Annotated in this window: 52 protein-coding genes (2 of these 52 cut by a window edge); 15 read left to right on the forward strand and 37 right to left on the reverse strand. The window is 64.0% G+C overall.

What is annotated here, in order from left to right:
* Nucleotides 1–245 carry the 3' end of a sulfate adenylyltransferase subunit 1 gene (locus NX775_RS11175; RefSeq protein WP_258836086.1) on the forward strand. Its footprint begins 1,081 nt before the window's first position, so only the last 245 of its 1,326 coding nucleotides appear in the window; the start codon falls outside the window, past its left edge; its stop codon occupies nt 243–245.
* 15 nt (nt 246–260) lie between these two features.
* Nucleotides 261–980: a uroporphyrinogen-III C-methyltransferase gene (cobA, locus tag NX775_RS11180; RefSeq protein WP_258836087.1), complete on the forward strand. Its 720-nt coding sequence runs from the start codon at nt 261–263 to the stop codon at nt 978–980.
* Nucleotides 981–1,022: 42 nt separating this feature from the next.
* Here the strand turns inward: cobA and NX775_RS11185 are convergent, their stop codons facing one another.
* The 3 genes from NX775_RS11185 to lptF are packed head-to-tail and all read right to left on the reverse strand — an operon-like array spanning nt 1,023 to nt 3,759.
* Nucleotides 1,023–1,412, reverse strand: coding sequence for a sirohydrochlorin chelatase (locus NX775_RS11185; RefSeq protein WP_258836088.1), 390 nt, complete (start codon nt 1,410–1,412; stop codon nt 1,023–1,025).
* Nucleotides 1,413–1,423: 11 nt separating this feature from the next.
* Entirely contained in the window at nt 1,424–2,608 is a 1,185-nt protein-coding gene (gene lptG / locus NX775_RS11190) for an LPS export ABC transporter permease LptG (protein WP_258836089.1), read from the reverse strand.
* On the reverse strand, nt 2,605–3,759 hold the full coding sequence (gene lptF / locus NX775_RS11195; protein ID WP_258836090.1) for an LPS export ABC transporter permease LptF: 1,155 nt from the start codon (nt 3,757–3,759) through the stop codon (nt 2,605–2,607). Before lptF ends, lptG begins: the two co-directional genes overlap by 4 nt.
* Before the next feature lie 63 nt (nt 3,760–3,822).
* Here lptF and NX775_RS11200 point away from each other — a divergent pair, with 63 nt between their 5' ends.
* Nucleotides 3,823–5,316, forward strand: a complete 1,494-nt coding sequence (locus NX775_RS11200) for a leucyl aminopeptidase (RefSeq protein ID WP_258836091.1) — start codon at nt 3,823–3,825, stop codon at nt 5,314–5,316.
* A gap of 234 nt (nt 5,317–5,550) precedes the next feature.
* Here NX775_RS11200 and NX775_RS11205 read toward each other — a convergent pair whose 3' ends face one another.
* The 3 genes from NX775_RS11205 to NX775_RS11215 form a co-directional block, all read right to left on the reverse strand.
* The gene (locus tag NX775_RS11205) at nt 5,551–5,937 is read right to left on the reverse strand and encodes a hypothetical protein (RefSeq protein WP_258836092.1); all 387 of its coding nucleotides are present in this window, start codon (nt 5,935–5,937) and stop codon (nt 5,551–5,553) included.
* 124 nt (nt 5,938–6,061) lie between these two features.
* The gene (locus NX775_RS11210) at nt 6,062–6,250 is read right to left on the reverse strand and encodes a DUF1653 domain-containing protein (RefSeq protein WP_258836093.1); all 189 of its coding nucleotides are present in this window, start codon (nt 6,248–6,250) and stop codon (nt 6,062–6,064) included.
* Between the two features lie 13 nt (nt 6,251–6,263).
* Entirely contained in the window at nt 6,264–6,611 is a 348-nt protein-coding gene (locus NX775_RS11215) for a phiTE_015 family protein (protein ID WP_183550317.1), read from the reverse strand.
* A gap of 456 nt (nt 6,612–7,067) precedes the next feature.
* On the opposite strand from NX775_RS11215, the gene xth reads away from it, so the two are divergent.
* Nucleotides 7,068–7,835 carry an exodeoxyribonuclease III gene (xth, locus tag NX775_RS11220; protein WP_258836094.1) on the forward strand — a complete coding sequence of 256 codons (768 nt, stop codon included), beginning with the start codon at nt 7,068–7,070 and terminating at the stop codon, nt 7,833–7,835.
* Here xth and NX775_RS11225 read toward each other — a convergent pair.
* The 7 genes from NX775_RS11225 to NX775_RS11255 form a co-directional block, all read right to left on the reverse strand.
* A complete protein-coding gene (locus tag NX775_RS11225) occupies nt 7,832–10,432 on the reverse strand; it encodes a bifunctional diguanylate cyclase/phosphodiesterase (RefSeq protein WP_258836095.1) in 2,601 nt (866 codons plus the stop codon). The two genes, xth and NX775_RS11225, sit on opposite strands and share 4 nt — an antisense overlap.
* A 122-nt stretch (nt 10,433–10,554) precedes the next feature.
* Nucleotides 10,555–11,748: a 2-methylaconitate cis-trans isomerase PrpF gene (gene prpF / locus NX775_RS11230; protein WP_258836096.1), complete on the reverse strand. Its 1,194-nt coding sequence runs from the start codon at nt 11,746–11,748 to the stop codon at nt 10,555–10,557.
* Complete coding sequence (gene acnD, locus NX775_RS11235; protein WP_258836097.1) at nt 11,745–14,345, reverse strand: Fe/S-dependent 2-methylisocitrate dehydratase AcnD; 2,601 nt, start codon at nt 14,343–14,345, stop codon at nt 11,745–11,747. Before acnD ends, prpF begins: the two co-directional genes overlap by 4 nt.
* Before the next feature lie 4 nt (nt 14,346–14,349).
* Nucleotides 14,350–15,510, reverse strand: coding sequence for a bifunctional 2-methylcitrate synthase/citrate synthase (gene prpC, locus NX775_RS11240; protein ID WP_258836098.1), 1,161 nt, complete (start codon nt 15,508–15,510; stop codon nt 14,350–14,352).
* 11 nt (nt 15,511–15,521) lie between these two features.
* Complete coding sequence (prpB, locus tag NX775_RS11245) at nt 15,522–16,412, reverse strand: methylisocitrate lyase (RefSeq protein ID WP_258836099.1); 891 nt, start codon at nt 16,410–16,412, stop codon at nt 15,522–15,524.
* Nucleotides 16,413–16,659: 247 nt separating this feature from the next.
* The gene (locus NX775_RS11250; RefSeq protein WP_258836100.1) at nt 16,660–18,327 is read right to left on the reverse strand and encodes a cation acetate symporter; all 1,668 of its coding nucleotides are present in this window, start codon (nt 18,325–18,327) and stop codon (nt 16,660–16,662) included.
* Nucleotides 18,324–18,632, reverse strand: a complete 309-nt coding sequence (locus NX775_RS11255; protein WP_258836101.1) for a DUF485 domain-containing protein — start codon at nt 18,630–18,632, stop codon at nt 18,324–18,326. Before NX775_RS11255 ends, NX775_RS11250 begins: the two co-directional genes overlap by 4 nt.
* Before the next feature lie 175 nt (nt 18,633–18,807).
* Here NX775_RS11255 and prpR point away from each other — a divergent pair, with 175 nt between their 5' ends.
* The 3 genes from prpR to NX775_RS11270 all read left to right on the forward strand — a co-directional run bounded on the left by prpR (nt 18,808) and on the right by NX775_RS11270 (nt 23,168).
* Nucleotides 18,808–20,430 carry a propionate catabolism operon regulatory protein PrpR gene (gene prpR / locus NX775_RS11260; protein ID WP_258836102.1) on the forward strand — a complete coding sequence of 541 codons (1,623 nt, stop codon included), beginning with the start codon at nt 18,808–18,810 and terminating at the stop codon, nt 20,428–20,430.
* Nucleotides 20,431–20,592: 162 nt separating this feature from the next.
* Nucleotides 20,593–21,972, forward strand: a complete 1,380-nt coding sequence (locus NX775_RS11265) for a pyridoxal-phosphate dependent enzyme (protein WP_183550292.1) — start codon at nt 20,593–20,595, stop codon at nt 21,970–21,972.
* Nucleotides 21,969–23,168, forward strand: a complete 1,200-nt coding sequence (locus NX775_RS11270; RefSeq protein ID WP_258836103.1) for a trans-sulfuration enzyme family protein — start codon at nt 21,969–21,971, stop codon at nt 23,166–23,168. The genes NX775_RS11265 and NX775_RS11270 overlap by 4 nt, the downstream gene beginning before the upstream one ends.
* An 89-nt stretch (nt 23,169–23,257) precedes the next feature.
* Here NX775_RS11270 and NX775_RS11275 read toward each other — a convergent pair whose 3' ends face one another.
* From NX775_RS11275 to clpS, 3 genes are all read right to left on the reverse strand, one after another.
* A complete protein-coding gene (locus tag NX775_RS11275; protein WP_258836104.1) occupies nt 23,258–24,826 on the reverse strand; it encodes a methyl-accepting chemotaxis protein in 1,569 nt (522 codons plus the stop codon).
* 192 nt (nt 24,827–25,018) lie between these two features.
* Complete coding sequence (gene clpA, locus NX775_RS11280) at nt 25,019–27,319, reverse strand: ATP-dependent Clp protease ATP-binding subunit ClpA (RefSeq protein ID WP_258836105.1); 2,301 nt, start codon at nt 27,317–27,319, stop codon at nt 25,019–25,021.
* On the reverse strand, nt 27,316–27,618 hold the full coding sequence (clpS, locus tag NX775_RS11285; RefSeq protein ID WP_258836106.1) for an ATP-dependent Clp protease adapter ClpS: 303 nt from the start codon (nt 27,616–27,618) through the stop codon (nt 27,316–27,318). Before clpS ends, clpA begins: the two co-directional genes overlap by 4 nt.
* Before the next feature lie 316 nt (nt 27,619–27,934).
* Here clpS and NX775_RS11290 point away from each other — a divergent pair, with 316 nt between their 5' ends.
* Nucleotides 27,935–28,138 carry a cold-shock protein gene (locus NX775_RS11290; protein WP_171084635.1) on the forward strand — a complete coding sequence of 68 codons (204 nt, stop codon included), beginning with the start codon at nt 27,935–27,937 and terminating at the stop codon, nt 28,136–28,138.
* Nucleotides 28,139–28,222: 84 nt separating this feature from the next.
* On the opposite strand, the gene icd is transcribed toward NX775_RS11290, so the two are convergent.
* Nucleotides 28,223–29,476: an NADP-dependent isocitrate dehydrogenase gene (gene icd, locus NX775_RS11295; RefSeq protein ID WP_258836107.1), complete on the reverse strand. Its 1,254-nt coding sequence runs from the start codon at nt 29,474–29,476 to the stop codon at nt 28,223–28,225.
* A gap of 181 nt (nt 29,477–29,657) precedes the next feature.
* On the opposite strand from icd, the gene NX775_RS11300 reads away from it, so the two are divergent.
* Nucleotides 29,658–30,224, forward strand: coding sequence for a pseudouridine synthase (locus tag NX775_RS11300; protein ID WP_258836108.1), 567 nt, complete (start codon nt 29,658–29,660; stop codon nt 30,222–30,224).
* 52 nt (nt 30,225–30,276) lie between these two features.
* Here the strand turns inward: NX775_RS11300 and NX775_RS11305 are convergent, their stop codons facing one another.
* Nucleotides 30,277–32,508: an NADP-dependent isocitrate dehydrogenase gene (locus NX775_RS11305; RefSeq protein WP_258836109.1), complete on the reverse strand. Its 2,232-nt coding sequence runs from the start codon at nt 32,506–32,508 to the stop codon at nt 30,277–30,279.
* 416 nt (nt 32,509–32,924) lie between these two features.
* Nucleotides 32,925–33,191, reverse strand: coding sequence for a 30S ribosomal protein S20 (rpsT, locus tag NX775_RS11310; protein ID WP_183550274.1), 267 nt, complete (start codon nt 33,189–33,191; stop codon nt 32,925–32,927).
* 209 nt (nt 33,192–33,400) lie between these two features.
* Between rpsT and murJ the strand changes: the two genes are divergently transcribed.
* Nucleotides 33,401–34,951, forward strand: coding sequence for a murein biosynthesis integral membrane protein MurJ (murJ, locus tag NX775_RS11315; RefSeq protein WP_258836110.1), 1,551 nt, complete (start codon nt 33,401–33,403; stop codon nt 34,949–34,951).
* Nucleotides 34,952–34,958: 7 nt separating this feature from the next.
* On the opposite strand, the gene NX775_RS11320 is transcribed toward murJ, so the two are convergent.
* Both NX775_RS11320 and NX775_RS11325 read right to left on the reverse strand, forming a co-directional pair.
* Entirely contained in the window at nt 34,959–36,494 is a 1,536-nt protein-coding gene (locus NX775_RS11320; RefSeq protein WP_258836111.1) for a dienelactone hydrolase family protein, read from the reverse strand.
* 20 nt (nt 36,495–36,514) lie between these two features.
* Complete coding sequence (locus NX775_RS11325; protein ID WP_258836112.1) at nt 36,515–36,994, reverse strand: nuclear transport factor 2 family protein; 480 nt, start codon at nt 36,992–36,994, stop codon at nt 36,515–36,517.
* Between the two features lie 485 nt (nt 36,995–37,479).
* Between NX775_RS11325 and NX775_RS11330 the strand changes: the two genes are divergently transcribed.
* The 3 genes from NX775_RS11330 (at nt 37,480) to NX775_RS11340 (ending at nt 38,734) form a co-directional block, all read left to right on the forward strand.
* Entirely contained in the window at nt 37,480–37,788 is a 309-nt protein-coding gene (locus NX775_RS11330; RefSeq protein ID WP_258836113.1) for a DUF8220 family protein, read from the forward strand.
* Between the two features lie 148 nt (nt 37,789–37,936).
* Nucleotides 37,937–38,332 (forward strand): hypothetical protein, encoded by a 396-nt coding sequence (locus NX775_RS11335; RefSeq protein ID WP_258836114.1) that lies wholly within the window; start codon nt 37,937–37,939, stop codon nt 38,330–38,332.
* A gap of 69 nt (nt 38,333–38,401) precedes the next feature.
* A complete protein-coding gene (locus NX775_RS11340) occupies nt 38,402–38,734 on the forward strand; it encodes a low molecular weight protein tyrosine phosphatase family protein (RefSeq protein ID WP_258836115.1) in 333 nt (110 codons plus the stop codon).
* A 208-nt stretch (nt 38,735–38,942) separates the two neighbouring features.
* Here the strand turns inward: NX775_RS11340 and NX775_RS11345 are convergent, their stop codons facing one another.
* Genes NX775_RS11345 through gspG form a run of 11 tightly spaced genes read right to left on the reverse strand, consistent with a single transcriptional unit; the run spans nt 38,943 to nt 48,438 of the window.
* Nucleotides 38,943–39,659: a type II secretion system protein gene (locus tag NX775_RS11345; protein WP_258836116.1), complete on the reverse strand. Its 717-nt coding sequence runs from the start codon at nt 39,657–39,659 to the stop codon at nt 38,943–38,945.
* Complete coding sequence (locus NX775_RS11350) at nt 39,653–40,036, reverse strand: type II secretion system protein (protein ID WP_258836117.1); 384 nt, start codon at nt 40,034–40,036, stop codon at nt 39,653–39,655. Before NX775_RS11350 ends, NX775_RS11345 begins: the two co-directional genes overlap by 7 nt.
* Before the next feature lie 11 nt (nt 40,037–40,047).
* Nucleotides 40,048–40,521: a type II secretion system protein gene (locus NX775_RS11355; RefSeq protein ID WP_258836118.1), complete on the reverse strand. Its 474-nt coding sequence runs from the start codon at nt 40,519–40,521 to the stop codon at nt 40,048–40,050.
* Nucleotides 40,522–40,532: 11 nt separating this feature from the next.
* Nucleotides 40,533–42,614: a secretin GspD/PilQ domain-containing protein gene (locus NX775_RS11360; RefSeq protein WP_258836742.1), complete on the reverse strand. Its 2,082-nt coding sequence runs from the start codon at nt 42,612–42,614 to the stop codon at nt 40,533–40,535.
* Nucleotides 42,614–43,159 (reverse strand): hypothetical protein, encoded by a 546-nt coding sequence (locus NX775_RS11365; protein WP_258836119.1) that lies wholly within the window; start codon nt 43,157–43,159, stop codon nt 42,614–42,616. The genes NX775_RS11360 and NX775_RS11365 overlap by 1 nt, the downstream gene beginning before the upstream one ends.
* Entirely contained in the window at nt 43,156–43,731 is a 576-nt protein-coding gene (locus NX775_RS11370; protein ID WP_258836120.1) for a hypothetical protein, read from the reverse strand. Before NX775_RS11370 ends, NX775_RS11365 begins: the two co-directional genes overlap by 4 nt.
* Nucleotides 43,728–44,273, reverse strand: a complete 546-nt coding sequence (locus tag NX775_RS11375; RefSeq protein WP_258836121.1) for a PilN domain-containing protein — start codon at nt 44,271–44,273, stop codon at nt 43,728–43,730. Before NX775_RS11375 ends, NX775_RS11370 begins: the two co-directional genes overlap by 4 nt.
* Complete coding sequence (locus tag NX775_RS11380) at nt 44,270–45,079, reverse strand: hypothetical protein (RefSeq protein WP_258836122.1); 810 nt, start codon at nt 45,077–45,079, stop codon at nt 44,270–44,272. The genes NX775_RS11375 and NX775_RS11380 overlap by 4 nt, the downstream gene beginning before the upstream one ends.
* The gene (locus tag NX775_RS11385; protein WP_370660587.1) at nt 45,072–46,772 is read right to left on the reverse strand and encodes a GspE/PulE family protein; all 1,701 of its coding nucleotides are present in this window, start codon (nt 46,770–46,772) and stop codon (nt 45,072–45,074) included. The genes NX775_RS11380 and NX775_RS11385 overlap by 8 nt, the downstream gene beginning before the upstream one ends.
* Before the next feature lie 2 nt (nt 46,773–46,774).
* On the reverse strand, nt 46,775–47,962 hold the full coding sequence (locus tag NX775_RS11390; RefSeq protein WP_258836124.1) for a type II secretion system F family protein: 1,188 nt from the start codon (nt 47,960–47,962) through the stop codon (nt 46,775–46,777).
* Between the two features lie 38 nt (nt 47,963–48,000).
* The gene (gspG, locus tag NX775_RS11395; RefSeq protein ID WP_258836125.1) at nt 48,001–48,438 is read right to left on the reverse strand and encodes a type II secretion system major pseudopilin GspG; all 438 of its coding nucleotides are present in this window, start codon (nt 48,436–48,438) and stop codon (nt 48,001–48,003) included.
* Between the two features lie 395 nt (nt 48,439–48,833).
* On the opposite strand from gspG, the gene NX775_RS11400 reads away from it, so the two are divergent.
* Both NX775_RS11400 and NX775_RS11405 read left to right on the forward strand, forming a co-directional pair.
* Nucleotides 48,834–49,595, forward strand: coding sequence for an NF038120 family PEP-CTERM protein (locus NX775_RS11400; protein ID WP_258836126.1), 762 nt, complete (start codon nt 48,834–48,836; stop codon nt 49,593–49,595).
* Between the two features lie 31 nt (nt 49,596–49,626).
* Complete coding sequence (locus tag NX775_RS11405) at nt 49,627–52,767, forward strand: S8 family serine peptidase (protein ID WP_258836127.1); 3,141 nt, start codon at nt 49,627–49,629, stop codon at nt 52,765–52,767.
* A gap of 129 nt (nt 52,768–52,896) precedes the next feature.
* On the opposite strand, the gene NX775_RS11410 is transcribed toward NX775_RS11405, so the two are convergent.
* The 5 genes from NX775_RS11410 to NX775_RS11430 form a co-directional block, all read right to left on the reverse strand.
* Nucleotides 52,897–53,307, reverse strand: a complete 411-nt coding sequence (locus NX775_RS11410) for a hypothetical protein (protein WP_258836128.1) — start codon at nt 53,305–53,307, stop codon at nt 52,897–52,899.
* Nucleotides 53,308–53,389: 82 nt separating this feature from the next.
* On the reverse strand, nt 53,390–54,100 hold the full coding sequence (locus NX775_RS11415; RefSeq protein WP_258836129.1) for a LuxR C-terminal-related transcriptional regulator: 711 nt from the start codon (nt 54,098–54,100) through the stop codon (nt 53,390–53,392).
* On the reverse strand, nt 54,097–54,813 hold the full coding sequence (locus NX775_RS11420; RefSeq protein WP_258836743.1) for a winged helix-turn-helix domain-containing protein: 717 nt from the start codon (nt 54,811–54,813) through the stop codon (nt 54,097–54,099). Before NX775_RS11420 ends, NX775_RS11415 begins: the two co-directional genes overlap by 4 nt.
* 158 nt (nt 54,814–54,971) lie before the next feature.
* Complete coding sequence (locus NX775_RS11425; protein ID WP_258836130.1) at nt 54,972–55,574, reverse strand: NF038129 family PEP-CTERM protein; 603 nt, start codon at nt 55,572–55,574, stop codon at nt 54,972–54,974.
* Between the two features lie 12 nt (nt 55,575–55,586).
* Nucleotides 55,587–56,945, reverse strand: the 3' end of a protein-coding gene (locus NX775_RS11430; RefSeq protein WP_258836131.1) for an ExeM/NucH family extracellular endonuclease. The gene runs 1,620 nt beyond the window's last position; 1,359 of the gene's 2,979 nt are visible here — the last part of the coding sequence; its start codon lies beyond the right edge, outside the window; the stop codon is at nt 55,587–55,589.

The raw sequence follows: 56,945 nt of genomic DNA on the forward strand, positions 1-56,945 counted from the left end.
AGCACGGCACGCGCCAGACGGCGGCCAAGTTTGCGCGCATCGACACGCTGCTGGACGTGAACACGCAAGAGCGCCATCCGGCCGAGGGCCTCAAGCTCAACGACATCGCGCGCGTGCAACTGACCGTCCAGCAGCCGCTGGCGGCCGATGCCTACGACGCGATCCGCGCGACGGGTGCGTTCATCCTGATCGACGAAGTCACCCACCAGACTGTGGCCGCAGGTATGATCCGCATCGACGCATAACAACGAAGGGGCGGTATGGCGGCACTGGGCAAAGTCTATCTGGTGGGAGCAGGCCCCGGCGCGGCCGACCTGATCACGGTGCGCGGCGCGCGCCTGCTGGCAGCCGCCGATGTGGTGCTGTACGACGCGCTGGTCACGCCCGAGATGCTGGCGTTGTGCGAGCGGGCTGACAAAATCTCGGTCGGCAAACGCTCGGGCCAGCGGTCGATGGCGCAGACGGTGATTAATGGCCAGATCGTCGAGTGCGCGCACAAGTACGCGCTGGTCGTGCGTCTGAAAGGCGGCGACCCGATGCTGTTCGGGCGCGCCGATGAAGAATTGCGGGCACTCGAAGCCGAAGGGATCGAGGTCGAAGTCGTACCGGGGATTACCACTGCTGTCGCTGCCGCGGCGGCCACCAAGCAGCCGCTGACCAAACGCGGCGTGGCGCGCAGCGTGGCGTTCTTCACGTCGAGTACCGCGCCCGATGAACCGGATCATCCTGCCCTCCCTGAAACCGATACGCTGGTTCAGTACATGGGCGGGCGTGAAGCGGCGGCCACTGCAGAACGGTTACTGGCCGAGGGCCGACGTGCCGATCTGCCGGTGGTCGTGGTGGAAAATTGCAGCCGCGTCGATCAACGCATCCTGCGATTGACGCTGACGGACCTGGCGCGCGGGCTGGAGCCCGGTCACGGGCCGGTGCTGGTGATGATGGGCGAAGCCCTGGCGCGGCGCGAGCACCAGCCGGATTGATGTCGTTGAACGCGTGGACGGAGAATCCGTCCACCCTACCTGCTACATTGACACCGTACCCAACGAATTGACGCAGTAATCCGTCATTGCCCGCTGCACGCCCGGATCTTCGCCGATGGCGCCGGCGACATTGAGCGTCAAGGCCGGATGCGCCGCGCGCACCTCGTCGCACAGTGCAGGCAAATCACGCAGCAAATGTCCACCCTTTCCCAAGAACACCGGCACCACCGTGATATCGTCGATGCCCTGCGCGCGCATGGCGTCGATGGTATCGGGAAGGCTCGGCGTCATCAGTTCCAGGAATGCCAGCTCCACGACCGCCCCGGCCACACGCTCGCGCGTCTGGTCGCGCAGGCGCTCGAACGGCACCGCCCACGATGCGGCGCGCGCGCCGTGGGCAAACAGGATCAGGCCACGTTTCATTGTCGTCATGCTTGTCATGCTTAATGTCGCTCCACCCACCACAGCGCACCGAGCGCCATGAGCAGGAATAACAGGCTGGGCGCCAGCGCCGTGAAGAACGCAGGCAGGATGGTCAGCACACCGAGGTGCGAGAACAGGGAATTGATGAGCAGGAAGCTCACGCCGATCATGATGCCGATGAAGATCTTGAGGCTCACGCCGCCACTGCGCGTGTGCAGGTAGGCGAACGGCAGCGCCAGCGCCATCAGGACAAAAATCGAAAACGGGTCGATGACCTTTTTCCAGAACGCGACCTTGAAGCGCTCGGTCTCCTGCTTGTTCTCGGCCAGGTGGCGCGTATAGACGGCCAGTTCGGCCGCCGACATGCGCTCGGGATCCGAGCGCGACACCGACAGGATCTTCGGCGTGATCTCGGACGCCAGCGTGTAGGTGGCCAGCTTGCGCGTCGCAATCGCCGCGGTTTCCTGGCCATACGTGCTCTGGATGGTCTGTCCCTCCGGCACGGCCGAACCGGGCGCTGGCAACTCGCGGCTGTTGGTGAACATCGTTTCTGTCACATCCGTCAGGCGCCACGTGTTGTTGCCGCCATAGGTGCCGCGCGCCGCCGTCACGAGCGAGCGCATGCGCATATTGTTGTCGAATTCGTAGAGCCGCACGTCCTCCAGCTGGCCGTCGGCCGCGATGCGGCGCACGTTGAAGAAGCGCGAGCCGGTGATGGTGCCGCGCACGCCGTTTTCATGGACGCTGTCCTTGGTCCACATCCCCGAGCGGAACTCGGCCGAGACCGAGCCGCCTTTGGCCGTCAGGCGCATGCGCTCGGCGATCGGCGCCGTGCGCGGGGTGATCAGCTCGCCGAAAATGAACGTCACCACCACGAAGATGGCGCCGATCTTGAACAGCATCCAGGCCGCATGCCGGGTCGACATCGACGAGGCGCGCATGATGGTGAATTCGGAGCTCGAGGCAAATTGCGCCATCGTGTAGATGGTGCCGATCAGCGCGGCCACCGGCATCACCTGGTACACATTGCCCGGCACGAGCAGCAACACGTACAGAAACGCGTGCTGCATGCCGAAGTCATTCTTGCCGACCGATGGCAGGATGCTGGTCAGGTCCATGAAGGCGACAAGCGCCAGGAACGCGGCCAGCACGAAGGCCACCGCCTGGAAGATATTGATTGCGAAGTAGCGCTGGAGGATTTTCATTCGACGGCTGCCTCGTCACGCTTGTGCAGCGGCTGCGGCTTGCGCAGGCGGCGCTTGAAGGCGCTCAGCATGACCAGCGGGTGGTACGGGTGGTTCACGTTCAGGCGCCACGCAAACAGGCCCGCCACGCACAGCAGCGCGAACAGGTGCAGCGGCCACCAGCCCGTCGCGAAGGCGACCTTGCCCTGCTTGACGCTGGCTTCGGACAGCCGCACCAGATTGTTATAGGTGAAGAAGATCAGCAGCGCCAGGATCATGTTGGCCGACGACCCGGCGCGCGGGTTGACGAAGCCGAGCGGGATCGCCAGCAGCATCAGGATCAGGCAGGTGATCGGCGCGGCGATGCGCGCCAGCAGTTCGGCCTGCGTAAAACGGTTGGGCGCGAGCAGCAGCGCGGGCGTGGACAACGCCGCCACCGGAATGTCGGCGCCGAGCATCGGCGCCTGCGTGGCCACGCGCATGCTGTAGCGCTCGAACTCCATCGTCTGGAAGTTGGCCTGGCCCGGGATGCCTTCGTAGCGGCGCCCATTACTGAGCACGAGGAACTGGCCGCCCTTGCCGTCCGATTCGATCACGCCCTGCTTGGCCACTACCACCGAATGCGTGTTGCCGCTGACGCTGTTGACGAACACGTTCTGCACGACGGTCGTGCCTTCGGCGCTGCGCTCGACAAAAAACACGCGGTCGTTCGAGCTCGATTCGCGGAACTGGCCCGGCGCGACGCGCTGCAGGTCTTCGCGCTTCTGGAAGCGCTCGACGAATTCGGCGCTCTTCATCTTGGCCCACGGCGTGACGACCAGCGACAGCGCGGCCACGACGAACACCATCGGCAAACCGAGCGTGAGCACCGGCCGGATCCATGCCAGCAGCGACTGGCCGGAGGCGAACCAGACGACCATTTCGGAATCGCGATAACTGCGCGTGACAGCGGCGACGACGGCGATGAAGCAGGTGAGGATCAGGATGATCGGCAGGAGCTCGGCGCTGCGGAACACGATCAGCGACAGCACGTCGCCGGACGCGACCTTGCCGCCCGCCGCGCGGCCAAGAATGGCGATCAGCGTCCAGGTTACAAGAATGGAAAACAGCACCGTGAAGGTCGCGCCAGCGGCGCTTGCCAACTCACGTTGCAGGGAACGTCGGAAGATCATTCAATAGAGTCGTTATAATTGCAGATTAGGCAGTCCGCCGCGAACAACGAATCGGAGAACCAAATGGACTTTAGCATAAAAGCATTCGACACAAAAAACACCCTGGCAGCGGCGAAGACCGGCTGTGTAGCAGTGGCGGTGTTCGAAAATAAAAAATTGTCGGCTGCAGCAAAAGCACTCGACGTGAATGGCGAGATCAGCGCGGCGGTCAAGTCCGGCGACATCAGCGGCAAGCCCGGTTCGACCCTGCTGCTGCGCGGCGTTGCGGGCGTGACTGCGGCGCGCGTGCTGCTCGTCGGCCTGGGCGCTGACGAGATCGTTTCCCAGAAAAGCTTCACCACGGGCGCGACTGCCGCCCTGAAAATGTTCGCCACGCTGGGTTCCACGGACGCCATTATCGCATTCCCGCTCGACAGCGTGAAAGAACGCGACGCAAACTGGGCGCTGCAGGCACTGGTACTCGCTTCGAGCGACGCCGAATACCGTACCGACGCACAGAAAAGCAAGAAAGAACCGGCACCCGCTGGCGTGCGCAAGGTCGTCATCGCCACGCCGGACGCCGGTAGCGCCAAGGCCGCACTGGCGCAGGCCGCGGCGATTGCCAATGGCATGAAGCTCACGCGCGACCTGGGCAACCTGTCGCCGAACATCTGCACCCCGACCTACCTGGCACAAACGGCGCGCAAGCTCGCCGACGACTTCGGCTTCGGCCTTGAAGTCCTCGAACGCAAGCAGCTCGAAGCGCTCAAGATGGGCAGCTTCCTGGCAGTGGCGCGCGGCAGCGAAGAAGCGCCGAAGTTCATCGTCCTGCGCCACAACGGCGGCGCGCCGAACGACGCACCGGTCGTCCTGGTCGGCAAGGGCATCACGTTCGACTCGGGCGGCATCTCGATCAAGCCGGGTCCGAGCATGGACGAGATGAAATACGATATGTGCGGCGCCGGTTCGGTGCTGGGCACCTTCCGCGCCATCGGCGAGATGGGTCTGAAGCTCAATGTCATCGGCATCGTCGTCGCCTGCGAGAACATGCCATCGGGTCGCGCGGCCAAGCCGGGCGACATTGTCACGGCGATGAACGGCACCACGATTGAAATCCTCAACACCGACGCCGAAGGCCGCCTGGTGCTGTGCGATGCGCTGTCGTATGCCGAGCGCTTCAACCCGGCCGTCGTGGTCGACATCGCCACGCTGACGGGCGCCTGCATCGTGGCCCTGGGCCACCACACGAGCGGCCTGTTCACCCGCGACGACGCCGCGCACGACGCCCTGGCCGACGAACTCCTCACGGCCGGCAAGCAGGCTGGCGACGCGGCCTGGCGCTTCCCGCTGGGCGAGATCTACAACGACCAGCTCAAGTCGAACTTCGCCGATCTGGCCAATATCGGCACCCCGGGCGCCGCATCGATCACGGCCGCCTGCTTCCTGGAGAACTTCACCCGCAAGTACACCTGGGCCCACCTCGACATCGCCGGCACCGCCTGGAAGTCGGGCGCCGCCAAGGGCGCCACGGGCCGCCCGGTGCCGCTGCTGACCACGTTCCTGATGAATCGCGTGTAAACACCCCACGCATCGTGAAAAAGCCCCGCATGCGGGGCTTTTTTTCATCTCAAACCGGCACACACAGCGGGGGTCAGGTCTGACATTCGGACACGACCTCAGCCATAGCCATTTCAGATGGTGCCTTGCCCGGTATTGGCATAGCCCTGTGCCAGCCAGTTTCGCCTACCGATTGTCGAGATCGTGTCCGAATGTCAGACCTGACCCCGGCTTTGCGGCTTTGCGCAATCCAAATCAGAACATCCTTGTTGCCACCGGCTCGGCGCCTGCCGCGGCGGCGGACTTTTCTGCTGGCTGCATCAGTACGGTCAGCGTGGCCGGGTAGTCGTAGCCAGCGCCCGAGTAGCGGTCGACATAGTGGCCGATGCCGGCAGTCGTCACCAGATTGCCGACGAGGTTACTGGTATTGAGCTGCGCCTGCACGGTCTCGGCGGCGATGGCCACGCCCTGCTTCTTGCAGCTGATCGACAGCGGCCCCTTGTTGCGCGTGACGGTCACGCGGCCCGGGGCGATCACATACCAGCGGCCGGCGTCATTGCTCAGGATGCAGCCGACCCCGCCGATCTCGCGGTAATCGAGCACCGTGCGCACTTCAAGCTGCTGCATGGGGGAATCGGACATGGTCGCGCAGCCGCCTAACAGGGCAAGCGCGGACAGGACAAGCGGGCGGAATAGAGGCGACATGGCAACCATCGAGAAGCGGATGCTTCTTTAACGGCAGCGGCGCGCAAATACTGAGGTGGGATTAGTCGAGCGGCGCGAAACGCGGGTGCGTGGCGCCGTCGACCGTGACGGTATCGAAGAAAGCATCGCGGGGACGCACCCAGACGGCGCCGCCCTCATCCCGGTACACGATGACCGGGGTGTGGTCGGATTCCAGCAGCGCGTCGCACACCAGCTCGTAGATGCCGCCCTTGTAGTGGCGGTAACGCATCCGGCAGACCGGGTCAGACCTTTTCGGCCTCGGCCTTCTGCTTTTTCTTCAGGCCCTGGATGACCTTGAGCACGCCTTCCATGCCGGCGGTCTCGTCCAGTTCGCTGAAGGCGTCCAGGACTTCGTTCAGCACGCTGTTGCGCACTGCCGCTTCGTCGGGTGCGATGGCTGGCACAGGGCTGCCATCCTTGCCGAACTTCGATGGCGAATCGGCCGCGGTCTTGGCGCCATGCGCCAGAGCAGCTTGCCAGATCACCCAACGACGCTGGGTTTCGAAAACGAGGTATTCCTCGGGCTTGTCTTCGCGGCGGCGAACGATGTGGCCTTCACGCTGGGCCCATGCTTCAAATGCACTGCGCATTTCTGTCCTTTTCAATTCTGCGCCAGGATGATGAACTCCTGAACGCAATATTTCACAATAGTACCACTAGCGCACGTCGATGGCTTGAAACAACTGTGTGAGCTGTCGACCAACGCTACATCGCGACCAGCCAATGGTACAATGAAAGTTGCACCTACGCAATTTTATTATTACCAAAAAGCAATCCCTCGATGCTGTCGCTTTTTGCGACAAGTACCGGACCCGACTAGTTATAGTCTTGAAGGCCAAATCGGGCAATACTTTTTGGAAAGCTACCAATGAATCGTGTCATCAGGTGTTGTAATTATACCAACCCAGCATTCATAACTCTATCGTTATTTCATGCCCGAGACCTAATCAATCCGGTAATTTCGTTAATAATAGCCTGTTGGCAAGCAATTCGCTCGCGCACACTTGAGTTACCAGCAACTTCTAACGTTAACTGTAGATAAACCGATGAAAATTGTCACCTGGAATGTGAATTCTTTAAAAGTTCGCCTTGCACATCTGTTGCAATGGCTGGACACCAATCCTGTTGACGTGCTCTGCATTCAAGAGACCAAACTGACGGACGACAAGTTCCCCGTCGCCGAACTCAACGCCGCCGGCTACCAGGTCGCGTTCTCAGGCCAGAAGACGTACAACGGCGTAGCGATCCTGTCCAAGCTGCCGATCGAGGACGTGGTACGCAACAATCCGCACTTCGACGATCCACAGCAGCGCCTGCTGGCCGCGACGATCGGCGGCGTGCGTTTCATCTGTGCGTATGTGCCCAACGGGCAGGAAGTCGGCTCCGACAAGTACGCCTACAAGCTGGCCTGGCTGGCGGCACTCCAGACCTGGGTCGCGGCCGAGATGGCCGCGCATCCGCAGTTTGCGATCCTCGGCGACTACAATATCGCGCCCGAGGCGCGCGATGTGCACGACGTGGCCGAATGGGAAGGCCGGATCCACTGTTCGGTGCCCGAGCGCGACGCGCTGCAGGCGCTCATCGCCCTGGGCCTGGCCGACGCCTTCCGCCTGTTCGAGCAGCCCGAGAAGCAGTACAGCTGGTGGGATTACCGCCAGATGGCGTTTCGCCGCAACCGCGGCCTGCGCATCGATCACATCCTGCTGTCCAACGCACTGGCCGCGCGCTGCACCGCATGCCACATTGACCGCGAGACCCGCAAATGGGAGCAGCCGTCGGACCATGCCCCTGTGGTGGCGACGCTGGCCGACTAACCGGCCAGCAACCTGCCGATCTGCGCAGCCGGCAACGGCCGCGCAAACAGATAGCCCTGCGCGAACTCGCAGCCGAACGAGCGCAGCAGCGCGTACTGCCCTTCCGTCTCCACGCCTTCGGCCACCACCGCCAGTTGCAGGCTGTTTGCCAGCGCCATCACGGCCGCCACGATCGCACGATCCTCGGCGCTCACTTCCAGCTCGCGCACGAAGGCGCGGTCGATCTTGATCTTGCGTACCGGGAACCGCTTGAGGTAGGCCAGGCTCGAATACCCCGTGCCGAAGTCGTCGATGGACAGGCACATCCCCATCGCATTCATCTGACGCAGCGTCTCGAGCGTCTGGCCGCCATGCTGCATCAGGGCCGTCTCGGTGATCTCGAATTCCACCAGACCCGCGTCGATGCCGGTGTCCTGCACGATGCCGCGGATCGAGTCGACCAGGCCATGGTGCGTGAACTGGCGCGCCGACAGGTTGATCGCGAGCGGCACGACGTCCAGCCCTTCGCTGCGCCACAACTGGTTCTGCGTGCACGCGGTGCGGATCACCCACTCGCCCACCGCCATGATCATGCCGCTCTCTTCGAGAATCGGGATGAATTCGTCCGGGCCCACCAGTTCACTGCCCCCGCGGCGCCAGCGCAGCAGCACTTCGAGCGCGTGCACGCGACGCGTGGCGGTGCACATGATCGGCTGGTAGTGCAGCTCGAATTCACCCCGCGCCAGCGCGCCGCGCAGGCTCGATTCAAGGTCGAAGTGGCGCGCCGCAGCCTGGTTCATGCGCTCGGTGAAAAACTGGTAGTTGTTGCGGCCCGCCGCCTTGGCCTGGTACATCGCAGCGTCCGCATGGCGCATCAGCGTATCGACGTCGCCGCCGTCCTGCGGATACAGGCAGATACCGATCGACGGCGAGATGTGCAGGCTGCGGCCTTCGATGGCGCACGGCGAGGCCAGCGCCGCGATGATCGCGTCGCCGACCGCGGCAGCAGCGGCACCCTCCTCGACCCCGGGCAGCAACACGACAAATTCATCGCCCCCGAGCCGCGCCACCAGGTCGCCCGGGCGCACCGAGCGCACCAGCCGGCGCGCGACTTCGCACAGCAGCTGGTCGCCCACCAGGTGGCCGAGTGAATCGTTGATCGTCTTGAACCGGTCCAGGTCGAGGAAGATCAGCGCCAGGCCCGCGCCCTTGTGCGCTTCGTCGCCGCTAGCCACGCTGCGCATCGCCGCATCGAGCCGGTCCGACAGCATGGCGCGGTTGGGCAGGCCCGTCAGGCTGTCGTGGTAGGCCATGTGGTGCACGCGCGCCTCGGCCTGGCGCCGCTCGTTGATTTCTTCCTGCAGCAGCGCATTGGCGCCAGCCAGTTCGGCCGTGCGTTCGGCCACGCGCACTTCGAGCTCGTCGCGCGCGCGCCGCACGGCATCGGCCGCTTCGCGCTGGGCCGTCACGTCGTCCACCAGCCAGACGCTGCGCCCGCGCGTGAGCGCGGCGTCGAACAGGCGCCCGGACAGGCGCGCCCAGAAGCGCGTGCCGTCGCGGCGTACCATTTCATGCTCGGCCATGTGGGCCTGGCCTGTGGCGAACTGCGTCTCGGATACGGCGCGCGCCGCCAGCCAGCTGTCCTGGTCGGGATACAGTTCGCGTACCGGTGCGCCGTCCATGCCGCCGGGCGGCGCGCCGAACAGCTCTTCCATCTTGCGGTTGCAGTGCAGTGTGCGGCCGTTCTCGACGACGGCAATGCCCAGCACCGCATTATTCAGGATCGCGCGGTTTTCCATCAGCGCCTCGCGCAGCGACTGCTCGTCGCCCTTTTCGCGGGTGCGGTCTTCGAGCATCCAGATCGTGCCCTTGTCCGGGTCGAGCGGATTGACCTGGTAGCCGATCATCAGGACCCAGGCCGGCGCGCCGTCCTTGCGCACGAGGATGCGTTCGGTGCGAAACGGCCGGCCATCCGCCAGTTGCGGATACGCCTCGGCGCCCAGCGCGCGGTACGCCTCTTCGTCCGGGTACAGCACGCGGGTAGACACGCCGATCGGCTCATCGCCGGCATAGCCGAACATCGTGCAGAAGGCGGGATTGGCGCGCCGGATCACGCGGTTGCGGGTGAACATGACGCCGATCGATGCGTTGGTCATGATCGCCTGCATTTCACTGGCCGCCTGGCGCGCCTCGGTTACATCCTCGACGATCCAGATCGTGCCCGCGCTGCGGTCGCCCGGTTCGACTGAGCAGCCGCGCAGGCGCGCCCAGAACGGCGAGCCATCGCGGCGCCGAAACTGCTGCTCGCTCTTTTCGAACATGTCGCCCCGTCCCAGCACGGTGAATGCTTCGGTGGCCAGTGCCTGATACGCCTCGGGCGACTGGCACACGTCCGGCAGCGAAATGGTATCGACTTCATGCGGCGCATAGCCGAACATTTCGCCCAGGCGTGGGTTAAATGAACGAATCTGGTGGGGCTGGGTGACGGCAATGCCGACCGGAGCGTGCTGGAAGATCGCGCGTTGTTCGCGCACCGTGCGGCGCACGCCCACTAAGCCACGCGCCGGCGCGCCGGGGGACGGTACATCAGGAACGTGCGGGGTCGAAAATCCATCCATCGTCGAGGCAGGCAAGCTGTTGGTTATGATGATCCGGCGAGTTGCCAATTAGCAACCAATGAAGGTCAATCATAACCCGGAAACAGCCCGTTACTCCAGCCTCGCGCGACGAGAAAGCGACACTAGCGGGGCACCCGCACCCAGCCTTCCATCAGGACGCGCGCGCTACGGCTCATGCTGGCTTTCGCCACGCGCCACTGCCCGTCTTCCAGGACCGCTTCGGCGCCCACCCGCAGCGTGCCGGACGGATGACCGAACCGCACCGCCGAGCGCTCGCCGCCGCCGGCCGCCAGGTTTACCAGCGTGCCCGGAATCGCCGCAGCCGTGCCGATCGCCACTGCTGCGGTGCCCATCATCGCGTGGTGCAGCTTGCCCATCGACAGCGCGCGCACCAGGAGGTCGATCTCGCCGGCCGCCACTTGCCGGCCACTCGACGACACGTACCCGGCCGCCTTGGCCACGAACGCAACTTTCGGCGTGTGCTGGCGCTTGCCTGCCTCGTCGATGCTGGCGATGAGACCCATGCGCAGCGCACCGTGGGCGCGGATCGTCTCGAACACGGCCAGTGCGCGCGGGTCGCCATTGATCGCGTCCTGCAGCTCGGTGCCATCGTAGCCCAGCGCCCCGGCCTCGACGAAGATGGTCGGGATGCCCGCGTTGATCAGCGTGGCGCGCAGCACGCCCACCCCGGGCACGTCGAGTTCATCGACCAGATTCCCGGTCGGGAACATGGCGCCGCCGCCCCCCTCTTCCTCGGCGGCCGGGTCCATGAACTCGAGCTGCACCTCGGCCGCCGGGAAGGTCACGCCATCAAGCTCGAAGTCGCCCGTTTCCTGCACCTGGCCTGCGGCCATCGGCACGTGCGCGAGGATGGTCTTGCCGATATTGGCTTGCCAGATGCGCACCACGGCCACGCCGTCGTGCGGTACGCGCGCCGGATCGACCAGGCCTGCCGCGATCGCGAACGGCCCCACCGCGGCCGACAGGTTGCCGCAATTGCCGCTCCAGTCGACGAACGGCTTGTCGATCGCGACCTGGCCAAACAGGTAATCGACGTCATGGTCTTCCTGTGTGGAAGTGGCGACAATGACAGCCTTGCTGGTGCTGGACGTGGCGCCGCCCATGCCGTCGATCTGCTTTCCATACGGGTCGGGGCTGCCGATCACGCGCAGCAGCAGCGCGTCGCGTGCGGCGCCGGCCACGCGGGCGTCGTCCGGCAGATCGTCCAGCTTGAAGAACACGCCCTTGCTGGTGCCGCCGCGCATATAGGTGGCGGCGATCCGGCGCTGAGGAGAATACGTGGTTGATTCCATCATGCCGCCTTCACCGTCGATTCAAGGAAATCCTGCGCGAAGCGCTGCAGCACGCCGCCGGCTTCGTAGATGGCCACTTCTTCGGCCGTATCGAGCCGGCACGTGACGGCCACTTCGACCCGCTCGCCGCTCGCGCGGTTGATGACCAGCGTGAGCTCGGCGCGCGGCGTGCGCGCCCCGATCACATCGAACGTTTCGGTGCCGTCGATGGCCAGGGTGATGCGGTTCTCGCCCGGCTTGAATTCGAGCGGCAGCACGCCCATGCCCACCAGGTTGGTGCGGTGGATGCGCTCGAAGCCTTCGGCCGCAATCGCCTCGACGCCCGCCAGGCGCACGCCCTTGGCCGCCCAGTCGCGCGACGAGCCCTGGCCATAATCGGCGCCAGCGATGATGATCAACGGCTGCTTGCGCGCCATGTAATGCTCGATCGCTTCCCACATGCGGGTCACTTCACCCTCCGGCTCGATGCGCGCGAGCGAACCGGCCATCACCTTGCCATGGCTATCCTTGACCATCTCGTTCTTGAGCGTCGGATTGGCGAACGTGGCGCGCTGCGCCGTCAGGTGGTCGCCCCGGTGCGTGGCGTACGAATTGAAGTCTTCTTCGGGCAAGCCCATCTTCGCCAGGTATTCGCCGGCGGCCGAGTCGAGCAGGATCGCGTTCGACGGCGACAGGTGGTCGGTGGTGATGTTGTCACCCAATACCGCCAGTGGCCGCATTCCCGCCAGCGGCCGGCTGCCAGCCAGCGCGCCTTCCCAGTACGGTGGCCGGCGAATATAGGTGCTCTGCGCCCGCCAGTCGTACAGCGGGCTGACGGCGGCGCCATCGTCGGCCACGCGCGCGAACATCGGCGTGTAGACCTTGCGGAACTGTTCTGGCTTGACGCTCGCGGCGACCACGGCGTCGATTTCTTCCTCCGATGGCCACAGGTCGGCCAGGCGGATCTCGCGCCCGGCGCTGTCCAGGCCCAGCACGTCCTTCTCGATATCGAAACGGATCGTGCCGGCAATCGCATAGGCCACCACCAGCGGCGGCGACGCGAGGAACGCTTGCTTCGCGTAAGGGTGGATCCGACCATCGAAATTGCGGTTGCCCGACAGGACGGCCGTTGCGTACAGGTCGCGTTTGATGATTTCGTCCTGGATCACCGGATCGAGGGCGCCGCTCATGCCGTTGCAGGTGGTGCAGGCAAAGGCGACGACGCCAAAGCCCAGCTGGTCGAGCTCCTTGCTCAGGCCCGCTTCGTCGAGGTACAGCGCGACGGCCTTCGAGCCGGGCGCCAGCGAACTTTTCACCCAAGGCTTGCGTGTGAGGCCAGCGCGGTTGGCGTTACGTGCCAGGAGGCCCGCCGTGACCATATTGCGCGGGTTGCTGGTGTTGGTGCAGCTGGTGATCGCGGCGATGATGACGGCGCCATCGGGCATCTGGCCCGGCGTGTTTTCCACCACGCCCGAGATGCCGCGCGCGGCCAGTTCGGACGTCGGCACGCGCTTGTGCGGATTGGACGGCCCGGCGATATTGCGCACCACGTTTGACAGATCGAACGTCAGCGTGCGTTCGTATTCGGCCGTTTGCAGGCTGTCGGCCCACAGGCCGGCGTGCTTCGCATACGTCTCGACCAGATGCACGGTCGCATCGTCGCGCCCCGTCAGGCGCAGGTACTTGATGGTTTGCTCGTCGATGTAGAACATCGCGGCGGTGGCGCCGAATTCGGGCGCCATGTTCGCGATCGTCGCGCGGTCGCCCAGCGTCAGTGCCGCTGCGCCAGCGCCAAAGAATTCCAGATAGGTCGACACGACTTTGGCATTGCGCAGGAACTCGGTCAGCGCCAGCACGACGTCGGTCGCGGTGATGCCCGGCTGCGGCTTGCCCGTGAGTTCGACGCCAACGATGTCGGGCAGGCGCATCCACGAGGCGCGGCCCAGCATCACGCTTTCGGCTTCCAGCCCACCGACGCCGATGGCAAGCACGCCAAGCGCGTCGACCATCGGCGTGTGCGAGTCGGTGCCCACCAGCGTGTCCGGATAGGCCACGCCGCGCTCCGCCTGGATCACGGGCGACATGCGCTCGAGATTGATCTGGTGCAGGATGCCGTTCCCGGGCGGGATCACGTCGACGTTCTTGAAGGCTTTCTTGGTCCAGTCGATGAAGTGGAAGCGGTCTTCGTTGCGGCGATCTTCGATGGCGCGGTTCTTGGTGAACGCATCCGGGTCGAACCCGCCGCATTCGACCGCCAGCGAATGGTCGACCACGAGCTGCGTCGGCACCACCGGGTTGACCAGCGCCGGATCGCCCCCTTGCAGCGCGATGGCGTCGCGCAGGCCGGCCAGGTCGACCAGCGCGGTTTGGCCGAGGATGTCGTGGCAGACCACGCGCGCCGGGAACCACGGGAAATCAAGGTCGCGCTTGCGTTCGATGAGCTGCTTCAGCGAATCGCGCAGGGTGGCGGGCGCGCAGCGGCGCACGAGGTTTTCAGCCAGCACACGCGACGTGTAGGGCAGCGTGGCGTAGGCACCGGGCGCGATCGCGTCGACGGCGGCGCGGGTGTCGAAGTAGTCGAGCTCCGTGCCCGGCAGGGGTGTGCGGTAATCGGTATTCATGGCGTTACTTGCGCTCTGCCAGCGGCACGAACTGCAGATCCTCCGGCCCCACGTAGTTGGCGCTCGGGCGGATGATCTTGTTGTCGATGCGCTGCTCGATGACGTGCGCCGCCCAGCCGGACGTGCGCGCGATGACGAACAGCGGCGTGAACATCGCCGTCGGCACGCCCATCATGTGGTACGACACGGCCGAGAACCAGTCCAGGTTCGGGAACATCTTTTTCACGTCCCACATCACGGTCTCGAGACGCTCGGCGATGTCGAACATCTTCATCGAGCCGCCCTCTTCCGACAAGGTGCGCGCCACTTCCTTGATCACCTTGTTGCGCGGGTCCGAGATCGTGTAGACCGGATGGCCGAAGCCGATCACGACTTCCTTGTTGGCCACGCGGTTGCGGATGTCGGCTTCGGCTTCGTCCGGGTTGTCGTAGCGTTTCTGGATATCGTGCGCGACTTCGTTGGCGCCGCCGTGCTTCGGGCCGCGCAGTGCGCCGATCGCGCCCGTGATGGCCGAGTGGATGTCCGAGCCGGTGCCGGCGATCACACGGGCGGTGAAGGTCGAGGCATTGAATTCGTGTTCGGCGTACAGGATCAGCGACGTGTGCATCGCGCGTACCCACGACTCTTTTGGCGCGAAGCCGTGCAGCAGGTGCAGGAAGTGGCCGCCGATCGAATCGTCGTCGGTGTTCACGTCGATGCGTTTGCCGCTGTGGCTGAAGTGGTACCAGTACAGCAGCATCGAGCCGAACGACGCCATCAGGCGGTCGGCGATATCGCGCGCGCCGGTGATGTGGTGATCGTCCTTTTCGGGCAGCGTGCAGCCCAGGACCGACACGCCCGTGCGCATCACGTCCATCGGATGGGCGTTGGCCGGCAAGGATTCGAGCGCGCTTTTCAGCGCCTGCGGCAGGCCGCGCAGCGAGCGCAGCTTGGCCTTGTAGCCGCGCAGTTCGCCGTCGTTCGGCAGCTTGCCGTGCACCAGCAGGTAGGCGATTTCCTCGAATTCGCTGGTGGTCGCGATGTCGAGGATGTCGTAGCCGCGGTAATGCAGATCGTTGCCCGATTTGCCCACCGAGCACAGTGCGGTGTTACCAGCGGCGACGCCGGACAGGGCGACGGATTTCTTCGGCTTGAAGGTCGGGTTTTCCTGGTTCTGCATAGTCATGTGATGTCTCCTTACTTGACTTTGTTCTGGGCAAACAGCGCGTCGAGCTTTTGCTCGTAGCTGTGGTAATCGATGCGGTCATACAGTTCGGCGCGCGTCTGCATGGTGTCGAGCACGTTCTGCTGCGTGCCGTCGCGGCGGATCGCGGTGTAGACGTTTTCGGCGGCCTTGTTCATCGCGCGAAACGCCGACAACGGATACAGCACCAGGCCCACGCCAGCGCCAGCCAGTTCGTCGACGGTAAACAGCGGCGTGGCGCCGAACTCGGTGATATTGGCCAGCACCGGCACCTTCACTGCATCGGCGAAGCGCTTGTACATGTCGAGCGTCGTCATCGCTTCCGGGAAGATCATGTCGGCGCCCGCTTCGACGCAGGCCACGGCGCGCTCGATCGCTGCGTCCAGGCCTTCGACGGCCAGCGCATCGGTGCGCGCCATGATCACGAAATCGTCATCCAGGCGGGCATCGGCGGCGGCGCGGATGCGGTCGACCATTTCTTCCTTGCTGACGATTTCCTTGCCCGGCCGGTGGCCGCAGCGCTTGGCGCCGACCTGGTCTTCGATGTGGCAGGCAGCCGCGCCGGCTTTGCTGAGCGAACGCACGGTGCGCGCGACATTGAAGGCCGAGGCGCCAAAGCCGGTGTCGACGTCGACCAGCAGCGGCAGGTCGCAGACGTCGGTGATGCGGCGCACATCGACCAGCACGTCGTCGAGATTCGAAATGCCCAGGTCAGGCAGGCCGAGGGAACCGGCAGCGACGCCGCCACCGGACAGGTAGATGGCCTTGAAGCCGGCGCGCTTGGCCAGCAATGCGTGGTTGGCGTTGATCGCGCCCACGACTTGCAGCGGGGATTCATCGAGGATCGCCTGGCGGAAGGCGGAGCCTGCGGAAAGTTTGCTCATGCTAGTCCTTGTCATCACGGTGAAGAAGTTATGGTCTTCATTGCAAGCACCGTGCCAGCGTTGGTTGATCCGCCATGTCCCGCCATTTCAAGCACTTGCGTGCTTATTCTACCCAAATCCTCCCTGAATTCGCGCGCCCTTGTTTCACACTGAAACACCCACCTGAAACATGAAACATGCAGGCGCAAAAAAACCGGGTGGCGCCTTGCGGCGCGCACCCGGTTGATTTTGAGTGGCTGAGTCGGTCTTAGTGACCCGACGCACCCGATGCGCCGATACCCGTCTCGGCGCGCACTTGCTGCGCTTCGAAGCCTGCACGGTCGATCCGGGCACGAGGACCCTTGTCGGTGATCGAGAACAGCCAGATACCGATGAAGCCCACTGCCATCGAGAAGATCGCTGGCGAGGCGTACGGGAAGATCGCGGCCGGATGGTGCAGCACATCGACCCACACCGATTTCGACACGATCGTCAGGCCCACTGCCGTGGCCAGACCCAAAAAGCCCCCGATCGTCGCGCCGCGGGTGGTGCAATCCTTCCACAGCACCGACATGAACAGCACCGGGAAGTTGGCCGATGCCGCAATCGCGAAGGCCAGCGACACCATGAAGGCGACGTTCTGCTTCTCAAAAGCGATACCCAGCACCACGGCCACGATACCCAGGCCGATGGTGGTGATCTTCGACACGCGCAGCTCGTTTTCGCTGGTGGCATTACCCTTTTTGAACACGGTCGCATACAGATCGTGCGACACGGCCGAAGCGCCCGATAGCGTCAGACCCGCCACCACAGCCAGGATGGTCGCGAACGCCACTGCCGAGATGAAGCCCAGGAACACGTCGCCGCCCACGGCCTTGGCCAGGTGGACCGCCGCCATATTGTTACCGCCCAGCAGAGCACCGGCTGCATCCTTGAATGCCGGGTTGGTACCTACCAGCACGATCGCGCCGAAGCCGATGATGAAGGTCAGGATGTAGAAATAGCCGATCCAGGTGGTTGCCCACAGCACCGACTTGCGCGCTTCTTTTGCGCTCGGAACGGTGAAGAAGCGCATCAGGATGTGCGGCAGGCCGGCGGTACCGAACATCAGCGCCATGCCGAACGAGATGGCCGAGATCGGATCCTTGATGAAGGTGCCCGGACCCATGATGGCGGTGCCCTTGGCGTGCACTTCGGTCGCGGTCTGGAACAGCTTGGCCGGGCTGAAGTTGTACTGCGCCAGCACCGAGAACGCCATGAACGACGCGCCCGACAGCAGCAGCACAGCCTTGATGATCTGAACCCAGGTGGTGGCCGTCATGCCGCCGAACAGCACGTAGACCATCATCAGGATACCGACCAGCACGACGGCGATCCAGTATTCCAGACCGAACAGCAGCTTGATCAGCTGACCCGCGCCGACCATCTGCGCGATCAGGTAGAACGCGACGACGACCAGGGTGCCGGACGCCGCAAACACGCGGATCGGCTTTTGCGCGAAGCGGTACGAGGCCACGTCGGCAAACGTGAAGCGGCCCAGGTTACGCAGGCGCTCGGCCATCAGGAACGTGATGACAGGCCAGCCGACCAGGAAGCCGATGGCGTAGATCAGGCCATCGTAACCGTCGAGGAACACGGCGGCCGAGATACCGAGGAACGACGCCGCCGACATGAAGTCGCCCGCGATCGCCAGGCCGTTCTGGAAGCCGGTGATACCACCGCCGGCGGTATAGAAGTCGGACGCTGAACGGGTCTTGGCGGCGGCCCACTTGGTGATGAACAGCGTGCCGACGACGAACAGCGCGAACATGCTGATCGCGGTCCAGTTGGTCGGCTGGCGAACGGCCTGGCCCATGTCGGGCGCGGCGTAAGCAATCCCGGAGGCGGCCAACAGCACGAATGCCAGCAATGAGGAGGTGCGGGCGCCGGCCATCATGCGCCCACCTTTGCACGGATGGCGTCGCTCAACTCGTCGTATTCGCGGTTGGCACGGCGCACATAGATGCCGGTAATCAGAACGGTAAACAGGATGACGAACAGGCCAAGGGGAATGCCCCAGGTAATGACACTGTTGCCGATCGGGGTGCCCATGAACTCCTTGTTGAACGCGACCAGCAGCGTGAAGCCGTAGTACACGATCATCATGGCCCAGGTCAGCGTCCAGCCGAAGCGGGAACGGATGCGTTTGAGCTTCTGGTAATTGGGGTCATTCTTGACCCGGTCTACGATATCTTGATCCACTTTGTCTCCTGATTCTTTTGTTAGTGCCGTGGTTCGGCTGCCTTTTTGGCTGCGACCCATCCTACGGGCATGCCCTTACCGGATTCTTACGCCGGGTGCCTAATTTCGACCGGTCGTTCGCCGATTCGATGTTTCAGGCTGAAACAACGGCCATCATTTGCACTACACTTGAAACATGGATTACCCAAGCTCTTCTCCTGCCAGCGACAAGCCCATCATCTGGACGGTGTCGGTCTCGCGCCTGTCCGACCTGTTCCGTGACATCACCGTCGAATACGATCACCTGGCGTCGATCGAGCCTCTGCACATCGGGTTCGACGAGGCGGCAACACATATCCGCGAGCGGCTCGCAACGGAACACTGCGACGTCGTGATCGCCGCTGGCTCGAACGCGGCCTGGCTCAAGAGCCGCGTGTCGGTGCCCGTGGTCGCCGCCCGGGCCAGTGGCTTCGACGTGCTGCAGGCGCTCACGCGTGCGCGCAAGCTCGCCGGGAATGTCCCTGGCGCGATTGGCGTCGTCAGTTATGGCGCCCTGCTCCCGGAGCTGGCCGAGTTCGCGGCCGGCTTTGGCCTGGACCTGGTCCAGCGCAGCTATGTGACGCAGGAAGATGCGCGCGCCGCCGTCGACGAACTCAAGGCGCTGGGCGTGGCCGTCATCGTCGGCGCCGGCTCGGTGACCGACCTGGCCGAAGAAGCCGGCCTGCGCGCCGTGTTCCTGTATTCGGCGGCGTCGATCCGGCAAGCGTTCGACGATGCACTCGAACTGGCGCGCCTGACCCGGCTCGAGGTCGACCGCAGCCGTGGCCGAACCCGAATCGGCAGCACGCCGCCCGGCAAGCAACGACTGCGGCGCGGCCTGAACGACCTGCGCGGCGACTCGCCCGCGATGCAGCAGCTGCGCCAGACCGTCGTCCTGTACGCGCGCTCGCCCAGCACCGTGCTGATCGAAGGCGAAACCGGCAGCGGCAAGGAACTCGTGGCGCAGGCAATCCACCGCGAGAGCCCACGCAGGGACGCGAACCGCCCGTTCGTCGCAGTCAATTGCGGCGCGATTGCCGAGTCGCTGCTTGAATCTGAATTGTTCGGCCATGAAGACGGCGCGTTCACCGGCGCGCGCCGCGGTGGCCACGCGGGCCTGTTCGAAGCGGCCAATGGCGGCACGCTGTTGCTCGACGAGATCGGCGAAATGCCCCTGGGCCTGCAAACACGCCTACTTCGCGTGCTCGAGGAGCGTGAAGTGATGCGCGTGGGCGGCACGCGGCCGGTGCCGATCGACGTGCGCGTGATCAGCGCCACCCACTGCGACCTGGAGGCGCGCGTGCGCGACGGGCGCTTCCGGGCCGACCTGTTCTATCGCCTGGCCGTACTGCGCCTTGCCCTGCCGCCGCTGCGGGCACGGGTACAGGACATCGCGCCGCTGCTCGAATGGTCGCTCAAGGGTGCGCTAGCCGCGCTCGATGCACGTCCGCATCCGAACCTGCTGGCCGAACTGAAAGCGTGTACGCCGCTGCTCACCGGCTACGCCTGGCCCGGTAACGTGCGCGAGCTGCGCAACCTGGCCGAGCGCCTGGCGCTGTTTTTGGCGGCCGAGCCGCTGCAGGCGCTGACGCCGGGCTTCATGCTGTCGGTGGCGCCGGAGCTGGCGCGTGGTGCTGCCCCGGCTGATGCCGCGGCGGGCCCAACCCGGGAATCGGCCGCTGCGGTGCTGGCGCGCTTTGGCGGGCAGCGCGACCTGGCGGCCGATCATCTTGGGATCAGCCGCACGACGCTGTGGCGGCGGCTGAAGGCGGAAGGCTGAGCTCTAATCTTTACCCCTTAAGACGCTCCAAAGCAACGTCCACCGAAAACTCGTATCATGATTCTTTGATATGGCCTGGCGCCGATCCGCGCCAGTCCCTCAGCATACCGGCCGCGGCGCCCCTATCCGCGGCGCCGCAGTCCGACCCCAACGGAGGCAACTATGCAACATGCGTCGCAAGCGGCTTTGTTTTCCCTGATTGGCGATACCCCGATGGTGGAAGTGACCCGCATCGATACGGGGCCCTGCCAGCTGTTCCTGAAGCTTGAATCGCAAAACCCGGGCGGCTCCATCAAGGACCGCATCGGCAAGACGATGATCGAACAGGCCGAGCATGACGGCCTGCTCAATCCCGGCGGCACCGTCGTCGAAGCCACTGCCGGCAACACGGGCCTGGGCCTGGCGCTGGTGGCACGGATCAAGGGCTACCGCGTCGTACTCGTCGTGCCCGACAAGATGGCGCCCGAGAAAATCCTGCACCTCAAGGCGCTCGGCGCCGAAATCCACCTGACCCGCTCCGACGTCGGCAAGGGCCACCCGGAGTACTACCAGGATCTCGCCGCGCGGCTGGCCAAGCAGATTCCCGGCGCCTGGTTCGCCGACCAGTTCAACAACCCAGCCAATCCGCGCGCCCACGAAACCACAACGGGCCCCGAGATCTGGGACCAGGCCAAGCACAAGCTGGACGCGATCGTCCTCGGGGTCGGTTCGTCCGGCACGTTGACCGGCCTGTCGCGCTACTTCAAGAAAGCCGCGCCCCAGCTCGAATTCATCCTGGCGGATCCGAAGGGCTCGATCCTGGCCGAATACGTCGAGACCGGCCACGTCTCGCAGCAAGCCGGCTCGTGGGCCGTGGAAGGCATCGGCGAAGACTTCATTCCCGGCATTGCCGACCTCACCCGCGTCAAGAAGGCCTACACGATCACCGACGAAGAAAGCTTCGCCACGGCGCGCCTGCTGCTGCAGCAGGAAGGCATCCTGGGCGGCTCGTCCACCGGCACGCTACTGGCGGCAGCGCTCAAATACTGCCGCGCGCAGACGCGCCCCAAGCGCGTCGTCACGTTTGTCTGCGACACGGGGACGCGCTATCTCAGCAAGGTGTACAGCGATGGCTGGATGGTCGACCAGGGCCTGATCACGCGCCCGAAAACAGGCGACCTGCGCGACCTGATCGGCCGCCGTCACGATGCCGGCGAAGTCATCACGCTGGCGCCGTCGGACACGCTGCTCACTGCCTTCAACCGCATGCGCTCGAGCGACCTGCAGCAACTGCCCGTGATGGACGCTGAAGGACGCCTGGCGGGCCTGATCGATGAATCCGATCTGCTGCTGAAAGTGACGCAATCGAACGACCATTTCAGCGCGCCGGTGTCGTCCACGATGACAGCCGACCTGCAAACCCTGCCCCCTGGCGCGAGCATGGCGCAACTGCGCGACATCCTTAACCGGGGCCTTACTGCCGTGATCGCCGACGGGCCGCAGTTCTTTGGCCTGATCACGCGCTACGACCTGCTCAATCACCTGCGAAGGACACTCTCGTGACCCATCCGGACACCAAACATACCATCGAATTCAAACGCCACCTGGCCACCCGCGTCATCCACGGCGGCCAGTCGCCCGAACCCGCGACCGGCGCCGTGATGCCGCCGATCTTCGCCACCTCGACCTATCGTCAGGAAAGCCCGGGCGTGCACCAGGGCTTCGATTACGGGCGCTCGCACAACCCGACGCGCTTTGCGCTCGAACGCTCGCTGGCCGACATCGAGGGCGGTCGCGCCGCCTTCGCGTTTGCGTCGGGCCTGGCGGCGATTGCCGCCGTCCTGGAACTGCTCCCGAGCGGCTCCCACGTCGTGGCCGGTGACGACATGTACGGCGGCACCTACCGCCTGTTCGAGCGCGTGCGCCGTGACAGCGCCGGGCACACGTTCAGCTACGTCGATTTGTCCGACCCGGATGCGCTGGCCGCCGCCATCACGCCGGCCACTCGCATGGTGTGGGTCGAGACGCCCACCAACCCGATGCTCAAGCTGGCCGACCTGACCGCCATTGCGAGCCTGTGCCATGCGCGCGGCATCCTGTGCGTATGCGACAACACGTTCGCCAGCCCGATCATCCAGCGCCCGCTCGAACACGGGTTCGACATCGTCGTGCACTCGACCACCAAGTACATCAACGGCCACTCGGACGTGATCGGCGGCGTGGCGATCGTCGGCGCCAACGACCACCAGACCGGCCTGGCCGAAAAACTCGGCTTCATCCAGAACTCGGTGGGCGCGATCCAGGGGCCGTTCGACAGCTTCCTCGTGCTCCGCGGGATCAAGACCCTGGCCCTGCGCGTGGAGCGCAGCAGCGGCAACGCGCTATTGCTGGCGAACTGGCTCGAGCAGCAGCCGCAGGTCCGCAAGGTGCACTATCCGGGGCTGGAATCGCATCCGCAGCATGCACTGGCGCGCAACCAGATGCATGGCGGTTTCGGCGGCATTGTCTCGATCGATCTGGACACGGACATTGACGGTGCGCGCCGTTTTCTCGAAGCGTGCGAAGTGTTCACGCTGGCTGAAAGCCTGGGCGGGGTGGAAAGCCTGATCGAGCATCCGGCGCTGATGACGCATGCGAGTATTCCGCCGGAGCGGCGTGCCGAGCTGGGGATTGGCGATGGGCTGATCCGGTTGTCGGTCGGGATCGAGCATATTGATGATCAGCGCGAGGATTTGCGGCGGGCGCTGGCGGCGATTTGATTATGTGAATTGCCGTCATCATCCCGGATGACCGTGCCGCCAACCATCACCGCGTGGACGGCGCAGCCGCCTCGCCGGCCGCATCCACCCTACGCTAATAACAATGGCCCTTGGGCACGTAACTTGAACGTCGCCACCAGCGCCGATAGTTCCGCGGCCTGCTGGCGCATCGAGGCGGCTGCGGCTGCCGCCTCTTCCACCATCGCCGCATTCTGCTGGGTCGAGAGGTCCATCTCGGCAATGGCGCGGCTCACTTGCGACACGCCGTTGGCCTGACCGGCGCTGGCGGTGTGGATTTCGCCCAGGATGCCTGCCACGTCATGCACGTGCTGCAGCATGGTGCGCATTGTTGAGCCGGCTGCTTCGGCGATGCCGGTACCGGCCTCGATCTCGCGTGACGACTCGCCGATCAGCTTCTTGATTTCTTTCGCCGCGCCAGCCGAGTGCTGCGCCAGATTGCGCACTTCGGCTGCTACCACGGCAAAGCCGCGCCCCTCGCTGCCGGCACGCGCCGCTTCCACCGCGGCGTTCAGAGCCAGGATATTCGTTTGGAAGGCGATGCTGTCGATCATGCCGGTGATGTCCACGATACGCGCAGCCGACGCCTTGATCGCCCCCATGCGCACGACCAGCTGACCCACGGCCTGCGCGCCCTCGGCGGCCACGCCGGACGCCGTCTGGGCCAGCGCATTGGCCTGCTGCGCGTTGGCGTTGTTGCTGGCGATGGCGCCCGACAGTTCATCCATCGCCGTCACCGTCTCGCGCAGCGATTCGGCCTGGCGCTCCGTACGGATCGACAGGTCCTGGTTGCCTTCGGCGATTTCGCCTGAGGCGGCGTCGATTGCCTGCGCCCCTTGCAGCACTTGCGCCACGGTACCCGACACGCCGTGCGTCATGCCATTGAGAGCATCGAACAGGCGGCCGATTTCGTCCGTGCGGGTGTGGCTGATGGTCGGGCGCAGGTCGCCATGGGCCACCTGCTCGGCCAGCGTCGCCGCTTGCCTGAGCGGGCCCACCAGGTTGCGGGTCAGGAGCCATGCCAGGCCACCGGCCACGGCCAGCGCCGCGCCACCCAGGGCCAGCAGCAGCGTCTTGCTGAAGCTCGATTCCGCTGCCGACGCGTCGGCCAGGCGGTGCGCTTCAGTGCTCTCGTGGGTCAGCAGGCCCTCGAGCGCGGCGACTTCGGCGCGATAGGCCGGCTCCCAGCGCTTGGTGAGGATGTCTTCGACCAAGCCCGTCTGGCCCAGATCCTTGGCCTTGAACAGGTCGGCCTGGATCGCGGCCAGCGCCGCCTTGTTCGCACTGGCGCCTTCGATCAGCGTAAGCTCCTGGGGCGTGGCCGGCAGTTTGCCCAGTTTTGCCTCGATGTCGCTGGCGAGCTTGCGGCCCTCGGCCAGTTGCGCGCCGAAGTAATCGCCCAGTTCCAGGCTGTCGCTGCGCGCGATCGAGACGGCGCGCGAGCCGTTCAGGCGCGCGATGCCCAGCAGTTCGGACGTCAGCTGCTGCTTGGCCAGCTTGTCGTCGACCAGGTTCGACGTGATGACGTCGGCCGCGTGCATGCGCCAGACGGCAACGGCGGCGATGAGGACGATGACGAGGGACAGGATGCCAAAGGCGCCGATGAGCTTGGTAAACGTGTTGCGCGGTGCGAGTCGCATTGGGATCTTCGTGAGAGTGAAACAGCGTGTACGCACAGTGTAGGAAGCAACGATGACAGACATGTGAAATGACGCCTAGGTAACTGTGATTGCATTGAAGGAATGCGCAATCAACGTTACGTGTGGGTTCCGCTCGGCATAAAAAAAGCCCGCGGCACTTGCGTGCGCGGGCTTTTGCGGGAGCGAACCTGCTTACTCGATTTCAACCGTCTCGGCCGGGGCCGGTGGCGGGCTGACATCGCCCTCGGGGAATTCGAGGACAACCTCGTCCTTTTCGTTCAGGTCGACCGTCACGCGGCCACCGTTGGTCAGGCGACCAAACAGCAGTTCGTCGGCCAGGGCCTTGCGAATCATGTCCTGGATCAGACGCGACATTGGTCGTGCACCCATCGACGGATCGAACCCTTTCTGGCCGAGGAACTTGCGCAGCTTCTCGGTGAAGATGGCTTCGACTTTTTTCTCGTGCAGCTGCTCTTCGAGCTGCATCAGGAACTTGTCGACGACGCGCAGGATGATGTCTTCGTCCAGCGCGCGGAAGCTGATGATCGCATCCAGACGGTTACGGAACTCCGGCGTGAACATGCGCTTGATGTCGCCCATTTCGTCGCCCGCTTCACGCGAGTTGACGAAGCCCACCGAGCGCTTGGTCAGGCTTTCGGCGCCCGCGTTCGTGGTCATGACGATGATCACGTTGCGGAAGTCGGCCTTGCGACCGTTGTTGTCGGTCAGCGTACCATGGTCCATCACCTGCAGCAGGATGTTGAAAATGTCCGGGTGGGCTTTTTCAATCTCGTCCAGCAGCAGCACGGTGTGCGGCTTCTTGGTGATCGCTTCGGTCAGCAGGCCGCCCTGGTCGAAACCAACGTAGCCCGGTGGCGCGCCGATCAGACGCGAAACAGCATGCCGCTCCATGTACTCGGACATGTCGAAGCGCACCAGCTCGATGCCCAGGATGAAGGCGAGCTGCTTGGCGACCTCGGTCTTGCCGACACCGGTCGGACCCGAGAACAGGAACGAGCCGATTGGCTTGTCCGTCTTGCCCAGGCCAGCACGCGCCATCTTGATCGCGGCCGACAGCGCCTCGATCGCCGGGTCTTGCCCGAACACGACGTTGCGCAGATCGCGGTCGATCGTCTGCAGCTTGCTGCGGTCGTCCTGATTGACCGACTGCGGCGGGATACGCGCGATCTTGGCAATGATGTCCTCGATCTCGGTCTTGCCGATCGTTTTCTTCTGCTTCGACTTCGGCAACACGCGCTGTGCAGCGCCGGCTTCGTCGATCACGTCGATGGCCTTGTCAGGCAGGTGACGGTCATTAATGAAGCGCGCAGCCAGCTCGGCGGCGGTGGTCAGGGCCGAAGCCGAGTACTTCACGCCGTGGTGCTCTTCGAAGCGCGATTTCAGGCCACGCAGAATCGCGATGGTCTGCTCGACGGTCGGCTCATTGACGTCGACCTTCTGGAACCGGCGCGACAGCGCGTGGTCTTTTTCGAACACGCCGCGGTACTCGGTGAACGTGGTCGCACCAATGCACTTGAGCTGGCCATTGGCCAATGCAGGCTTGAGCAGGTTCGATGCGTCGAGCGTACCGCCCGAGGCCGAACCGGCGCCGATGATCGTGTGGATCTCGTCGATGAACAGGATGCCGTTCGGCGTGTCCTTGATCTGCTTGAGCACGGCCTTCAGGCGCTGCTCGAAATCACCGCGGTACTTGGTGCCGGCCAGCAGCGCGCCCATGTCCAGCGAGAACACGACAGCGTTCTGCAGGATTTCAGGCACGTCTTCCTGGACGATGCGCCATGCCAGGCCTTCGGCGATCGCGGTTTTACCCACGCCCGCCTCGCCCACCAGCAGCGGATTGTTCTTGCGGCGACGGCACAGGATCTGGATGACGCGGTCGACTTCTTCTTCGCGCCCAATCAGCGGATCGATCTTGCCATCGGCTGCAGCCTTGTTCAGGTTCTGCGTGAACTGGTCCAGCGGGCTTTCTTTCGCCTGGCCTTCGACCTGCGCTTCCTCGACGCCTTCCGGCGCCTTGGACGTGTCGACCTGCTGGTCCTTGCGCACGCCGTGCGAAATGAAATTGACCACGTCGAGACGGGTCACGCCCTGCTGGTGCAGGTAGTACACCGCGTGCGAGTCTTTTTCGCCAAAGATCGCCACCAGCACGTTGGCGCCGGTGACTTCCTTCTTGCCATTGGACGCCGACTGCACGTGCATGATCGCGCGCTGGATCACGCGCTGGAAACCAAGCGTCGGCTGGGTGTCCACCTCGCCCGTGCCAGGCACGGTCGGGGTGTTGTCGCCGATGAAATTCGTCAGGGTCTTGCGCAGGTCTTCAATATTGACCGCGCATGCACGCAGGACTTCGGCGGCCGAAGGATTATCGAGCAATGCCAATAGCAGGTGTTCCACGGTGATGAACTCGTGGCGTGCCTGGCGTGCCTCGACAAAGGCCATGTGTAGGGATACTTCAAGTTCCTGCGCAATCATACTTCCTCCATCACGCACTGCAGGGGATGCCCTGCCTTGCGTGCATGCGTTAAGACAAACTCCACTTTGGTACACGCTATATCTTTGGAAAACACGCCGCACACCCCTTTACCATTCTGGTGCACCGACAGCATGATCTGCGTGGCCGTTTCCCGATCCTTGTTGAAATACTCCTGGATCACGGCCACGACAAATTCCATCGGCGTGTAATCATCGTTCAGTAGCGCCACCTGGAATAGCGGAGGCGGTTTGACGGTCTGCCGCTCTAGCAGTTGTTCAGTATCGTGCTTCGTTGCCATGGGGTATTCTAATACTTCCGAGGTTAGTGCCGAGCGTAAATATCAGCTCGTTTTCTGATATTTCCATCTTACGCTTTTTCGGATAACTGCGCAGATGGCGTTTCGATTGCCGAAATCAAGTCCGACGCACAGGAATTCGATGAAAAATTTGACAACCCGCGCCCCAAACCCCTTGACTTACGTGATTATTCCACCAACAATGCAGTCATCAACTTTGTACTTATGTACTCGTTGATAAGAAGTGAGCAGGCTGAGGAGGGCAAGAGGTTTCTTGCTTTTGTGGCTCGTGTGATTTGTTAAATTTGAAAGTTCTTTTATGGCAACTGGTACTGTTAAGTGGTTCAATGATTCCAAAGGCTTTGGCTTCATCACGCCTGATGACGGCGGCGAGGATCTGTTCGCACACTTCTCCGCAATCAACATGAACGGTTTTAAGACCCTCAAAGAAGGTCAAAAAGTCCAATTCGAAGTCACGCAAGGCCCTAAAGGCAAGCAAGCTTCCAACATCCAGGGTAACTAATCATTCCCCTACCGGAAGTGAAAAGCCCCACTCTCGCAGTGGGGCTTTTTTTCGCCCGCCGTACCAGCAACGACGGGCTGCACGTCACATCTGTTCGATCAGCACTTCGCCAAAGCCCGAGCACGACACCTGCGTGGCCCCTTCCATCAGGCGCGCGAAATCGTACGTCACTTTTTTCGACACAATTGCCTTGCCCATCGCCGCGATGATCAGGTCGGCCGCCTCGCTCCAGCCCATGTGGCGCAGCATCATTTCGGCTGACAGGATCAGCGAGCCTGGATTCACGTAATCCTTGCCGGCATACTTTGGCGCCGTGCCATGCGTCGCTTCGAACATCGCGACGGAATCGGACATGTTCGCGCCCGGCGCGATGCCGATGCCGCCGACCTGGGCCGCCAGTGCATCGGAAATGTAATCGCCATTCAGGTTCAGCGTGGCGATCACGCTGTACTCGGCGGGACGCAGCAGGATCTGCTGCAGGAAGGCATCGGCGATCGAATCCTTGATCATGATGTCGCGCCCGGTCTTCGGGTTCTTGAGCTTGCACCATGGGCCGCCGTCGAACAGCTCGGCGCCGAATTCCTTCTGCGCCAGCGCGTAACCCCAATCGCGGAAGCCCCCTTCGGTGTACTTCATGATATTGCCCTTGTGGACCAGGGTCACCGATGGCTTGTCGTGGTCGATCGCGTACTGGATTGCCTTGCGCACGAGGCGTTCAGTGCCCTCGATCGAGACGGGCTTCAGCCCCAGGGCCGACGTGGCCGGGAAACGGATCTTCGACACGCCCAGCTCGGCCTTCAAAAATGCGATCAGCTTTTGCGCACCTTCCGAACCGGCCTCCCATTCGATGCCGGCGTAGATGTCCTCGGAATTTTCACGGAAGATGACCATGTCGGTCTTTTCCGGCTGCTTTAGTGGCGAGGGCACGCCGGTAAAATAGCGCACCGGGCGCAGGCAGACGTACAGGTCAAGCTCCTGGCGCAGCGCGACATTCAGCGAGCGGATGCCGCCGCCGACGGGCGTGGTCAGCGGACCCTTGATCGAGACGACGTACTCCTTCAGCACATCCAGTGCTTCGGCCGGCAGCCAGACATCGGCGCCGTAGCGTTTGGTCGCCTTTTCGCCGGCAAAGATCTCCATCCAGGCAATGCTGCGTTCACCGCCATAGGCCTTGTGCACGGCCGCATCGACCACCTTTTTCATCACCGGCGTGATGTCCGCGCCCGTGCCGTCACCCTCGATATACGGAATGATCGGCGTGGCCGGCACGTTCAGGCTGAAATCGGCGTTGACGGTGATCTTCTGGCCCGCAGGCGGGACGGTGATATGCTGGTACATCAAGTTCTCCAGGTGGGTGGCGAAAGGCGGTGAGAACGACGTGACGAACGACGTTACTAACTCGCTTACAATGTCGCCGTTGCCAGCGTCAGCCGAGGGCTGCTCTTCATTATGCCCCAGTATTTTGCCATATTGCCACGCTACCGGCTGGCCGCCCTTTCATTCGTTTCTCTGCACCTCCATGTCCCTGATCCTTTTCAATAAACCGTTCCAGGTCCTGTGCCAGTTCTCGCCCCAGGAAGGCCGCGAATGCCTTGCTGACTATCTCAAGATTCCGGGCATCTACCCCGCCGGCCGGCTCGACGCCGACAGCGAAGGCCTGATGCTGCTGACTGACGACGGCCAGCTCCAGCACAAGATCGCCCATCCGGATCACAAGGAAGCCAAGACCTACCTGGTGCAGGTCGATGGCGTGCCCGATGCCGCCGCCATGGCGCGCCTGCAGGCGCCGCTGGACCTGGGCGACTTCGTCACCAAGCCATGCCGCGCCGCGCGCATCGCCGAGCCCGAGTGGCTGTGGCCGCGCAATCCACCGATCCGCGCGCGCCAGGACAAGCCGACCAGCTGGCTGGCCATCACGCTCGAAGAAGGCAAGAACCGCCAGGTGCGCCGGATGACGGCGGCCGTGGGCTTGCCGACGCTGCGCCTGGTGCGCAGCAGTATCGGTCCGTTTTCCCTGAGCACGCATCCGTTGCTGCCGGGCGAATTCATCGACGTGCCGGCCTATTCGCGCCACGCGGGCAAATAAAAAACCCGCCGACCTTGCGGTCGGCGGGTTTCAGTTACAGCAGCCGTTCAGTTCAGGCGAACGAATCGATCGCTGCATTGAAGGTGGCGCTCGGACGCATCGCGGCCGTCACCTTGGCTTCATCCAGCTTGTAGTAACCACCGATATCGACCGGCTTGCCCTGTACGGCCAGCAGCTCGGCGACGATGGTCGCTTCGTCGTCGGCCAGCTTCTTGGCCAGCGGCGCGAACGTGGCGGCCAGTGCGGCGTCGTCGGTCTGCGCAGCCAGCTCCTGCGCCCAGAACAGCGACAGGTAGAACTGGCTGCCGCGGTTGTCGAGCTCGCCGGTCTTTGGCGATGGCGACTTGCGGTTGTCCAGCAGCTTGCCGGTGGCAGCGTCCAGCGTGCGGGCCAGAATCTTGGCCTTGTGGTTGCCGGTTTTCAGGCCCAGGTCTTCCAGCGACACCGCCAGCGCGAGGAACTCGCCCAGCGAGTCCCAGCGCAGGTGATTTTCTTCGACCAGCTGCTGCACGTGTTTCGGCGCCGAACCGCCAGCGCCGGTTTCGTACATGCCGCCACCGGCCATCAGCGGGACGATCGACAGCATCTTGGCCGACGTGCCCAGTTCCATGATCGGGAACAGGTCGGTCAGGTAGTCGCGCAGGATGTTGCCGGTCACCGAGATGGTGTCCAGGCCGCGCCAGACGCGCTCGAGCGTGAAGCGCATCGCGCGCACTTGCGACATGATCTGGATATCCAGGCCGTTCGTGTCGTGATCCTTCAGGTAGACCTTGACCTTCTTGATCAGTTCATTTTCGTGCGGACGATACGGGTCGAGCCAGAACACGGTCGGCATGCCCGAGTTGCGCGCGCGCGTCACGGCCAGCTTGACCCAGTCGCGGATCGGTGCATCCTTGACCTGACACATGCGCCAGATATCGCCCTGCTCCACGTTCTGGCTCATCAGGACTTCGCCGGTGGCGAGGTCGGTGATATTGGCCACGCCGTCTTCCTGGATCTCGAAGGTCTTGTCGTGCGAGCCATATTCTTCGGCTTGCTGGGCCATCAGGCCAACGTTCGGGACAGTACCCATCGTCTTCGGATCGAAGGCGCCGTGCCATTTGCAGAAGTTGATAATTTCCTGGTAGATGCGCGCGAACGTGCTCTCCGGGATGACAGCCTTGACTTCTTTCAGGCGGCCATCGGCGCCGTACATCTTGCCGCCGGCGCGGATCATCGCTGGCATCGACGCGTCGACGATGACGTCGTTCGGCGAATGGAAGTTGGTGATGCCCTTGGCCGAATCGACCATGGCCAGTTCAGGACGGTGTTCCTGGCAGGCGTGCAGGTCGCGGATGATTTCTTCGCGCTGCGACGATGGCAGGTCGGCGATCTTGTTGTACAGATCGGCCATGCCGTTGTTGACGTTGATGCCCAGGCTCTCGAACAGCGCGCCGTGCTTGGCGAACGCCTCCTTGTAGAACATGCGCACGCAGTGACCGAAGACGATCGGGTGCGACACCTTCATCATCGTTGCCTTGACGTGCAGCGAGAACAGCATGCCGGTGGCGTGCGCGTCTTCGATCTGGGCTTCGTAGAAGGCCAGCAGCGACTTGCGGCTCATGAACATCGAATCGATGATTTCACCGGCCAGCAGCGAGACCTTTGGCTTGAGCACAATGGTCTGGCCGCTCTTGGTGACCAGTTCCATCTTGACGTCGCGCGCAGCCTCGACCGTCATCGACTTTTCGCCGTGGTAGAAGTCGCCTTCGGTCATGTGCGCCACGTGGGTGCGCGATGCTTGCGACCATGGGGCCATCGAGTGCGGGTTCTTGCGCGCGTATTCCTTGACGGCGCGCGGGGCGCGGCGGTCGGAGTTACCTTCGCGCAGGACCGGGTTCACTGCCGAGCCGATGCACTTGCCGTACTTGGCCTTGATGGTTTTTTCTTCGTCGGTCTTTGGATCCGACGGGTAGTCAGGGATGTTGTAGCCCTTGTCCTGCAGTTCCTTGATCGCGGTGGTCAGCTGGCTGACCGAGGCGCTGATGTTCGGCAGCTTGATGATGTTGGCGCTCGCCTCGAGCGTCTTCTTGCCCAGCTCGACCAGCGAATCCGGCACGCGCTGCTCCGGGGTCAGGTTTTCCGGGAATGCCGCCAGGATACGGGCCGCGACCGAGATGTCGCTGGCAGTAACGGTGATGCCGGCCGGCTTCGTGAAGGTGCTGACCACAGGCAGGAAGGCGTGGGTCGCCAGCAGCGGCGCCTCGTCGGTCAGGGTGTAGATGATGGTCTGATCACTGCTCATGCACATTTTCCTCGGTAATCGCGACAACGTCGCGCGTAGTAAAAACTGACAATTGGCCACAGCCCATCACTGGATGAGCCGCGGGCACTGGGCGCCGATGCCGGACATTCTACCCCCGTCAGTGACGGGAGGGCCAGCGCACACGGGCGTCCATGTTCACCGGTTGACGCAGCCGCTTCGTGCAAGGCCGCACAACCCATGTTTGACACCAGTCTTCTATAAGACATAAGACGCGCCATATTATGCCCCACCTTTGCGGCGGACACCAGTTTTTACGTTATCGACAACCCTGCCATGCATTCCGGATGGAAAAATGGAAGCGCCAAGCAAAAAAACCCGCCAGGACCGAAGTCGGGCGGGTCTTTCCACTGCACAGAACTTGCCTGCGCGGCCCGAAGGCCGCACGCACGCGGGCTTTACGCCGACAGTGCTTTCAGGGCTGCAGCCAGGCGGCTCTTGTGGCGCGCTGCTTTGTTCTTGTGGATGATTTTCTTGTCAGCGATGCTGTCGATTTTCGACACGGACTGCTGGAAGATCAGGGTCGCGGCTTCTTTGTCGCCAGCCTGGATGGCTTTGCGAGCTGCCTTGATTGCGGTGCGCAGGGTCGAACGCTGCGACGAATTGTGCGCGTTTTGCTTAACTGCTTGACGAGCGCGCTTGCGCGCTTGTGCGGTATTTGCCATGGAATTTCCTAAATCGGGGTCAAGTTGCGTTTGCAAACATTAGCGACTGTTAAACCGGCGCAGGAGCCTGCCCAACGATTAGTGTCTGCTAACAGAATTCAGTACAGCCCATGATTATAGCGAAGCTTTCATGTCTGGGCAATTCAAAATTCAAAGATTGTCGGCCAGATGTCTGTACCGGTCGAGTTGCACCAGTATAATCTCGCGCCATGAACCTGCTCAGAACCCTCGCCGCCATCTCCAGCATGACGATGCTTTCGCGCGTCACCGGCCTCTTGCGTGAAAGCCTGTTTGCACGCGCTTTCGGCGCCTCGGCGTATACCGATGCCTTCATCATCGCGTTCCGCCTGCCCAACCTGCTGCGGCGCCTGTTTGCCGAAGGGGCGTTCTCGCAAGCCTTCGTGCCGATCCTGTCCGAATACAAGACGCAGCATGGCGACGTGGCCACCAAGACCCTCGTCGACCATGTTGCCACATCACTGCTGTGGGCCACGGTGCTCACCAGCATCGTGGGCATCATCGGCGCCCCGCTCCTGATCATGGTCCTGGCGGGCGATCTGCGCGAAACGCCCGGCGCCTACAACGCGTCGGTCATCATGACGCAGATGATGTTCCCGTACATCGCCTGCATGTCGTTCGTCGCACTGGCCGGCGGCATCCTGAATACCTGGCGCCAGTTCAAGATCCCCGCGTTCACGCCGGTGCTGCTGAACCTGTCGTTCATCTTCGCTTCGCTCGTGCTGGTCAATTACCTCGAGCAGCCGATCTATGCGATGGCGATTGCGGTCTGCGTCGGCGGCCTGCTGCAGGTGGCGATCCAGATTCCATCGCTCGTAAAAATTGGCATGCTGCCGCGCATCTCGTTCAATCCGTTGACGGGCCTGCGCGACGCCGGCGTGCGCCGCATGCTCAAGAAAATGGGCCCGGCCGTGTTCGCCGTGTCCGCAGCGCAGATCAGCCTGTTGATCAATACCGGCATCGCCGCCAGCCTCGCTGCCGGCGCCGTCTCGGCCCTGCAATATGCCGATCGCCTGATGGAATTTCCAACTGCGATGCTGGGCGTGGCCCTGGGCACGATCCTGCTGCCGTCGCTGTCGAAAGCCAATAGCGAAGGCGACACCGCGGAATACGCGGCGCTGCTGAACTGGGGCCTGCGCCTGACCTTCCTGCTCGCGCTGCCAGCGGCGGTGGGCATGGCAACGCTGGCGGTGCCGATGATCGCCACCCTCTTCCACTACGGTAAATTCGACGATGCGGCCCTGGTCAATTCATCGCTGCCGCTGATGGCCTACAGCGCCGGTCTGCTCGGCATCATCCTCGTCAAGATCCTGGCGCCGGCGTTCTACGCCCGCCAGGACGTCAAGACGCCGGTGCGCATCGCCGTTGCCGTGCTGGTTGCCACGCAGCTGATGAACCTGATCTTCGTGCCGCTGATGGGCGTGGCGGGCCTGGCCCTGTCGATTGGCCTGGGCGCCTGCATCAATGCGACCTGCCTGTACATTGGTCTGCGCAAACGCGGCATCTACACGCCGCAGCCGGGCTGGGGCAAGTTCTTCCTGAAGCTCGCGATCGGCGTGGCGGCGATGGGCGCCGTGGCCTGGTTCGGCCAGGCGCAGTTCGACTGGGCGGCGATGAAAGCCACGCCCGGCCTGCGCATCGGTGCGCTGCTTGGCATCATCGTGGCCAGCGCCGTGACCTACTTTGCGATGCTCGCGCTGCTGGGATTCAGGCCGCGCGACTTCCGGCGCCGCGCGGCCTGAACGCCCCTCAGTCTGCGCTGCCCCGGCGCAGCGCTGCGATCCGCGCTACAGCGTTGCGCTGGTTCGGATCGGCCGCGACGGCTTTTTCGTAGGCCGCAATGGCTGACTTGGTGTCACCGAGCGCTTCATATGCCTCGCCCTCACTGTCGAACGCGTTGGCGTACGTCGGTTCGAGGAACGTGGCCAGCTTGAACAGCTCGAGCGCGCCGCGCGCGTTCTTTGCGCGCAGCAGCTGGTAGCCCAGCGTATTCATGCTCACAGGGCTGAGTTTGAAGCCGGACGAGCGTGCCACCATCCCGGCGTGGATCGACTTCGCATCCCGGAAGCCCGCCTTGGCGAACGCACGCAGGAAGTCGCCTTCGCCAAGGACCACATCCCGGGCCGGCGAAAACGCCATCGACATCACCTGCGGGCCGATACCATGGCGCGCCGGCGACTGCTTCAGCCATGCGAGGGCATCCGTGTCCCGCTTCAGATACGCGTCCAGGAACCGGCGCACATACAGTGCCCCGCTGCGGTACGCCTGCAGCACATCGGCACGCGCATAGTCGCCAAACGCAGCGTCGTCGGCAAAGCGCACATGCCACGCGCTGAAATCCGCATGCGTCATCGGCGGCAGCGTCGCGACATACACGTCGGAATAGGTCATCGTGTTGAGGTAACTCTTGCCGAGCATGTCCTTGCGCTCCATGACTTCCGCGGACGGCGCACGCGCGCCCAAGTACAGCATCGGCACCGCCGTGCGCGCTGGCTGCACATAACCCGCGGCGCCCCACACCTTCGGGTGATACCGGATGGAGCCGTCCAGGCTGACCAGCGCCTTGATGCGGCTGGAACGCGCCGCGGCAAACACATTGGCCATGCCGCCCCAGCTGAAACCTGCCGCCGCGATGTTGCCGATATCGGCCTGCGGCAGCGTCTGCGCATAATTGGTCAGGAAGGCGATATCGGCAGCCTGCGCCTCGACGCCTTCGACGTCGTCGGTCATCATGACCGAGCGCGCGCCCAGGCTGCGGCTGGCGAGCACCACATAACCATGGCTGGCCAGGTATTCGCACAGGTCGATGTTTTCATGGGCTTGGGCGGCAAAGCTGGGCGCGTAGATCACCACCGGAAAGCGGCCTGCGGCAGCGGTCGCATCACGCACGGCCAGCGTCGGCGCGCGGTACTGCGCGCTCTGCGGTCCCGCCATCCAGCCTGCCCGCTGCCTGGTTGCTTGGGCGGCCGGCGCGGTGAAGTCGACATCATTCAGGCTGGTCTGCTGATAATCTGCAGCCAGCATCGGCGCGCCGCCACCACGCCTGGCTGGATACCAGACAAGCATCTGGATTGGCCGGCCAGGCGCAGCATTGCCGGCCTTGCCGAATGCATCGACCGACGGCTCGAGCAACCGGCTGTAATCGTATTGCTGGATGACGCGCAGGCCGACGGCATGCGGGCCGGCTTCAGGGATCAGGTTCGGCGAGGCGGGCACGGGCACGCCTGCGCTGGCACTGGCACTGACGGCGATGGAAAGGACTATCAGGACGGGACGCAGGATCATTGGTAGCTTCATTCGGCCGCTCACTTGCCTGGTGCGGCCGGCGGCCGGATCGGCGTGTACTGCGCAGAGACCAGCTTCCAGGCACCGTCCTGCTGCTGGGCTACGAAGCTCGAGCGCAGCGCGGATGTGCGGGTTTGCCCGCCAGCGGTCATGGCATAGGACACCTTCGCGAGCACGATGGCGGTATTGCCCAGCACCCGCGGCGTGATCTCGTCGACGGTGATTGCCGGCAGCGGCTTGGCGTCATGCTTGACATAGAACGACAGCATCTTCGCACGCGGGTCGATCTCGCCGATTGGGGAAATCTCGATGTAGTTCTCTGCCGTCAGCGCTTCCAGCGTAGCGCGGTCGAACGTGCCCTGCGCGGTGGCAAAGCGCTGCACCAGCTCGCTGACCGACTGTTCGGGTGTGGCGGCGTGGGCGACCGTGATCGACAGGCAAGCAAGCGCGCCAGCAATGCATAACGTGTTGCGGCAACGGCGCGACAGGACATAGATCATGCGACTCCTCGTAAAGTGGGTCAACGCCGGCAGTGGCGTCGGGGTGACGGTCGATCATAGCAATCCGCGTTATGGTTGCCTATTGAAAACGGATGCATATGACTGCTGGGTTACTGTGGCGTGCCACTACAGTTCGCCACAACTCTTCACATTCACTGCAAATCGATAAAGTCTGTTACAGCAACTGCACTCTGCCGGTGCTGCTGCGACTTGTCTTGGGGGACAGCAGAGTAGCCGGGGTCAGGTCTGACATTCCGACACGGACTCTTCCTTAGTACCCTCGCCAGGGTATCCATAAATAGAATTTTTGCTGAGATCGTGTTCGAATGTCAGACCCGACCCCGTCCCTGCTAGCCCATTACCGTGCGCTCAGCGTAGGAACCGGCCCTTTGTGACAGTACAAAAATTTTACACCTTGGCAACCTGCTACGATAAACTAGACAGATGATATTCGACCAGAAGCGGGACGAAGAAAGGAACGGTGCGTGAAGAATATTCAGGTTTTTGATGGCGCTGAGAACGCGGTGTATGACATCTTCGCTGCGACTGATGAGGAATTTTCTCTCATTTTCCCGAATGGCTCAGACGTCGCTTTTATCGATGAGGTTTATCAAAATCATCCGTCGCAACCTTTGGACGCAGTTTTTACCGCGATCTGGAAACGCCGTGTACCCAAGCGCGAAGCGATGGGCATTCAGGGCATCCTCTTCTACGGGTGCGAACACAAGAAGATCTACTATCCTACCCGTCGCGATGAGCAGGCAGTCAATCCAGACGGCTCAACATTGCGGTAGAGAAGGTCTGCATTGTGTTGAAAGATACGAGTCGAGACCCTCAATGACTTTTCCAATCCGGCAAGCGTCTCAGCTAACACAAGCGGCAAGAACTGGGCAATAACAATCATTCAAGCTCTTCTATACTCACACCACGCGCCAATTACCCATGAATCTTGGTTCCGTCCGATGCGTGGTTATGGCCCTGTCCATATCTGTCGCCGTTGGCTTCATCGTTAAGGCATGCTCCAGTCCAGAGCTTATCGAGACCTTCGGCGAGAAAAGTGAATGGTCAACCCTTCAAGCGATCGAATTGCAGAACCGCAACGCAGCTTTGAATGCGCCAGTCATACGCAGCATGCACGACCGCGAAGTCCTTGGCGTCAGAGGGGTTTCAGGAGAAAACATTTGGATTCTATTACGCACTGAGTCGCCACCGTTCTACAAGCAAATGCCTATGGGACAATACGATATCCCAGCCTCCCTGGTTGATCAGCTGGAAAAAGAGCGTCGACTTTCTTACACAGTGACAGTGGTTCTGCGCTCTCACATACCAGAGAAATGAAGCAATCCCGGACTTTACTTGAATAGTAGCAATTCTTATATCACTAGTCGCATTTCCAGGATGAGGAAAATGAATCGCGCATTGTTTATTTGTAGTCAGAATCGCCTGCGAAGTCCTACTGCCGAGCAGCTATTCTCGAGTTGGCCAGAGGTTGAAACTGACTCCGCTGGCTTGGGTGGGGATGCAACGGTACCTTTGTCTTCGGAACAATTAGCTTGGTCTAATATTATCTTCGTGATGGAAAAGGCGCATCGCAATAAGTTGTCATCAAGGTTCCGAAAGCATTTGAATGGAAAACGTATTGTTTGCCTGGATATTCCGGATGATTATGTGTATATGCAGCCGGAACTGATTAAGTTACTTGAAGCGAGGGCAGGTCGGTTTTTGCGAACTTCCCGATAGGAGCGCACTACAATGACGGTTTGAATGTGGTCGAAAGTGCACTGTCACGCATAGCGTACCCGGCCGCCTATGCCAACTTTATTGTTGGACGCGACTGGTGCAAAACACGCTATCGCCGCATTGTCGCAGACACTCATTGCATGACAAGATGCAGTGATCGGCTTGTCGCGCAAGATCGCCTGGGGCAGACATTATAGTTCGTCCACACCTATCGATCCTCTGGTGGCGCTTCCGATGCGGTTTCCGGTACGGTTTCCGGTGCATTCATTGGTGCCGATTCCGGTGCAGGTTCCGGCGCGGTATCCAGTTCTTCTGTCGCTTCCGGCGGCGGTGCATCTGCCGGCGGCGCCGCTGGCAGATCAGGCAGCACCGGTTGCGCAGCCGGTGCAGCAGGCTGTAGCTGCGGCTGCGGCTGCGGCTGCCCAGGCGCCTGCCCCAGCGCCGGATCGCGCGCCTTGAACCGCCACGCCGAAATCGTGTCCGCATTGTCCAGGCCAGCAAACCGGCTGTCGAAATTGGCGACCTTCAGCGGCTTGGCCGTCGACAGACTATGGACCGCTACCACGCCCGTCGTGCCCTCGCCCAGGTACACCACACCCCACTCGGCCTTGCCCGTCAGCGGATCGACGAAGATCTTGCGCAGGTGCCGGCGCACGCCCGGCACGCGCGGGTCCTTCAGCAATTCCTTGAGCGATGGCGGATACGGCGAGGCGCCTTGCGGCGTCGCGGCCGCGTAGCTGTCGAGCGCCGCGCTGAAGGCGGCGCCGATGTCGAGCAGCTCCTCCTCGGCCGCCGCCCGTTGCAGCAGCGCGCCGATCTTGAGCGTGGCGGCGCCCACCAGGCCGATGATGGTGACAAAGATGATCAGGCCCAGATAAGTGAATCCGGCCTGGCGCCCGCGGCGTATCCCTGCCCGAACTACCATTCCAGATAGGGCCGGCCGCGCCGGTCGTTGCCCGGCGCCCCGCTGCGCAGGTTGGCGAAGCCGCCCTGCTCCCCTTCGTGCGGCGCTTCGAGGATCCACGTGTCGCGCGCTTCGGTAACCGGGTCGAGCGGGATTTCGCGCAGATAGCGCGCCTCCACCAGCTGCTCGAGCGACTCGGGATAGCGGCCCGTATCGGAGCGGTACTGATCGACCACCTGGCGCGTGTTGCGCAGGTTATCGGCCAGGATCGTCTCTTTCGCGCTGTCGATGCTGGGGAAAAAGCGCGGCAGCGCCACCGTCAGCAGCAGCGCGATGATCCCCAGCACAACCAGCAGTTCGATCAGCGTGAAGCCGCGGCCTTTTCCATCTGCATGCATGCGCATTGTGCTCACCATTTGTTGTAGGGGATGCCGTTCAACCCCACCCGCGTGGAGCGCGAAACCACATCATAGACATCGTCGCCTTCCTGCGGTTGATCCGGCTCGCTGGCATAACTGCGCTTGCCCCAGGTGGCGGCGTCATCGAGATCGCGCTCCGGCGTGAACGGGTCGCGTGGCAGGCGCCGCATGAAATAGATCTTCGCTTGTTTGGGACTGCGCAGGTCGGGCACGCCCTGCACCAGCAATTCGAGACGCGGCGGATAGCCGCTGGCGTCGGCGGCCTTGGCCACGCGGCCCTCGTCGGCAGCCTTCTTGTAGGCGTCCAGGCCAGCGCGGATTTCGCGCAGGCCGCGCCGCAGTTCCTGCTCGTCGCGGCGCTGCACCGTCACTTCGGCCACCGGCAGCACCAGGGTCCCAAGCAGGGCCAGGATCGCGAGCGTGACGAGCAGCTCGATCAGCGTGAAGCCGTGCCGCGCGTGCATGCCCGGCTGCGTCATCGCTGCGGCACTGGCGGCGTCACGCCTGGTGGATAGGCGGCCGGCTGCGCCATGGCCTCGGGCGCAGATTCCGATGCAGATGCAGGCGCAGATTCAGGCGCCATCACCGGCTGGCCCGGCGGCGCCGATGGCGGCGAGCCCAGTTGCGGCGTGGCCGGCAAGGCCGACGGCGGTACCGAGAACGACGTCGCGGGTTCCTGCGCCGGCGGCGGCGCGACCGGTGTCGTGAACGTGGTCGTGGTGACGGTCGCTGGCGGCGCCAGAGCTGGCGTGGCAGGCCGCGCACCCGTCGCCGGCAGCGCTACCGGTGCGCGCACGGCATTGTCAGGCCGGCGGCGGAAGCTTGACTCGGTGCCGGCACCGAATTCGGACGCCGATGCGGGAGGGCGCTGCACCGCGCGCACGATGCGCGGCGTGATCGACAGCAGGATCTCGGTGCGTCCGTTGCTGTCGGTCTGGCTGCCGAACAGGCGCCCGACGATCGGCAGGTCGCCCACGCCCGGCACCTTGGTGCCGCTGCTGCGGTCTTCATTGCTGATCAGGCCAGCGAGCACCTGGTTCTCGCCATCCTTCAGTTGCAGCATGGTGGTCGCCGAGCGGCTGCCGATGCGGTACGCCACGGTGCCATTACGGGTCTCGACGCGTTCGCCCAGCGTGCTGACCTCGAGGTTGATGCGGATCGCGACCTCGTTGTTCAGGTAAATGGTCGGCTCGACGTTCAGCGTCAGGCCCACGTCCAGGTAGGTGATGTTATCGGACGCGAAGCCGCCGATCCCCGACGACACTGTCGCCGAGATATTCGGGATCTTGTCGCCGATGACGATCTTGGCCTTTTCCTTGTTGCGCACGCGGATGCGCGGGTTGGCCAGCGTCGTCGTGTCGCCATCGGTCTTGCTGGCGTTGAGCGTGGCGCTGATCGGGCCCGTCGTGATCGTGCTGCTGTTCAGGCCACGCAGCTGGTCGATCGTCAGCACGTTGCCGTCGAACGACGTCAGTGGCGAGAACCCTAGCGATGTCGGCCAGTTGATGCCCAGGTCCATCACGCTGCTGCGGTTGATCTCCAGCACCTCGACGTCGAGCATGACTTCGGGCTCCGGCACGTCCTGCAGCGCCACAAGCTGCGTGGCGATGCGGATCGCTTCCGGGTTGTCGCGCAGGATCACCAGGTTCAGTTTTTCATCGACCACCACGTCGCGGCTCTTGAGGATCGTCTTGAACGTGTTGGCGATGGACTTGGCGTCGGCGTTCGCCAGGAAGAACGTCTTGACCGTCATTTCCTGGTACTCGCGCAGCTTGGCCGCGACGTTCGGGTAGATCAGGATCGTGTTGCCGTCCATGACCTGGCGCTCGAGCTGGTTCGTCATGAGCAGGTAGTACACGGCTGCTTCGACGGTGCTGTTCTTCAGGAAGATCGAGGTGCGAGTATCGGCCTTGACGTCCTTGTCGAAGATGAAGTTCAGGCCCGAGTGGCGGGCGATGATCTCGAACACCTGCTTCAGTGGGGCGTCACGAAACTCGAGGCTGATGGGCTTGCGGTAGCTGGCCGCCAGCGCTGCCGGGCCGGATGGCGCGGCCGCCGCTTTCTCGTCGATCTCCAGCAGCAGCAGGCGCGCTGCCTCGTGCGCCGGGCGCTCGGTCAGCACGGCGGCCAGCTTGTTGCGCGCGGTCTCGATATCGTCCTTCTCGAAGGCGGCGCGCGCCTCGATCAGTGCGGCCGCATGGCGCCGGTCCGCCTCGACCTGGCGCAGACCGGCGCGGGCGCGGTCGTTGCCCGGATCGATGGTCTGCACGCGCCGGTATTCATTACTGGCCACATCGATCTGGCCGGCGGCCAGTGCGCGGTCGGCTGCCTCCACCATGCGCACGACGGCGCCGTCGCGCGCACGCAGGTAGGCCGCCTTGTATTCGGGATTGCCGGGGTCGGAGGCCAGCGCCTCCTGGTACTTGGCCAGGCCGGCGCCGACCTTGTCCTGGGCCACCAGTGCGTTGCCCTCCTGGTAGGCGCGCTGCGCCGCGCAACCCGCGAGAAGAAACGGCAACAGCAGCAGGGTCAGCCCCTGCATCGGCAAACGAGCCATCAATCGAATACTCCAATATTGAGCTGCTGGACCTGGTCCAGCGGCAGGTAAGTCAGGGTCAGCGTGGGCGGACGGATCGCGTCGACGCGGTAGGCGCCGTCGATCGTCGCGCCGTCGCGCACGAGATAGGTACGGTCGTTGCGGGCCAGGTAGATTTCCCAGACGCCGTCCTGGAGCGACTTGCCGATGTACTTGAACGGCAGCGGTGGCGCCACGGGCGGCGGCGGTGGCGGGGGCGGTGCGTTCGATGGCGGCGGCGGTGGCGGCGTCCAGTCGTGGCGCGCGAACAGGCCCTGCTCGCCTTCGCCGAAGCGCTCGCCGTCAGCGCCGATCAACTCGTCGCGCGGGACCAGGCGCACGATCGCGGTGTCCGCGACGGGCTTGGCCACCGCCACGGCCGTGCTGCGGGCAGGCGCAGTGGCGGCAGTCTTTGCTACGCGCTCGGCCGGTTCGGCCAGTGTGTTGTCAGGTGTGGTGTCGCCAAACACGACCAGGCCGGCGGCCAGCGCCAGCGCGCCACCCATGGCGATGTGACGGGGCTTCATCGCGCTTCTCCGGGTGCTGCGCTGCGCTCGGCGAGATAGAACGTGAGGCGCAGCCGGGCATCGACGCCCGCCTCGCCAATCGCGTCGCGGCGAAACGCCACGTCGTCGAGCGAGGCATGTGGCACCGCGCGCAGCACGTCCATTGCAAACTGCCAGATTGCCGCGTAATTGCCCTTGACGGGCAGGTTGATCTGATAGGCGACCAGCCGGGCGTTGCGGTCGACCGTGGTGCGGTACTCGCCCTGCTCCAGCGTCAAGCCATGCCGGGCGGCCAGTGCGAACACCGCTTTCAACTGGCGCTCCACGCTACGGGCATCGCCCAGCGTCGCGTAGAACTGCGCCAGGTTCTGGTCACTGCTCGGTGGTGGCGCGCTTGGTGCCGGGCGCGGTGGCAACGGCGTGCGCGCGAGGCGGCGCGCCGCGTCGTAGTCTGCTTCGAGGCGGGCGCGCGCCGGCACCAGCGCGACCTGCACGGCTGCGCCAGCCACGATCAGCGCCAGGACCAGCGCCGTCAGCGGATTGACGCGCGCGAGCAGCAGGCGGGCGCGCAGTGGCAGGGTCGCGAGCGTCATGGCGTCCCCCATTGCACACTGACCTGGAAGCGCAGTGGCCGGTTCGGGTCTTCCTGCATCACCTCATGGCGCATCAGCACCACACTCGTGAACCATTCCTCGGCCTGCAGGCGCGTGATATAGGCCAGCATGTCGTCGCTGTTCTTGGCCTCGGCGCTGATGCGCAGCGTGCGCCGCTTGGCGTCGGGCTCCAGCGCCAGCAGCGCGATCGAGGCAGGCGTGGCGTCGGCCAGCGCTGCCGCCAGGTCGCGCCATGGCAGGTTCAGTTGCTGCACGGCGGCGTTGACGGCGGTGACCTGCGCCGGCGCCAGGGTTACCTTCGGCGCGGCGGCCACCACGACGGGCGGCGGCGCATTGCGCACGGCCAGCGCCGCCTGCAGGTCGGTCAGTTCCTGCTGCTGCTCGACGTAGCGCTGGGTCATGAACCCTGCGGGCACGCAGATCAACAGCACGACAGGCAGCATGAAAATCACACGTGGCGGCGTGCGAAACAGCGTGCGGCGCAGGCCCGGCGGGGCGAAATCGATGCGGGTGCGCTTCACGCGGGCGCTCCCGTACGCGCCAGGCGCGCCAGGTCGGACCAGCCGTCGCCGGTGTTCTGTTCGAGCAGGCTGCAGGCGAACTTCAGGCGCCCCGGGCTGCTGCCCCAGGCGGCCGGCGCGGCGCCGCACAGTTGCAGCCTTTCGGGGCGTCCCACGCCCACGCGCAGCGCTTCGCGCGCCACGTGCGATTCCAGCCAGTCGCGATCGGCGCCGGCCGGGATCGGGCTGCTGCGCACGGCCATCAAAACCGCGCCGTCATACGCCGCGAGCGACAACACGCCGCCATGTACCTGGCCGAACCATGCCCCTGCCCTGCGCGCCTGGCGCCACTGATTGAGCGAGGCCACGAATTGCGGCCGGATGTCGACCAGATGAAAGCGGTGGGTCTCGGCGGCCAGTTGCAGGCCATCGAGCAGATTCAGTGGCGCGGCGCTGGCCAGGAACGGTTTGCCCGCATCCCAGTCGGCGCGGATCACCCACTCGGCAGGCGGCGCCCCGAACAGGTGCTGGAAGCGCAGCGCAGCCGCCCCTTCGAGGTCGCCCATGCGCGTGGCGCCTTGCGGCGGCGTGACCTGCCACAGGCGGATCAATTCATCGGCCAGCACGACACTCACCGTCCAGCCGCCAGGCGCATGGTCCGCGAACAGCGCGGAGAGGCCCGTGGCCAGCGCATCGGGCGCGAACAGGTCGAGCCGCTGCTCGGCCAGCAGCACGGGCGCGCGGCCGAACAGGCGGTTGACCCTGACCAGGGCCAGGCCATCGCTGGCAATGCCCAGGCGCAGGGTGTGTCCAAGAAGCTTACGCATGCAGGGTCACCCGCTTGATTTCATCGATGGTGGTGGCGCCGCGTCGCACCAGGTCAAGCGCGGCCAGGCGCAGGCTGCGCGTGCCGTTGGCGTGGGCCGCGGCCTTGATGCGGCGGATCGGCTGCTTGTCGACGATCAGCTCGCGGATCTCGTCGTTCAGGGTGAGGATTTCGGCAATCGAACGACGGCCCTTGTAGCCGGTGCCACGGCAATCGCCGCAGCCCTTCCCGCGCATGAACAGGTAGTCGCCCACCTCGGCGCGTTCCAGATGCACCGAGGCCAGTTCGAGATCGGTCGGGTCGTACTGCTCGCCGCAGCGCGGGCAGTTCATGCGGATCAGGCGCTGGGCCCAGATGCCATTCAGGGCCGAGACAAACGCATATGGATCAATGCCCATGTGCGTGAAGCGCCCGAACACGTCGAACACGTTATTGGCGTGGACAGTCGTCAGGACCAGGTGACCGGTCAGCGCCGACTGCACCGCGATCTCGGCGGTCTCGCGGTCGCGAATCTCGCCGACCATGATCTTGTCGGGGTCGTGGCGCAGGATCGAGCGCAGGCCCTTGGCAAAGGTCAGGCCCTTCTTTTCGTTGACCGGGATTTGCAGGATGCCGGGCAGCTGGTACTCCACCGGGTCTTCGATCGTGATGATCTTTTCGCGGCCGTTGTGGATTTCGGTCAGCGCCGCGTACAGGGTCGTGGTCTTGCCCGAGCCGGTCGGCCCCGTTACCAGCAGCATGCCGTAGGCTTCCTGCGCCAGGTGGCGCAGCGTGACGAGCGATGGCGCGTCGAACCCCAGCGCTTCGAGCGTGAGCGAGCCGTAGGCTTCGATCATCGCGCGCTTGTCCAGAATACGGATCACCGCATCTTCGCCGTGGATGCTCGGCATGATCGACACGCGCAGGTCGATGTCGCGCCCGGCCGCCTCGACCCGGAAGCTCCCGTCCTGCGGCACGCGGCGCTCGGCGATATCGAGTTCGGCCAGCACCTTCAGGCGCGAGATGATGTGCTCGGCCAGCTCGATACCGCCCACTGTCGTGGCGTGATCGAGCACGCCATCGACCCGGTACTTCACGGCCAGCCCACCGGCCGTGCTTTCCAGGTGGATGTCCGAGGCGCCGGCTTTCAACGCGTCGTACAGCGTGGAGTTGACCAGCTTGACGGCCGGGCTGCCCGCTTCGGACACCGACGCGAACGACAGCACGGTACCGATCTTGCCGTCGCGCCGGCCGTCGGCAGCGCCGCCCACGAGCGAATCGACGGCGCGCGCCGATTCCTCCTGCTTGGACAGGTAGGCCTGAATGTCGGCCTGCTGCGCCAGGCACAGGTCGAGCGGCCGGCTGGGCATGGCGCGGGCCTGGGCGCCGAGCCACGTCTGCAGGTCGAGATCGAACGGATCGGCCACCACGCCCACCAGGCGCCCGTCGGCATGGCGCAGCAGCGCGCAATGACGCGACAGCGCTTGTGCGAGGGGCAGGAGGTCGAACGCCGGTGCGAGCAGCAGCATCTCCCCCGTTTCCATCACCGGCAGCGCAAACAGCGCGGCCAGGGCCTGCACCAGCTCGCGCGCATCGCGCCCGGTCAGCGCTTCCAATTCGGCCACGAGGCCCCGGCGCGACACGTTCGCGGCGGCGCGTGCCTGCGCCAGGATGGCGGGATCGAACGACGCGGCGGCCACGGTATCGGTGTGCATGTTCATGACATGTCTCCTGCCAGGTCGAAGATCGGCATGTACAGCAGCACGACGATGGCGCCGACCACGAGGCCGATCGCGGCCATCAGCAGTGGCTCGAAAGTGCGCGTGAAGCGGTCGATCCAGCGCCCGATCTCGCCATCGTAAAACGCAGCCGACTGGGTCAGCATCGGCCCCATTTCGCCCGTGCGTTCACCCACGCGCAGCATGCGCAGCGAGATCGGCGTGGTCAGGCCGTGGGCTTCGAAGGCGTTCGACATCGGCTCGCCCGACTCGATCGCGGCGCGCGCCGCCGACAGGTTTTTGGCCAGGTGCGGCGCGACCATCTGCTGCACGGTCTCGATAGCGCCGACAATCGTGATGCCGCCTTCGGTCAGCATGCCGAGCGTCAGGTACAGGCGCGAGAGTTCATACACGCGGGCGCGCTCGCCAATGCCGGGCACGCGCCGCAGCAGCCGGCCCATGCCGCCGCTGCGGCGCAGATGGCGAATGCCGGCGACGATGCTGGCCACTACCAGCACGGCGCCGATCAGAATCGCCGTCCCGTGGCCGGACGCGAACTGGCCCCAGTCGAGCAGCCGCTGCGACAGCCACGGCAGGTCGCGGCCCGCGCCCTGGTACACCTCGGCGAATTTGGGCACCACGTAGCCGATCAAAAAGCCGGATACGCCCCCGCCGACCATCAGCAGGATCACCGGATAGATCGAGGCGCTGACGATTTTGGCGCGCACGGTGTCGATCCGCTGCTGGTAGTCGATGTAGCGCGTCAGTGCGCGCGGCAGGTCGCTGGTGCCTTCGGCGGCGCGCACGATGCCGATGTACAGCGGCGGGAACAGCGCCGGCTGCGCCGCCAGCACGGCCGAAAAACGCTTGCCCTCGCGCAGGCCACCGAGCAGGCGTTCGAGCACGGCGCGGGTGGGCGCGGCGCTTTCCTTTTCCAGCAGGGCTTCGAGGCTTTCGACGATGCCCAGGCCGGCATTGAGCAGCGCGAGCAGTTCCTGGCTGAACAGGACCAGAGATAATTTGGCGCCGCGCGAACTGGCCAGACGCGCGCCGCGCGCCGGTTCGACGGCGCTGACGAACAGGCCACGCGCCTCGATCTGGCGGCGTGCATCCTGCGCGTCGAGGGCGTCGACGACGAGGTTGGCGATCGACATGTCGGGCGCGAGGGTGCGAACGGCGAACTGCATGGGCGGCGCTGTCAGGTGGGTAATGCTGGAAACGTCATTCAGTTCGACGTGATGTCGGCGTTCTCGCCGGCGCCGCCGGGCTGGCCGTCCTTGCCCAGCGAAAGCACTTCGTACTCCGCCCGGGCGCCAGGCGCGCGGTACTGGTACGCATTGCCCCATGGATCGAGTGGCACGGCTTTCTTCAGGTACGGGCCGTTCCATTTGACGCCGGCGCTGGGCGGCGCCGTCATCAAGGCCGCCAGGCCTTCTTCGGTAGTCGGGTAGCGGCCGACGTCGAGCCGGTAGGTGTCGAGCGTTTTATCGAACGCATCGATCTGGGCCTTGGCCGCAGTGACTTCGGATTTGCCCAGCTGGGAAAAATATTTCGGGCCGACATAGGCCGCAAGCAAACCGATGATGACGATCACCACCAGCAATTCCAGCAACGTGAACCCGGCGCTGCGACGCGCGGCGCCCCGTTTCATGGCAAAAAACATCAACCGACTCCTCATGTGCTACGCGCAAAAAAATACCTCTGAACGGTATCACGCGGTATGGCAGAAGGACAACTCTTGTTTTGAGATACCACCCAGCGTCAAAGCTGTAGAGGCGAAACAAACAGCACCTTGTTCAATTACTGTTACAAAAACGCCACAATTCATGCCGACGTCATAAAACCATAAAACAAAGTCTGGTCGCTGTAGAAACCGAATTTAATTAATCATTTTTCCGAAAACTCAATATTTTTCCTGTTAATAATTTTTACATTTTAATTATTTCCATTGATATATTTATTTACAACGCAACAGGAGGTTGCGCTTTTACCGGTCTTGCCGTATCCCGGCAAGCACCAATACAACGACAAAGGCACATCATGATTCGGCACGGACGATTGGCAGCACCGACCCTCGGCAGCACTCTTGCAACGTTATGCAGCGCCACGCTTGGCGCCGTCATTCTGGCCGCACCGGCTCAGGCCGCCACCATCGGCTTCGAGAATGGTTATGGCGCTGTCGCGCATGGCGAGACCTACCAGGAATCGGGCTTCTCGATGCGGTTCGATGCCAACAACCCGCAAGCCGACAGCAGCACCGGCGTGGGCGCCTTTGTCGATGGCAGCGACCCATGGGCCTGTGACATGGCGTGCCCGGTGAATAATTCGAGCATGTACTACGGCGCGTTCAACGACAGCGTCGTCTGGATCACTGCCGAGGACGGCAACCCCTTCCGCATGCTGGGCGTGGATGCGAGCTTCATCGGCAATACAACCGAACTCAGCGGCTACCCGGCCGTATCGGGTCTGTTGCGCGCGCAGGGCTTCCGCGCTGACGGCAGCTACACGTACATCGACCTGGCACTGGATGGTCCATCCAGCGCTGGCTTCGGATTCGGCGGCTACGACTTTGGCGCGTTCTCGCAACTGGCATTCACGGAGATCGCCCTGTTCGGCTTCGTGTGCGACGGCGCGGGCGACTGCTCGGCCTTCAATACCAACCAGGGCCAGTTTGCCATCGATAACCTGAACCTGGAATCAGGCGCAGCCGCCGATGTGCCGGAACCGGCCACCGCGCTGCTGTTCGGTCTCGGCATCGCCGGCCTGGCCGCCAGCGCACGCCGCCGCCGCCGCAGCAACAGCCTTGCCATCCGCGCCTGACCCCCACAACGTATCCCGGGAACGAATCACCATGAAACTCCGTCCATTATCCGCAGCAGTACTGCTGGTCCTGTCCAGCCTGACGATCACCGTCCAGGCCCAGGACGTGCGCCGCCCGTACATCGTTCAACTGGCCGACAAGCCGATCGCCGGCTACACCGGCGAGATCGCCGGCATGCCCGCGACCCAGCCAGCCGCCGGCAACCGCCTGAACCTGGAAACCCAGAACGTTGTTCTCTACAACAACTACCTGACCCGCAAGCAGGCCGCCGTGCGCGCCGTCGTGGCCAGCGCACCGGTGCTGCATGAGTACAGTGTGGTCCTGAACGGCTTTGCCGCCATGCTGACCGATGCCGAAGTGCGCACCCTGATGGCGCGCACCGACGTGGTCACGGTCTCGCCGGACGTGCCGCGCGAACTGGCCACCACCTACACCCCGACCTTCCTCGGCCTGGATCAACCGGGCGGCCTGTGGTCGCAGCTTGGCGGCCAGGGCGCCGCCGGCGAGAACATCATCATCGGCATCGTCGATGGCGGCATCTGGCCCGAGCATCCATCGTACGCCGACCGTGTCGACGCCAACGGCAAGCCAACCTTCGCCACCAGCGGCACCATCGTGTACGATGCGCCGCCGTCGCGCTGGAAAGGCACGTGCCAGACCGGCGAAGGCTTTACCGCCGCCGATTGCAACAACAAGCTGATCGGCGCCCAGTATTTCGACGCCAGCTACCGCTCGAGCAACCGGGTCAGCCACTGGACCGAGTTCAATTCGTCGCCGCGCGATTCCATCGGCGGCACCACCGGCGAAGGCGGCCACGGTACCCACACTTCCACCACGGCCGGCGGCAATGCACGCTCGACTGCGGTCGTCGGCGGCGTCGCCATCGGCGAAATGAGCGGCATGGCGCCACGCGCGCGGATCGCTTCGTACAAGGTGTGCTGGACCTACCTGGATCCGGCCCAGGCCAGCGGCCGGCGCAATGCCTGCTTCACCGGCGACAGCGTCGCGGCCATCGAAAAAGCGGTGGTCGACGGCGTGCACGTGATCAACTTCTCGATCAGCGGCGGTGAGTCGATCATCGACCCGGTCGAGCAAGCCTTCTTCAATGCCTCGAATGCCGGCGTGTTCGTTGCCGCCTCGGCGGGCAACAGCGGCCCGGCAAACACGGTCGCCCACATCAGCCCATGGCAGGCAACCGTTGCCGCCTCGACCCACAACCGCGAACTGCAGGCCACCGTCACGCTCGGCAACGGCCGCAGCTTCCGCGGCGCGTCGATGAATTCGACGGCCGTGGGCCCGGCGCCAATGATCACTGCCGAAGCGGCAGCGCTGCCGGGCGCCAATCCGACGCTGGTGGCACGGTGTTTCAGCGCCAACGAAAACGGCGGCCAGGCCGTGCTCGATCCGGCCAAGGTGGCCGGCAAGATCGTGACCTGTACTCGCGGCGGCAATGCGCGTGTCGACAAGAGCCTGGCCGTGAAGGACGCCGGTGGCGTCGGCATGGTGCAGATCGACAACAACACCGGCCTGGTGGCCGAAGTGCATGCAGTCCCATCGGTGCACGTCAACGCCAACGATGGCGCGGTCATCAAGTCGTATGCTGCAACGTCCGGCGCCACCGCGTCGATCTCGACCTTCGTGATCGGCACGTCGAGCGTGCCGGCGCCGACGATGGCCAGCTTCTCGTCGCGCGGCCCGAACCGCTACGACCCGAACGTGCTCAAGCCTGACATGACCGCACCTGGCGTGGACGTCATCGCCGGGGTCTCGCCGAACATGACCGAAGCGCAGCGCGCAGCGCTGCTCACCGGCACGCTCGATCCGGTGCCGGTGGCCTGGGCATCGTACCAGGGCACGTCGATGTCGAGCCCGCACGTGGCCGGCCTGGCCGCCCTGCTGCGACAGCAGCATCCGACCTGGTCGCCAGCCATGATCAAATCGGCACTGATGACGACCGCCACCGACACCTTCGCCGATGCGATCCTGTCCGGCGATACGCGCGGCAGTTTGCCGTTCGGCCAGGGCGCAGGCCACGTGGCACCGAACGCTGCGGCCAATCCGGGCCTGGTGTATGACATCACCGAACTCGATTACCGCAAATACATGTGCGGCGCGGGCGTCGCAGCGCAATGCGGCGGCGGCAGCATCGCCGGCTACAACCTGAACCTGCCGTCGATCGCAGTTGGCAATGTGCTGGGCACCGTCACCGTCACCCGCTCGGTCACCAATGTCAGCGACAGCGAATCGACCTACACGCCGACAGCGGCGATCACGGGCTTTACCGCCACGGTCAGCCCGACCTCGCTGGTCATGCCGGCCGGCGCGACGCGCCAGTACACCGTGACGCTGACCCGCACCAATGCCGCCGAGAATGTGTGGCAGTTCGGTTCGCTGACCTGGTCGGACGGCACCCACCGCGTGCGCAGCCCGATCGTGGCCCGCTCGGGCCGCCTGATCTCGGCGCCTGCCCTCGTGGAAAGCGACCGCGCCAGCGGTGGCAAGTCCCTCACCATCAGCACCGGATTTGCCGGCAAGATGGGCGTGGCGGCCGGCGGCATGAAGGAAATCGACCGCATTGCCGGCACCGTGGGCACTGCCAACCCGGCGATCTTCAGCACTCGGGAGACGATGCGCCAGGCCTGCCTGGCCAGCGCACCGGGCGTGTTCGTGTCCAAGGTTGTGGTGCCAAGCAACGCGATGGCCGCGAAGTTTGAACTGTTCGACCGTGACATGACGGGCGAAGGCGCGAACGACCTCGACCTGCTCGTGCTCAACGGTGCGAATGCCGAAGTGGGCTATTCGGCCAACGGCACGTCGGACGAAATGGTCACGCTGACTTCGCCAAGCGCTGGTACCTACACGGTCTGCGCCCTCGGCTACGACACCTTCAACGGCGGCGTGATCGGCTTCGGCCTGCATGCCGGCGTCGTCACCACGGCCGACCGCGCCTACAACTTCAAGGCGCTGGTGCCTGCCCAGGTGTATGTCGGCGGTACGGCAACGGTCACCACGAGCTGGTCGGGTCTGCCAACCGGCAAACGCTTCCTGAGCGCCATTCGCCTGCTGCAACCAAACGGCGCCATTGCCTCGACGACGCTGTTGCAGGTGGAAACCAACAGCCCGATTCCACGTGCAGTCTCGGGCGCACGCAAGAAGGACCTGGGCCTGTAAGGTAATGCCGGATCGTTGCAACGCAGCAGCGTTCAACGATCCGGCGGTCCGGCGGTCCGGTGGTAAACGACAAAGCGCGCCTCGGCGCGCTTTGTCATTGCAGGCGCATGAACATGCGCCGATGAACGATCAATTGACCGGGGAACCGGTGCCGAGCTGGCAGGTGCCGGCGACGCAGACTGCGCCCGGATCGGCCTTCAACATGCAGGTCGATACCATGCCACTGGCCGTGAGTGCTGCTTTGGTCTCGGTGTACGAGCGTTCGGACAGTGCGCGCAGCGCGTTGGCGTCGCTCTTTTGCGTGGAGTACGGCAGGTATTCCTGCGGGCCGCCACAGGCCATGGCGCCCACCGGCAGCGTGCGGCATTGCGCGTTGTCGCTGCACGTCGGCGTGCCGATCTGGCGCCGGATGTCGGCCAGCGTATTGGCCGGCGCCGTGCTGATGGAGGTTTCTCCCTTGACCTGAGCGCGGACGGGACCCTGGGCCTGGCTCGTGCAGGCGGCGCAGCTGACGAGCAGCAAAAGTAAGAGTTTGTTCATGGGGCTATCTTCGCGTGCGATCGGCGTGGGGTCAAGCGAATTGCGGCTGCCCCACGCGGCTGGGACTTTCCTGCAGCGACGATCAGAGCAGACGCAGCGCCATGCAGCGCGCCACCGCGTGCGCCCGGTTGGCCACGCCAAGCACCCGGTAGCTGCGCTGCAGATGGTTCTTCACCGTCAGCGCGCTGATGCCAAGCTGGCGCGCCACTTCTTCGTTGCTGTGCCCCGCCCGTATGCGGTCGAGCACGGCCAGTTCGCGCCCGCTCAGGGACCGCACCGGCGCGCTGTCGGCCCCCTGCCCGGCGCTGGCCGCGACCGGCATGCGCAGCAATCCCAGATGCAGATACGGCAGCAGCAACTGCAGAAAATAGACCTGACGCGCATCGGGCAGCGACGGCATGCGCAGCAGCGCAAATACCGTGCCGGCTGCCCCCGGCTGCGCGCTGCCATGCACGAGCGCGTGGTCCATCCCCGTCGCGCACAAGGCAGTGTCGGCGCCATCGATCACAGTGGGCATGGCGCGCGCCGCCTGCCAGCGCGCGACCAGCGCCGGCGCCACGTGGGCCTTGAGCTGCACCAGCGCAGCGCGGTCGAGCACGGCGCGGTGCAGGCACTCGACATGGTCGACGGCGCCGGTTGCATCGAGTCTCACGCACAGCATGATCTCGTGCGGCAGCAGCGCCTGGAAGGCTCCCTGCGTCCACAAGAAGAGCTGGCGCCGCTCGGTAAGTTCGACCCCCGACTCGATCGTACGCAACAGGTATTCCTGCTCCAGCTTGTCGAGGATTGTCATGCTACGCTCGCCAGCGTCGCCAGCGTCGGCAGTCCGGCGGTAAAGCGGTAGCCGGCGCCGCGCACGGTCTGGATGCGCTCGCCCTGCCCGTCCGCGCCCAGCGCCTGGCGCAGGCGCCCGACGTGCGTGTCGACGGTCCGTTCATCGAGCACTGCATGACGGCCCCAGACCCGGTCGAGCAACTGCGGCCGCGAATGCACGCGCTCCGGGTGGCGCATCAAAAATGCCAGCAAGCGAAATTCGACGGGACCAAGCAGGATCGGACGGCCACCGGCACTCACTTGCAACGTGTCCGGATCGAGGTGCAGGCCACCGTCGCGCAAAGCGGCAGCGCCGGCGGGCGCCAGACGGCGCAGCACAGACTGTGTGCGCGCCAGTAATTCGCGGGGGCTGAAGGGTTTGGTGACGTAATCGTCGGCGCCAGACTCCAGCGCCAGCACCTTGTCGGCCTCGGCGCCGCGCTCTGTGAGCATGATCACACCCATGCCGCGCGTGCTGGTGTGCGCGCGCAGGCGGCGCACGAGGGTTTCACCACTCTGGCCCGGCAACTCCCACTCGATCAGCACCAGGTTCGGCAAACCGCGCGCCATGCGTAGCAGCGCGCTTTCCGCATCAGGGCAACACTCGACCAGGTAACCGGCACTGCCGAAATTGAGTCTCAATAATTGCTGGACAGCAGGGTCAGGATCGACCGCGAGAATCTGGACTGGCATGGAAGGCATATGTAATGTCTGCGCGACAATACAATGACTATGCCCCAAGGATCAGATGTTTATAAATACAATTTCTTTAACGTATTTAGATGTTTAAAGAATAAATCCGGCGCAGCGGCCTGTCGGTCGCTGCGCCGGATTGATCGGAAGTGCGTGGATCAGCCGCGCTGTTGCATACGGCGCGTGGCAACGATCAGCAGCAGACCGGTGGCCAGCAGCAGCCACTCGCCTGGTTCCGGGACTTCGGCGATCTGGGCAATCTGCACCAGGTCAGCCGCGTTCACCGTGACAGTGTCCGCCATGCCCGTGATCAGGTCGATCGTGAACAGTTCGGCGCCGGCGCCCAGGTACGCGTCAAAGGTGTCATTGAGCAGCGCAACGGTGAACAGCGTACCCAGCTGCTCATTGCCCATGTCAAACGCCACGTCGAATGAGAACAGCCCACCGAAGGTCACTGCCTGCGTGAAGAAATTTTCGCCCGTGCTGTTGCCCAGGGCCGCCCCGGTAGCCACGGTACCGGTGGCATCACCCGCATATGTCGCATCGCCCATGAAGCTGCCGCTGAAGTTGCTCAAACGGGCGATGGATTGACCCATATCGCCGCCACCGTTGAAGCCCAGGTCGAGAAAGCCGGTGCTGCCCGCAAACGATGACGTGTCGAGGGAAACCCGGTACAGCGGGCCGGCCAGCGCAGCAGGTGCGCCGACGGCGATCGAAAACGCCAGCATGGCGCGAAGGAACAGAGCGTAAAGGTTGTTCATGTTAATTCCTGATCAGAGTGCGCCGGAGACCAGCTGCGGGGTGTAGGTAATGGACCGTTTGGCGCTATTGGTGAACGTGGTCGTGAAGGTGACGGTGGCGCCTGGTGCGACGCTTGCTTGCGGCAGCGTCAGGTAAGGCGCGCCGGCACGCATGCCACTGCTGTTGTCCAGCGTCACACCGCTCGGCAAGCCCTGCATGACGAAGTGCAGCGGGCCGGTGAGAGCCGTGGCGCTCGTGTTGGTGACGGTAACTTTACCGCTGTACTTGCCCGTGACGCGGTTGATGGCGAAGCCGCCGATGTCCACATTGACCGATGCCGTGACATCGCTGAACGCCGGGGTCAGGTTCAGGCTGACCACCAGCGGATCGTGATCCGATGCGCGGTAGGCATTGTTGCGGTACGGATCCTGCACGGTATCGTTCAGGTTGTAGTCGATGGTTTCCGGCTCGTCGGCATTGCTGTGCCATTCGGCGGCGCCCACCACTTGCGCGGCCAGCGAGCTGCTTGCCAGTGCGTGGTCGAGGTAGCCCGACAGGCCGTCGAACACGTACGAGTACGGCATTGCATTCGGGCGCACGAAACGCTCGAGCAGGTTGACCATGCCGGCCACGCCGGTCAGGTGGTTGATCGGGCTTTCGAAGGCGTAGGCGTTCAGGTCACCGATGACCAGGACGTCCGGGTCGCCAGCGGCCGCGATCACTTGCGGGATGAAGTACGAGGTCAGGCGCTGGGCCTGCTGGGTACGGGTACGGTCCCAGCAACCTGCGCCGTTGCCCGGATCGGTATCGCCGGCGCCGGCGCCGCTGCAACCGCCCTTCGATTTCAGGTGGTTCACGACCACCGAGAACTTGCCGCCGCCATTGCTGGCCATGAAGGTCTGCGCCATCGGCGCACGGTTGTTGACGGCGTTGCCGTCCGACAGCGCACCGCCCACCAGCGACACGACCGACGGCTTGTAGATCATCGCGACGCGAATCGCATCGGTACCAAGCGCAACCGGCTGTGGCACGACGGCATACTTGCCCGGCGCCGTGGCGGCGTTGAGCTGCTCGACCAGGTAGCCAACCGCGATGTCACGGTTGTTCTGGATTTCCATCAGGCCGACCACGTCGGCGTCAAGCGCGGCCAGCGACTTCACGATCTTGTCGCGCTGGCGGATGAATTCGGCCGTGTTGTCAGCACCGCGGCAATTGCCGGCAGACGTCGAGTTGCCGATCGTGCAGCCCTGGCCGGTACGGCCCCAGGCGTCACGCCCGTCGGTGAACGTCGTGAAGAAGTTGAGCACGTTGGCGCTGCCGACCTTGATACCCGCCGGCACGATCGGCGCCGGGGTACGCTCATTGGTGCGCGCAAAGGTCGGGGCCATGGT

Origin of the sequence: Massilia aurea, assembly GCF_024753205.1 — a bacterium.
In the GTDB taxonomy this organism is placed as follows: domain Bacteria; phylum Pseudomonadota; class Gammaproteobacteria; order Burkholderiales; family Burkholderiaceae_D; genus Telluria; species Telluria aurea.

Bases quoted from the DNA above. Each gene is read 5' to 3' on its own strand.
- cobA (WP_258836087.1), top strand. From the start codon at position 261: ATGGCGGCACTGGGCAAAGTCTATCTGGTGGGAGCAGGCCCCGGCGCG.
- NX775_RS11185 (WP_258836088.1), bottom strand. From the start codon at position 1,412: ATGACGACAATGAAACGTGGCCTGATCCTGTTTGCCCACGGCGCGCGC.
- lptG (WP_258836089.1), bottom strand. From the start codon at position 2,608: ATGAAAATCCTCCAGCGCTACTTCGCAATCAATATCTTCCAGGCGGTG.
- lptF (WP_258836090.1), bottom strand. From the start codon at position 3,759: ATGATCTTCCGACGTTCCCTGCAACGTGAGTTGGCAAGCGCCGCTGGC.
- NX775_RS11200 (WP_258836091.1), top strand. From the start codon at position 3,823: ATGGACTTTAGCATAAAAGCATTCGACACAAAAAACACCCTGGCAGCG.
- NX775_RS11205 (WP_258836092.1), bottom strand. From the start codon at position 5,937: ATGTCCGATTCCCCCATGCAGCAGCTTGAAGTGCGCACGGTGCTCGAT.
- NX775_RS11210 (WP_258836093.1), bottom strand. From the start codon at position 6,250: ATGCGTTACCGCCACTACAAGGGCGGCATCTACGAGCTGGTGTGCGAC.
- NX775_RS11215 (WP_183550317.1), bottom strand. From the start codon at position 6,611: ATGCGCAGTGCATTTGAAGCATGGGCCCAGCGTGAAGGCCACATCGTT.
- xth (WP_258836094.1), top strand. From the start codon at position 7,068: ATGAAAATTGTCACCTGGAATGTGAATTCTTTAAAAGTTCGCCTTGCA.
- NX775_RS11225 (WP_258836095.1), bottom strand. From the start codon at position 10,432: ATGGATGGATTTTCGACCCCGCACGTTCCTGATGTACCGTCCCCCGGC.
- prpF (WP_258836096.1), bottom strand. From the start codon at position 11,748: ATGATGGAATCAACCACGTATTCTCCTCAGCGCCGGATCGCCGCCACC.
- acnD (WP_258836097.1), bottom strand. From the start codon at position 14,345: ATGAATACCGATTACCGCACACCCCTGCCGGGCACGGAGCTCGACTAC.
- prpC (WP_258836098.1), bottom strand. From the start codon at position 15,510: ATGACTATGCAGAACCAGGAAAACCCGACCTTCAAGCCGAAGAAATCC.
- prpB (WP_258836099.1), bottom strand. From the start codon at position 16,412: ATGAGCAAACTTTCCGCAGGCTCCGCCTTCCGCCAGGCGATCCTCGAT.
- NX775_RS11250 (WP_258836100.1), bottom strand. From the start codon at position 18,327: ATGATGGCCGGCGCCCGCACCTCCTCATTGCTGGCATTCGTGCTGTTG.
- prpR (WP_258836102.1), top strand. From the start codon at position 18,808: ATGGATTACCCAAGCTCTTCTCCTGCCAGCGACAAGCCCATCATCTGG.
- NX775_RS11265 (WP_183550292.1), top strand. From the start codon at position 20,593: ATGCAACATGCGTCGCAAGCGGCTTTGTTTTCCCTGATTGGCGATACC.
- NX775_RS11275 (WP_258836104.1), bottom strand. From the start codon at position 24,826: ATGCGACTCGCACCGCGCAACACGTTTACCAAGCTCATCGGCGCCTTT.
- clpA (WP_258836105.1), bottom strand. From the start codon at position 27,319: ATGATTGCGCAGGAACTTGAAGTATCCCTACACATGGCCTTTGTCGAG.
- clpS (WP_258836106.1), bottom strand. From the start codon at position 27,618: ATGGCAACGAAGCACGATACTGAACAACTGCTAGAGCGGCAGACCGTC.
- NX775_RS11290 (WP_171084635.1), top strand. From the start codon at position 27,935: ATGGCAACTGGTACTGTTAAGTGGTTCAATGATTCCAAAGGCTTTGGC.
- icd (WP_258836107.1), bottom strand. From the start codon at position 29,476: ATGTACCAGCATATCACCGTCCCGCCTGCGGGCCAGAAGATCACCGTC.
- NX775_RS11300 (WP_258836108.1), top strand. From the start codon at position 29,658: ATGTCCCTGATCCTTTTCAATAAACCGTTCCAGGTCCTGTGCCAGTTC.
- NX775_RS11305 (WP_258836109.1), bottom strand. From the start codon at position 32,508: ATGAGCAGTGATCAGACCATCATCTACACCCTGACCGACGAGGCGCCG.
- rpsT (WP_183550274.1), bottom strand. From the start codon at position 33,191: ATGGCAAATACCGCACAAGCGCGCAAGCGCGCTCGTCAAGCAGTTAAG.
- murJ (WP_258836110.1), top strand. From the start codon at position 33,401: ATGAACCTGCTCAGAACCCTCGCCGCCATCTCCAGCATGACGATGCTT.
- NX775_RS11320 (WP_258836111.1), bottom strand. From the start codon at position 36,494: ATGATCCTGCGTCCCGTCCTGATAGTCCTTTCCATCGCCGTCAGTGCC.
- NX775_RS11325 (WP_258836112.1), bottom strand. From the start codon at position 36,994: ATGATCTATGTCCTGTCGCGCCGTTGCCGCAACACGTTATGCATTGCT.
- NX775_RS11335 (WP_258836114.1), top strand. From the start codon at position 37,937: ATGAATCTTGGTTCCGTCCGATGCGTGGTTATGGCCCTGTCCATATCT.
- NX775_RS11340 (WP_258836115.1), top strand. From the start codon at position 38,402: ATGAATCGCGCATTGTTTATTTGTAGTCAGAATCGCCTGCGAAGTCCT.
- NX775_RS11345 (WP_258836116.1), bottom strand. From the start codon at position 39,659: ATGGTAGTTCGGGCAGGGATACGCCGCGGGCGCCAGGCCGGATTCACT.
- NX775_RS11350 (WP_258836117.1), bottom strand. From the start codon at position 40,036: ATGCATGCAGATGGAAAAGGCCGCGGCTTCACGCTGATCGAACTGCTG.
- NX775_RS11355 (WP_258836118.1), bottom strand. From the start codon at position 40,521: ATGCACGCGCGGCACGGCTTCACGCTGATCGAGCTGCTCGTCACGCTC.
- NX775_RS11360 (WP_258836742.1), bottom strand. From the start codon at position 42,614: ATGGCTCGTTTGCCGATGCAGGGGCTGACCCTGCTGCTGTTGCCGTTT.
- NX775_RS11365 (WP_258836119.1), bottom strand. From the start codon at position 43,159: ATGAAGCCCCGTCACATCGCCATGGGTGGCGCGCTGGCGCTGGCCGCC.
- NX775_RS11370 (WP_258836120.1), bottom strand. From the start codon at position 43,731: ATGACGCTCGCGACCCTGCCACTGCGCGCCCGCCTGCTGCTCGCGCGC.
- NX775_RS11380 (WP_258836122.1), bottom strand. From the start codon at position 45,079: ATGCGTAAGCTTCTTGGACACACCCTGCGCCTGGGCATTGCCAGCGAT.
- NX775_RS11385 (WP_370660587.1), bottom strand. From the start codon at position 46,772: ATGCACACCGATACCGTGGCCGCCGCGTCGTTCGATCCCGCCATCCTG.
- NX775_RS11390 (WP_258836124.1), bottom strand. From the start codon at position 47,962: ATGCAGTTCGCCGTTCGCACCCTCGCGCCCGACATGTCGATCGCCAAC.
- gspG (WP_258836125.1), bottom strand. From the start codon at position 48,438: ATGTTTTTTGCCATGAAACGGGGCGCCGCGCGTCGCAGCGCCGGGTTC.
- NX775_RS11405 (WP_258836127.1), top strand. From the start codon at position 49,627: ATGAAACTCCGTCCATTATCCGCAGCAGTACTGCTGGTCCTGTCCAGC.
- NX775_RS11410 (WP_258836128.1), bottom strand. From the start codon at position 53,307: ATGAACAAACTCTTACTTTTGCTGCTCGTCAGCTGCGCCGCCTGCACG.
- NX775_RS11415 (WP_258836129.1), bottom strand. From the start codon at position 54,100: ATGACAATCCTCGACAAGCTGGAGCAGGAATACCTGTTGCGTACGATC.
- NX775_RS11420 (WP_258836743.1), bottom strand. From the start codon at position 54,813: ATGCCAGTCCAGATTCTCGCGGTCGATCCTGACCCTGCTGTCCAGCAA.
- NX775_RS11425 (WP_258836130.1), bottom strand. From the start codon at position 55,574: ATGAACAACCTTTACGCTCTGTTCCTTCGCGCCATGCTGGCGTTTTCG.